The sequence below is a fragment of the Microbacterium sp. genome (assembly GCF_049650565.1).
In the GTDB taxonomy this organism is placed as follows: Bacteria; Actinomycetota; Actinomycetes; order Actinomycetales; family Microbacteriaceae; genus Microbacterium.
In genome coordinates this window covers 1-55,125 of sequence record NZ_JBASAK010000006.1, presented here as the reverse complement: position 1 = coordinate 55,125, position 55,125 = coordinate 1, and the positions used below count along the sequence as shown (strand labels likewise).

Below are 55,125 nucleotides of genomic sequence, written 5' to 3'. Positions count from 1 at the left end.
CACCCATCACGTCGAGCCCGAGCGCATTGACCAGGTACAGCGGCAGCACGAACAGCAGCGCGAACTCGCCGACGGCCACCATCCCGGCGGTGAGGTTGCCCCAGGAGAACGTGGACAGCGAGAACAGCCCGAGGTCCAGCAGTGCCTGACGCTGCACCTTCTCGCGGTGGCGCTCCCAGATCACGAACAGCACCAGCGCCACCGCGGCGACGGCGAAGGCCGCCGGCACGGCCGAGATCGGAGCATCCTTCCCCCACGTCCAGCCGAACGCGACCAGGTCGGCCTTCGGTGTCCACCAGCCCAGATCGGGACCCTCGATGACGGCGAACACCAGTGCGCCGAAGCCGATGGCGCTGAGCATGGCGCCATCCACGTCCGCACCCGGGCGGGTCTTCTCGCCGCGCGTCTCACGCACGGTGAACAGTGCGGCGATCAGCACCAGCGCCCCCAGCGGCAGGTTCACCAGGAAGATCCAGTGCCATGACGCCCACTGCGTCAGCGCCCCGCCGGCCAGCGGGCCGATGGCCGCCGCCCCGGAGATGACCGCACCCCACACGCCGAATGCCGTGGCGCGGTGCCGCCCGCGGAACACGGCGTTGACCGTGGAGAGCGTGGACGGCATGATGAACGCCGCGCCGATGGCCTGCACTGCTCGCGCGCCGATCAGCGCGCCGGCAGTGGCCGACATGGCCGCGAGCAGGCTGCCGCCCATGAACACCACGAGCCCGACGAGGAACAGCCTCTTGCGCCCCCACCGATCAGCCAGGCTCCCGGTGGACAGCAGCAGCGCCGCCAGCAGTACGGCGTACAGGCTGTTGACCCACTGCGCGTCGGTGATGTTCAGCTTCAGGTCGCCGATGATGGCCGGCAGCGCGACACCGACGATGGTGCCGTCCAGCACGATCAGGCCCAGCCCGATCGACAGCACGGCAAGACCCAGCCAGTCCCGTCGTGACGGCGCGGACTCCGCGTCCGGCTCCCTCAGCTTCGTCATGCGAGTGGTCCTTCCGGACGTCAGATGAGCCCGGCCTCGCGCGCGACGTGAATCGCGCGGGACCGGCTGTCGACGTCGAGTTTCGTGAAGATGTGGGCGAGGTGGCTCTTGACGGTCGCCTCGGTGACGAAGAGCGTGCGGGCGATCTCCTGGTTCGCCGCGCCCGTTGCCAGCAGCCGCAGCACCTCGGACTCGCGATCGGTGAGCCGGGGCAGCGGACTGCGCAGCCCCTCCAGCAGGCGTGCGGCGAGTTCAGGCGCCAGCACCATGCCGCCTGCTGCGGCCCGGCGGATGCCGTCGACGATCAGCTCCGGCGCGACCTCCTTCAGCAGATAGCCGGCGGCGCCCGCCTCGATGGCGTCGCGGATCTCGGCGTCTCTGTCGAAGGTGGTGAGGATGAGCACCACCGGTGCAGGGGTGAGCGCGCGCAGCGCGGCGGTGGTGCGGATGCCGTCGATCCCCTCGCCCAGGCGCAGATCGCACAGCACGACATCAGGATGCAGCAGCTGCGCCAGCTCGATGGCCTCCTCGCCGGTGGCGGCTTCGCCCACCACCCGCACGTCGTCGGTGTCGAGCACAGCCCGCAGCCCGCTGCGCACCACGGGATGGTCGTCGACCAGCAGCACGGAGATGGTCATCGTGTCTCCCTCTCGGATGCCGGGCCCGCGACCGGGCCGGATGCCGGCGCCCCCGGGTGCGGGCGGATCGGCAGCTGCACGGAGACCGCCGTCCCCTCGCCGGGTGCGCTCTCGATGTCCAGGCCGCCGCCGAGCTCGCGCAGTCGCGCCCGCATGAACCGGAGCCCATAGCTCGATGCGCTGCCGGCATCCGCCTCCCAGGCTGTGACGTCGAAACCCGCACCGTCGTCCATGATGTCCAGCCGCACGCTCCGCTCGTCGTCGATCAGACTCATCACGACCCGATGTGCGGCGGCGTGCAGGCGCACGTTGGCCAGCGCCGACTGCGCGGTGCGCAGCAGCGCGACCTCCACCTCGGTGGGCAGCACGGGCAGGGACTCGTCGACATGCAGCTCGACGTGGAGTCCCGCCTCGTCATGCGCGCGATCCAGCATGCTCCGCAGCGCCGTGGCCAGCGGGCCGTCCTCCAGCTCGGCGGGCGCCAGATCCGCCACGATCCTGCGCACATCGGCGAGACTGCCGCCGGCGAGCGCTTCCACCTGCTGCAGGGCCCGCGCCGCACCGGCGTCGGTGCTGCGGTCCGCGCCCGCATGCGCGAGCAGACGGATGGAGGACAGCGACTGCGCGACGGTGTCGTGGATGTCGCGGGAGATGCGGGTGCGCTCGGCGACGGCACCCGACTCTCGCTGGGCGAGCGCGAGCTCGTCCTGCAGATCGGCCATCTCGTGCTGCGCCTGCGTGAGCGAGGCGACCAGCCGCTCGCGCTCGGCGGCATCCCGCAGCAGCTGCAGATAGCCGCGCGAGATCCCGAAGGCGAAGACGCCGCCGATCAGCGGACCGAACACCGTGGCGTAGCTGGTCGAGCCGTGGTGCAGGATCGGCGCGACGATCACGACGGCCAGGACCAGCGCCGAGAACAGCAGCCCCCACGGCACGGGCAGCAGGTGGCCGGCCAGCAGCCAGAGCAGGAACGCGATCCAGATGAACTCCGGCGAGACGGCCACGGCGGCGATCCAGATCACCGCGAGGGCGACCAGCCAACAGATGGCCAACCGCCGGGAGCCGCGTGACGGGAGGATCGTACCGGCGGTGTGCACGGCCAGGATCGCCAGTCCGGCCAGCACCGCGGCGGCGATCGGGGTGCCATCGCCCGCCGCCCGGATCACGCCGACCCCCGTCAGCACGGCTGCCATGGCGTGCTGACCGATCTCCATGGCCCGCACCACCGGCGAGGCGTGCCCCGGCACGTTGCGATCAGCATGCGGCAGCGGCGCACTCACGACGTCCATGTGTCGATTCTCCTGCCCGAGCCGCTATTGCACCGGCATCCGGCCCGGACCGGCCGACACCCGGTCTCCGGATGCGGTTGCAGAGGCGGCGGACGCCGGGGCAGAGCCGGCGATGGTCTGCTTCGGGCCGGCGGAGGCCGGCTCGCCTTCTTCCGCTGCCTTCTTCCGCGGCCGCCCCGGCCACCAGATGCGGTCGCCGACGAGGGCGAAGATCGCCGGGACGATCACCGTGCGCACCACCAGGGTGTCCACCACCACGCCGACCCCGACGATCAGGCCCAGCTGACCGAGCGTCACCAGCGGCAGCACGCCGAGCGCGGCGAACACGGCCGCCAGCACGATGCCGGCACTGGTGATCACACCGCCGGTGTGGGTGATGGCCTCCACCATCCCCCTCCTGGTGCCGTGGAGCGCCGACTCGGTGCGAGCGCGATGCACGAGGAAGATCGTGTAGTCGATGCCGAGTGCCACCAGGAACAGGAACGACAGCAGCGGCACCTGCAGGTCCAGCGCATGCTGGCCGAACAGCACCCTGCTCAGCCACGCCCCGGCGCCGATGGCGGCGAGCGCGCTGGCCAGGTTCACCACCAGCAGCAGCACGGGGGCGACCAGGGAGCGCAGCAGCACGATCAGCACGATCAGGCTGACCGCCAGCACCAGCGGCGCGACCAGCAGCAGATCCCGCTGGTTGCCGGCCCTGGCGTCCAGGTCGGTGGCGACGGCGCCGCCCACCACGGCATCCGCGTCCGGCACCGCGTGCACCGCATCGCGCAGCTCGGTGATCTGGTCCAGGCTCCTCGTGGTGCTCGGCGCATATTCGCTGGTGACCATGATCTTGGTCAGCGCCCCGTCATCGGTCTGGCCGACCGCGTTGGCCCTGACCACGCCGTCGACGTCCTTCACGGCGGCGACCACGGCGCCGGATGCCGCACTGTCGGTCACGATGAGGATCGGCTGGGCCTCACCCGGCGGGAAGTGCGCGGAGAGCACCTCGAGCCCCGCCGCCGACTCGGACGGCACCCGGAACTTCTCCAGCTGGTCCAGCCCGACGGACGTGCCGATCAGGCCTGCGGCCATGATGGCCAGCAGCACGACACCGGCCAGCAGGCTGCGCAGCGGACGCTGCACGACACCCGACGCCACGCGCCGCCAGCCGCGGCCCTGTCGCGGCGCCTCGCCGGGGCGGGGGACGAACGGCCAGAACACCCTTCGCCCGCAGACCGCCAGCAGCGGCGGCAGGAGGAGCAGCACGAAGGCCAGGGCGATCAGCAGGCCGATGGCCGAGGAGACGCCGAGACCGTGGGTGCCGGGGATGACGGCCAGCACCAGCGTGAGCAGCGCCAGCACGACGGTCACGTTCGAGGCGAGGATGGCGGGCGCCGTGCCGCGCCAGGCCGCGCTGAGCGCCTTCCGGTGATCCTCTTCGATCTGCAGCTCTTCCCGGTAGCGGGAGATGAGCAGCAGCGCGTAGTTCGTGCCGGCGCCGAAGACCAGCACGCTGATGATGCCCGCATCGAACTGCAGGCCCCACAGCGAGCCGGCCGCCGCAGTCATGCGCCCCGCCAGGCCGTCGGCGAGCGCGACGACCACCAGCGGGATCAGCCACAGCACGGGCGAGCGGTAGGTGACGATCAACAGGACAGCGACGATGAGGATCGTCACCATCAGCAGCGTGAAGTCGGCTCCCTCGAACGAAGAGGCCACGTCGGCGCCGAACGCCGGGCCGCCGGTGACCTGCAGCGTGACGCCGGCCGGCGCGTGGCCGTCGATGTCGGCCCGCAGCTGCTTGATGATCGCGGCCGTGTCGGAGTTGGTGGCGCCCACAGTGATCGGCGTGATCAGCACGGCGGCCTTCCCGTCGTCGCTCACCAGCGGGCCCGTGGAATCGCCCGCGGACTGCTCATCGAGCACCGGCAGCAGCGCCTTCAGCCCGTCCTGCTGCGCGGCGGAGAGCCGGCCGCCGTCGTCGCGGGAGGCGACGACCAGCACGGACTGCTGATCGGAATCCGGGAACGTCGCCAGCAGGTCGCTCACCCGGGCGGATTCGGATGCCGCCGGCGCCTGCGCGTTGCCGGCCGGGGCCTTCGCGGACCCGAACGCGCCGAACAGCAGGAGCATCACCAGCAGCACGAGGCCCAGCGATATCCACGCGCCGCGGCGCGAGGTGAGACGGTCGGAGAGCGGATGCCGCACACGGAGGTCTGCCATGACATCGAGTCCACCAGCGATGCCGTTTTCCGGCATCGGGGGCGGGGGTGAACTCGGTGTCAATCGAAAGGATGAGGAGGGCCCGTTCGTGACATCCGTCACAGCGGATCCCGGGCCGTGAGATTAGGCTGGCGGGATCATGGATCCGACGTTCTGGAACGGCTTCTGGGGCAACGTCGGCCACCTCTGGTGGCTGATCTTCCCCATCATGGGCGTGGCCGGCGGCGCCGCGCGCCGGTGGCAGGTCATGTCCCGCGAGCGCCACCAGCGCAAGCTGGAGACCCTGCGTCTGAAGAGCGAGCTGCGCGCCGCCGAGCTGCAGGCCCGCTCGCTCGCCGGGACGCCGCGTTTCGGCTCCGTGAAGCGGAGCGCAGCACCGGCATCCGCCTCACACGACGACATGCTGGAGCGCCTGTTCAAGGAGCACGACGAGATCACCGCACGCTGGCTGGACTACGAGCTCGACGTCGCCAAGCTCATCGCCTTCCCCGCCATGAGCGACGGCCGCCAGCCGCTGACCGCCGCGTTCCTGCGCGCCAAGAAGACCGCAGACAACCTGCGCCCGGCAGCCGCCGACGCGAAGGTGAGCGAGCAGCGCGTGTCGGAGTACCTGGATGCCGTCGGCAACTACGCCGTGGCGTTCGAGGTCGCCGAGCACGACGCCCGCCGACTGCGCGACTCCACGTTCAGCGAGGACGAGCGCAAACGCCTGGACCGGGCGCAGCACCTGCTGAAGATCGCTCTCGACGAATCGGCCACGCAGGCCGAGCGGCAGGTCGCGTACAAGCGCGTGCGCGACGAGCTGGAGGGGCTCATCCTGTTGTCCGACGAAGCCGTGCAGGTGCTGGAGACCAAGGTCGCCGGCGAACTGCCGCGCGGCGCAGCCTGAGCCGCCGTCCCGTCGAATCCCTTCACGCGCGCCGAAACCCCTCGTGAGCGACGTCATTGCGGACGGAACAGGAGGGAAGAGGAGGGCCCGCTCGACGGTCCCGGGCCGTAGGCTCGGGCTCATGGACGACACACCGCGGGTCGGGATCGTCGGCGCAGGCGGCATCGCCCCGCCGCACATCGAGGGCTGGCTGGCGTTGGGAGCCGAGGTCGGCATCCTGCGTCGCACCGGATCGGATGCCCTGGCCGCGCGCTACGGGCTGCGCATCCACGCCACGCTCGCGGACCTGATCCAGGACTCCGGGATCGTGGACATCGTCAGCCCCACGCGCACGCACGTCGGCATCGCCCGCGCCGCGTTCTCGGCCGGGCGGCATGTCGTGTGCGAGAAGCCGCTGGCCGCGACCGCCGACGACGCACAGGCGCTTGCCGACGAGGCCACGGCGGCCGGGGTGCGGCTGTTCCCCGCGCACGTGGTGCGGTACTTCTCCGGCTACCGGAGCGTGCACGAGCGCATCGGCGCCGTCGGCACGATCACCGAGCTCACTGCACGCCGCACGGTCGCCGCGCCGGCACCCGCCTGGTTCTACTCGCAGGATGCCGGCGGCGGGATCATCCGCGATCTGATGATCCACGACCTCGACCAGGCGCTGTGGCTGGCGGGACCCGTGGTGGAGGTCTCGGCCACGCAGGATCCGCCGGCCGAGGACGGCTTCGTGCAGCCGCCGGTGTCCGCGCACGTCACGCTCACGCACGCAGGCGGCGCCATCAGCCACGTGCGGGCGGACTGGGCGGAGCCCGGCACGCCGTTCCGCTCCACGCTCGAGGTCACAGGAGACCGGGGTGAGCTCAGCGTCGACACCTCCGCGTCCGACGCGGAGGACGAGTCGCCGGCATCCGCTCCCGACCCGTACCGCGAGCAGCTGGCGGACTTCCTCGACGCGATCCGCACCGGACGCGAAGCCCGGGTCACGCCCGCCGACGGCGTCGCGGCCGTGGTGCTGGTGGATGCCGCCTACGCGTCGCTCGCGTCCGGGCATCCGGTCGTGATCTGAGCGCCTCGCCCGGTCCTTCTGGCCCTCCCGAGCCGACACACATCGGGGGCCGACACGCCAGATTGGGGGACGTTCTCGAGGGAGACGTCCGTCGATCTGGCGTGTCGGCCCCCAGAGTGAAACCGAGCGCGGGCGTCAGCCCTGCGGCAGTGCGGCCACCACGTCGATCTCGACGAGGATGTTCGCCAGCTGCGAGCCGACGGTGGTGCGCACCGGGTACGGCGCGGAGAAGAACTCACCGTACGCCTGGTTGAACTCGGCGAAGTCGGCCAGGTCGGCCAGGTGCACGGTCGTCTTGACCACGTCGGCCATGGTCAGATCGTGCACGGCCAGCACCTTCTCGATGTTGCGAAGCACCTGGCGGGTCTGATCGCCCACGTTCTCGGCGACGGCGTGGTCGTTCGCGGCGTCCTGCGGCCCGAACCCGGCGGTGTACAGGAAGCCGTTCGCGACCACCCCGTGGCTGTACGGGCCTGCGGGGGTGGGAGCGCCTTCGGCGTGGAAACCGGTCTTGGGCATGGTGTGCTCTTCCTTCTCTTTGTCGGTTCTGTTCATCCCAGCTGGTGGGAGATCTCGGCGGCCGTCTCGCGCAGCATCGGCACGCGCTGCTCGAGCTGCCGGCGGCTCTGGGCGGCGCGCAGCGCGGTGAGCGACAGCGCGCCCACCACACCTGCGGCCGTGACGATGGGCACGGCCACGCAGCCCACGAAGTCCTCGAACTCGGCATCGTCGAACGCCCAGCCGCGGCGAGCGGTGAGGGCGAGCTCGGCGTCGAGGGCCGCGCGGCTGGTGAGCGTGTTCGCCGTGTACGGGTGCCAGTCGCAGCCCGCCAGCAGGGTGTCGCGCTTCTCGACGGGCAGCTCAGCGAGCACCGCCTTGCCGATGCCGCTGCAGTGCGGCTGCACGGCCGCCCCGACCCGCGAGTACATCCGCACGCCCGATGCGTCCTCCACCTTGTCGACGTAGACGATCTCGTCGCCCATCAGCGCACCCAGATGAAGAGTGTTGCCGACGATCCGGTGCAGTCTCCGCAGATGCGCATACGCGGCGCCGCGCAGGTCGAGCTGCTCCAGCGCCGCGCCGCCGAGCACGGCGAGCCGGATGCCGACGACGTAGGTGCCGTCGATCTGCCGACGCACGAATCCGACCTGCTCCAGGCTCTGCAGCTCGCGGAACATGGTCGAGCGGTGGATGCCGAACCGCTCCGCGAGTTCGATCACGGTCGCCGGCTCCGCAGCGAGGGCGTTCAGGATACCGGCTGCTCTCTCGACACTCTGCGACATCGGTCAGCCCCCGGTTCCCGGAGTGCCGACGTCTGCGATTCTGCCGTCCTCGTCGCCGAGACCCCTGCCTACCGTCGACACCCCTACCTGCGGACGTCCATAGATGGGGGTGTCGGCGGAAACTGGGGGTGTCAGCGGAGGGAGGCCGGCTGCCTCCCGTCGCAGACCGCGCCCGGGCAGCGCTCCGGTCGGCTCGCCACCGGCGAGCACCCGCACGCCCGCCACGAACACGTCGTCGATGCCGACGGCGGGCTCCTTCGGGTTGTCGTAGGTGGCGCCGTCCGCCACGCCCTCAGGGTCCACGAGCAGCAGGTCGGCGACCGCCCCCGCCTCGACCGCACCACGACGCCCGAGGCCGAACCGGCGGGCGGGCTGCGCGGAGAGGTGGTGCACGGCATCCGCCCATGACCATGTGCCCAGCTCGCGCACGAACAGGCGCAGGTATCGCGCGAACGATCCCGCCGCGCGCGGATGCGGGTGCGCGCCGATGAAGATGCCGTCGGATCCCCCGGTGTGCGCGGGGTGCGCGACGATGCGCGCCAGCTCGGTGTCGGGGCGCGGGTTGTGCACGGCCATGACGGCGCTGACCTCCATGCGGGAGGCGGCGAGCAGGTCGAAGGCGAGGTCCATCGGATCGGCGTCGGCGCGCGCCGCCGCCTCGCGCAGGGTGAGCCCGTGCGTCCAGGCGAAGTCGGATGCCGCGATGTGCGCGAGCGTGATCATGTCCGGCCACGCGGGCCCCAGGCTCGGGCTGTGCGATGCCCGCTGCGCGCACGTCTCGCGCAGCCGGCCCCTGCCCGTCGGGTCGGTCAGGAGCGCCACGATCTCGTCGGTCGGCAGCGCCGAGATCTCCGGCGGCAGCAGCGGCATGCCCAGCAGGGTGCAGCCGCGGATGTAGGGGTAGGCGTCGAAGGTGGCGTCGATGCCGGCCGCGGCGAGCGCGTCGAGCTGGGCGAGCACGATCCCGGCGTCGGCGTGCAGGTGCGACACGTGCACGGGCAGCGGCATCCCTGCCTCACGCGAGGCGAGCTGCGAGATCTCGCGCATCTCGTCGATGCCGGCGGCGGCGTTGTTCTCGTACCCGCCGCGCATGTGGCTGACGTACACGCCCCCGGCGCGCGCGACCGGTACGCACAGCGATGCGATCTCCGCCGCGTCCTGGAAGATCCCCGGCACGTAGTCCAGGCCGGTCGACAGGCCCAGGGCGCCCTCCGCCATCCCCTGAGCGACGAGGTCCGTCATGCGCGCGCGCTCGGCGTCGGAGGCGGCGCCCTCCCGCCGGCCGCACACCTCGAAGCGCACCGTGCCGGCGGGCACGAGGTACCCGGCGTTGATCGGCGAGGCGTCGTCGACGGCATCCAGCAGCGCGGCGACGCCGCCTCCGCGGTACGCGGGATGCGGGCCGTTGATGGCGGCGAAGTAGTCGGTCGCGTAGCGGCCGTCGCCCGGCGCGTACGAGACGCCGTCCTGCCCGCCGATCACCGTCGTCACACCCTGGCGCAGCAGCGCCGCGGTCACGGCGGGATCGCGCAGCAGGCCGTCGGCGTGCGAGTGAGCGTCGATGAATCCCGGCAGGATCAGGCGCCCGGCGGCATCGACCGCCTCGTCGCCGTCACGCGCCGGTATCTCGCCGACGGCGGTGATCACGGCGCCCTCGAACGCGACATCGGCGCGCTGGGGACCGGCCGGAGTGGCGATCGATCCGCCGCGGAGGACGGTACGAGTGCTCATCGGGCTGCCACTCCTCAGAACCACGTGCGGATCAGGTCGATGACGACGCCGGACTCGACGCTGTCCACCACCGGCAGCACCCGCCACTTGTCGAATGCCGTGCACGGGTGCGACAGCCCGAAGCGCACGATCGAGCCCACCGCCAGCGGCTCGGCAGGACGCACGTAGGAGTGCTGATCGTTCATCGCCGAGACGGCGGCGTCGACCGGATGCCAGGAGCCGGCGAGCTCATCGGCGGCGGCGCGCGGGATGGGCAGCCCCTCGTCGTACGGGAAGTCGCGCTTGCCGGCATCCACCAGCGCCAGCCCGGGCTCGGGACTGGAGACCACCCGCGCGATCCCGTGCATGGCGTTGACGAAGTGCGGGCCCTGGCCCGTGCCGCCCTCGTCGAACGGCGAGATGCCGCGGTAGAAGCCGTCGTCGTGCACGATGTACGCGCCGGAACGCAGCGTGAAGCGGGTGCGGCCGTCGCGCTCGGCGCCTGCCCACACGTCGGCGACGATCTCGAAGTACGCGCTGCCGCCTGCGGTGACGTACAGCTCGCCGTCGTCGTACAGCGGTCCCAGCGCGCGGTGCAGCTCGAGCTGTGCCTGCAGGTAGGCGCGCACGGCGGCGAGAGCCTCCGGGGAGCGGTCATGCGCCAGGCTGCCCTCGTAGCCGGCCACGCCCGCCAGGCGCAGCGCATCGGATGCCGCCAGTCGCTGTGCCACGGAGAGTGCCTCCTCGATCGACCGGGCGCCGGTGCGGCCGCCGGCGGCACCCAGCTCGACGCAGACGTCGATCGGCCGGGGCAGGTCGAGGCCGTGCAGGGCCCGTTCCATGGCGTCGACGGTGGCGACCGAATCGGCCCAGCACACGAAGCGGAAGTCCGGGTCGGCGAGCTCTCCCGCCAGCCAGGCCAGCGAGCGGGGATCGACGGCGGAGTTGGCCAGCATGATCGAGTCCAGGCCCAGGTTGCGGCCGGTGCGCACCTGCCCCATGGTGGCGAGCGTGATGCCGAGCGCCCCGGCATCGGTCTGCCGCTTCCACAGCGCGGGAGCCATCGTGGTCTTGCCGTGCGGCATGATCTCCAGGCCGCGCTGGGTGCACCAGGCGGCCATGGTCGCCACGTTCGCGCGCATCGCGGTGTCGTCGAGCACGACCAGCGGCGTCCAGAACTCGTCCAGCCGCGGCGCGGTCGCGAGGAAGGCGGATGCCGTCATGCCGACGGCGCGCGCCGGGATGCCCTTGTCCCGAGCGGTCAGCAGCTCATCAGTCGCGTTGGTCATTTCGATCGCTCTCCTTGGTGTGCACATACTGCAACGCTTGTTGCGTTGACTGCACAGCTCATCTCATCATGGTACTCATGCCCGATGCCTCCGCACCACGCCTCATCACGATCGGCGAGACGATGGCCCTCGTCACTCCGGCCCACGCCGAGCCCCTCGCGACCGCACAGGACGTGCGGCTGCTGATCGGCGGCGCGGAGTCGAACGTGGCGGTGCACGCCGTGCGGCTGGGCATCCCGACAGCCTGGGTCAGTGCAGTCGGCGACGACGCACTCGGCGTGCGGGTGCTCGACGAAGTCGCCGGGCACGGCGTCGACGTGCGCGGGGTCACGCGCAATCCAGATGCTCCGACCGGGGTTTACTTCAAGGACCCCGGCCGCGGCGTGCTGTACTACCGCCGTGGATCCGCCGCATCGCTGCTGGGGCCGGACGACATCGCGGGCGTGCCGCTGGAGGATGCCGAGATCGTGCACGTCTCCGGCATCACCCCAGCTCTGTCGCCCCGCTGCGCGGCGCTGATCGAGAGCGTGTTCGCGCGGGTGGCCGCCGCAGGCGGCATCCTCAGCTTCGATGTGAACCATCGTGCGGCGCTCTGGGAGCCCGGCGCCGCGGCATCCGCTCTGCTGGCGCTCGCACGCCGCGCGGACATCGTCTTCGTCGGGCTCGACGAGGCCGAAGGGCTCTGGGGCACCGCCGATGCCGATGCCGTGCGCGCCCTGATGCCGCAGCCGGCGGTCGTCGTCGTCAAGGACGGCGACGTGGGCGCCACGGAGTTCGACCGTCGCAGCGGCGAGAACCTGCGCACCTTCGTGCCCGCGATCCGCACCGAGGTCGTGGAGCCGGTCGGCGCGGGCGACGCGTTCGCCGCCGGGTACCTGGCCGCCCGCCTGCAGGGCGCCGACGCCGTCGCCCGCCTCACCGGCGGACACCGCCGCGCGCACCTCGTACTGCAGTCCACCGATGATCTTCCGCCGCTCGACAAGTGAAAGGCACCCGCCCATGACCGACAACTCCGCTTTCGACAAGCTGTTCGGCGCCGCGCCGCTGATGGCCATCCTGCGCGGCATGGGGGTCGAGCGCACGCTCGCCACCGCCACGCGTGCCTGGGACCTGGGCATCACGGTCGTCGAGGTGCCCGTGCAGACGCCCGCCGACATCGAGGCGCTGCGCGTGCTGGCCGAGGCGGCGCGCGAGCGCGGCCTGGTGGTCGGCGCGGGCACCGTGATCTCGCCCGAGCACGTGCGGCAGGCGGCGGATGCCGGGGCCGCGTTCACCGTGAGCCCGGGCCTGGACCTCGAGATCGTGCGCGCCTCGCATGAGGCGGGGATGCCGGCGCTGCCCGGCGTCTCGACGGCGACCGAGGTGCAGCACGCACTGCGCGAGGGGCTCACCTGGATGAAGGCGTTCCCCGCATCGCTGCTGGGCGCCGGCTGGTTCCCCGCGATGCGCGGCCCGTTCCCGCAGGCCAGGTTCGTCGCCACCGGCGGCATGGGCTCCGCCAACGCCCGGGAGTTCCTGGCCGCCGGCGTGCGGGTGGTCGCGGTGGGCTCCGCCCTGGAGGACGACGCCCAGCTGCCCGCGCTGGCGAAGCTCCTGGCCTGACGGCATCCGCTCGTCCGGACGCATCCGCTCCCGTCAAGCGTCCAGCATCCGTCCTCGCCCCTGCTCATCGTCCGTGCCCCTGCTGAGCTGCGCAGCTCAGCAGGGGCAAGGACGACAGGCAGGGGCGGAAACGCGCGCATGGGTGCTCAGCGCGCCCTCGTGGCGGCCAGTTCGTGCAGGCGGCCGGCGCCCTCCACATCGGGGCGGATGGATGCCACCAGGGTGGCGACCACGCCGATGATGGCGATCACCGCGGAGTAGACCACGACGGGCCAGAAGGCACCGCCGGCCGCGGCCACCAGGGCTGCGCAGATCAGCGGGGCGAACCCGCCGCCCAGCGTGTTCGAGAACTGGTACCCGATGTTCACGCCGGTCGTGCGGGCCTCCGCGTCGAACATCTCCACCAGCATCGTCGACAGGGTCGCCTGCATCGCGACGCCGAACACCACGAAGCCGAGGATCTGGCCGAGCCAGATCAGCCACATGTTGCCGGTGGTGAAGAGCGCGAACGCCGGATAGACCATGGCGGCGAAGCCGAGGCATCCGATGATGTACACCGTGCGACGGCCGATCCGGTCGGAGATGTGCCCCCACAGCGGAGCGACGAAGATCTGCAGCAGCCCGACCATCATCGTGCCCGCGAAGCCCATCCACGCGGGCAGGTGCTTGTTCGTCACCATGAAGCCCAGGCCGTAGGTGAGGATGACGTAGCCGGCGATCGACTGCGGGAGGCCGATCAGGATGCCCATGATCGCGTTCTTGGGGTGGCGGAACACCTCGATCAGCGGGTTGGCCTTCTTGCCCGCCGCGGCGAGCTGCAGCGTCTGCGTCTGCACGAACTCGTCGGATTCCTCGAGCTTGCGCCGCAGGAGGATGGCGATGACCGCCAGCACGATCGAGAAGACGAACGGGATGCGCCAGCCCCACTCGATGAACCAGGAGCCGGGGGTCAGGCCGAGCGCGGCCATCAGACCGCCCGAGACCATGTTGGCGATGCCCGCGCCCGAGATCAGGAACGCGCCGTACAGGCCGTGCTTGCCGGTGGGGGCGTTCTCGACGACCATCGTCGCCGCGCCGCCCATCTCACCGCCGACGAAGAAGCCCTGGAACATCCGGCACAGGATCAGGAGGATCGGCGCGATCACGCCGATCTGCTGGTCCGGCGGGATGAGCCCGATGCCGGTGGTGGCCAGGCCCATGCCGACCACGGTGATCATGAGCACGGGCTTGCGACCCATGCGATCGCCGACGATGCCCCAGATGATCCCGCCGAGCGGGCGCAGCAGGAAGCCGACGGCGAAGGTCGCGAACGACGACAGCTGGGCCATGACCGGGTTATCGGTCGAGAAGAAGACCGCGGGGAAGACGGCCGCCGAGGCGAGACCGTACAGGTAGTAGTCGTAATACTCCATCAGGGTGCCGATGGAGCCGCCGGCGATCATCCGGCGCTGGCGCGCGGTCAGCCCTCTCGGGGCCACGGCCTGGGACATGGGAGCCTCCTTGCTCTGCGAGGGATCGGTCGGGATCACCCTCGACGTGACGTAGGGTCGCCGCTAAGATATCCCGTGGACAGACATTCTGTCTACCTTGAATAATTTTTGTAAAGCTCAGGTGCACGATGACGACACGAACAGCGACCGACGACACGGCATCCGCGCTCGCCGACGCCGCCGCACGACAGACCTACGAGACCGCCGACGAGGTGCTGCGGCTGTACCAGCCCGTCATGCGCGCGCTCGCCACGGCCGCCGGCCCTTCGGTCGAAGTCGTGCTGCACAACCTCGACGGAAGCGACGTCGACCTGGACCACACGATCATGGCGATCGAGAACGGCCACGTCACCGGCCGCGCGGTCGGCGGCCCCTCCACCTCACTCGGCCTGGACGTGCTCAAGGACAGGCAGCGCAACCACGACGCGTTCGGCTACCGCGCCGTCACCAGCGACGGCCGCGAACTGCGCAGCTCATCGATCTACTTCCACAATGCCGCAGGCGACATCATCGCCTCGCTGTGCATCAACGTCGACCTGAGCCCGCTCCAGCAGGCGCGCAACATGATCGAAGCTCTGCTGCCGGTCCCGCCGGTGGGCGCCGAGGAGGCCCCGCAGGAGCACTTCGGCTCCGACCTGCTCTCGGTGATGGATCAGATGATCTCCGAGGCCATCGCCGAGATCGGCCGGCCCGTCGAGCAGATGTCCCGAGACGACAAGATCGCCGTGCTGGAGAAGCTCGAGAAGCGCGGAGTGACGCAGATGCGCAAATCGATCGAGACCATCGCGAAGCGCCTGCACGTGTCGCGGGTGACCGCGTACGCCTACCTCGACGAGGCGAGGAGCTGATGGCCGACATCGCCGCCCGGCTCGCATTCGTCGACGCGCGACTGGCCTACGAGATCGACGTGGTGGCCGCCTCGCGCGCGGTCGCCGCGGGTTCCGCCGTGCTCGTCGACACGCGCCGGCAGGAGTCGTGGGACCACGGGCACATCGCCGGAGCGCTGCATCTTCCGGCATCCGCTCTCGCCACCGGACTCGACGACCTGCCCCGCGACCGCACGCTGATCGTGTACGGGTGGGGACCCGGATGCAATGGCGCGACCGCCACCGCCCGCATCCTGCTGGCAGCGGGGCTGGACACCCGGGAACTGCTCGGCGGCTACGAGTACTGGGTGCGCAACGGCTTCGCGACTGAATCGGGAGGCGTCATCGCGCATCGCACGCCGGATCCGCTGGTCACCGCTGAGCCCTGAGGCGCCGAGCCCCCTCAGGGCCGGCGCGGCCCCTGTCCATCGACGCGGCCCCTGCTGAGCTGCACAACTCAGCAGGGGCCGCGTCGCCCTGAAGGGGCGAGAACGCCCCCCCACGGGCGGATGCTACTTCTGCAGCCAGTCGAGCTGGTCGGCGTACTCGGAGATCCACGTGTCCACGGCATCCGCGGACTTGTCCTTGTACTCGTCGGAGGTGACCAGCCCCTCCAGTGCGCCGTACTGCTCGTCGGTCAGCTTGATCTTCTTGATGAACGCGGCGACGTCGGCATCCTTCTCGCTGAAGCCCTTCGTGCCGAGGAAGTGCAGGCCCTCGGGCTGGCCCATGGCGCCCTTCGGATCCTTCAGGTCCTTCACGGGGAAGGCGCTGTTGGCCCAGAACGGACGCCACAGCGTGACGACGATGTCCTTCTTGGCGTCGGTCGCCTTCTTCAGCTCGGCCAGCATCGCGGCGGTCGACGAGGTGACCAGGTCGTACTCGTCGGTCAGGCCGTACTCCGGGAGCATCTTCGTCTGCGTCTGCTTGGTCAGCCCCGCGCCGGGCTCGATGCCGATGATCTTGCCGTCGAACATGTCGGCGTTGCCCTTGAGGTCCTCGATCGAGTCGATCTCGGTGTACTCCGGCACGGCGATCGTGAGCTTGGCGTTGTCGTAGTACTTGCCCAGGTCCTCGATCTTGTCGCCGAACTTGTCCATGTAGGACTTGTGCGTGACCTCGGGCCACGCCGACGGGTAGATGTCCACGTCGCCCTTGGCGAGGCCGGTGTACAGCGGGCCCGCGTCGGTGAGGGTGTTCATCTTGACCGTGTAGCCCATCTTCTCCAGCTGGTCCTGCAGCAGGTAGGCGGTGCTCAGTCCGTCGGTCCAGCCGGGCAGGAACCCCAGCGTGATGGTGCCCTTGTCGTTGCCGGCGGGCTTGTCGCCGGCGGCGTCGCTCGTGCCGCTCGCGCAGCCGACCAGGGTGAGGGCCGCCACGGTGGTCAGGGCCAGGACGCCGGTGAGGTGTCGCTTCTTCATGAGTTTCCTTCCGTCATGCATGATGTCGTGCGTTCCGTATGTGATTGCGATGGTGAAGAGGTGGATCAGGGAGTGGCGCGGCGGGGTCCCGCCGCGACGAGCTCGGATGCCTCGGATGCCGCGCCCTCGGCATCCGCCCTGCGCTTCTCCTGGCGGGCGCGCTCCAGCAGGCCCAGCAGGGAGGTCGGGGACGGCTGGGCGAGGGCCGCCGTGCAGCGGTCGAGGAACACGGCGATGAGCACGATGCCCAGGCCCGACTCGACGCCCATCGGCACGTCCATCGACGAGATGCCCTGCACGACCATCTTGCCCAGGCCGTCGGCACCCGCCATTCCGGCGATGACCGCCATCGACAGCGCCAGCATGATCAGCTGGTTGATGCCGGCCATGATGGTCGGCAGCGCCAGCGGCAGCTGCACGCCGCGCAGGATCTGCGAGGGCGTGGCGCCGAAGGCCTGCGCGGCCTCGACGGTCTCGCCGTCCACACCGCGGATGCCGAGCTCGGTCAGCCGCACGCCCGGAGGAAGCGCGAAGATCACGGTGGCGAAGATGCCGGGCACCACGCCGATGCCGAAGAACATGATCGCGGGGATCAGGTAGACGAACGCCGGCATGGTCTGCATGAAGTCGAGCACCGGCTTCAGCGCCGCGCGCACCGCGTCGTTGCGTGCCGACCAGATGCCCAGGGGCACGGCGATCAGCACCGCGATGATGGCGGCGACCAGCACCAGCGCCAGGGTCTGCATGGCCGGGGTCCACAGGTCCAGCCCCACGATGAGGATGAACGACAGGGCCGTCCCGAGTGCCAGCTTCCACGACCGCAGCAGCCACGCGATCAACGCGAACACGGCGATCAGCACCGGGATCGGAGTCTGGATGAGCGCCGTCGACAGTCCGTCGACCAGCGCGCCGATCACCGTGGAGAGGAACGTGAAGAACCACTCCAGATTGTTCAGCAGCCAGTTCAGTCCTTCGTCCACCCACTCACCGAGCGGAATCCGGAATCCTTCCATCAACGCACCTCCTCTGCCAGGATCTGATCGATCTCCGTGGTGGGCATCGGCTGCACCGGAATGGTCAGCTCGCCCGTGGCCCCCGCTCCGGGGCCGAGCGCGGCCAGCAGCGTGACGCGCGGGATCACGCCGACCAGGCGCCCCTCCGCATCCGTCACAGCCAGCGGCAGCGGCGACTCGACAGACGGGATGAACAGATTCATCAGCACCTCGTTCTCGTCGACCGTCTGCGGTACGGGTTTGAGGATGCCGGAGAGCGACGATCCGCCCGTGCGGACCAGCTTCACCGCATCCCGGTCGGTGACGATTCCGACCAGCCTGCGGTCGCGACCGACCACGTATGCGGCCGACATGTAGGCGTCGCGCATCTGGCGCAGCGCGGTGCGCGGGCCGGCGGTGTCGGGGACGACCGGGCGGGCCGGCTCCATGACGTTGGCGGCCGTGAGCACGCGGGCGCGGTCGACGTCCTGCACGAACTGCTCGACGTAGTCGTTGGCGGGGTCGGTGAGGATGTCTTCGGGTGTGCCGATCTGCACGATGCGACCGTCGCGCATCACGGCGATGCGGTCGCCGAGGAACATGGCCTCGTTGAGGTCGTGCGTGATGAACACGATGGTCTTCTGCAGCTTGGACTGCAGCTCGACCAGCTGCTCCTGCATCTCGCGGCGGATCAGCGGGTCCAGGGCGCTGAACGCCTCGTCCATGAGCAGGATCTCGGTGTCGGCGGCCAGGGCGCGGGCGATGCCGACACGCTGCTGCATGCCGCCGGAGAGCTCACTGGGCAGCTTTTCGCCCCAGCCGCTCAGGCCCACCAGCGAGAGGATCTCCTCGGCGCGGGCCAGGCGCTCGGTCTTGCCGACGCCCTGCAGCTCGAGCGGGTAGGCGACGTTGGCGGCCACCGTGCGGTGCGGCAGCAGCGCGAAGTGCTGGAACACCATCGAGATCCGCTCACGGCGGATCTGCCGGAGTGCGGCCGGGTGCGCCTTGGCGATGTCGTCGCCGCCGACGATGACCTCGCCGTCGGTGATCTCGTGCAGGCCGTTGAGCATGCGGATGATGGTGGACTTGCCGGAGCCGGACAGCCCCATGATCACGAAGATCTCACCGCGGTTCACGGCGAAGCTCGCGTCGATCACGGCAGCGGTGCCGGCATCCAGCACATCGGTTCGGGTCTCGCCGGCCTTCAGACGCTTGACCGCATGCTGCGGACTGCGACCGAAGACCTTGTAAAGATGGTGCGCTTCAAGAGCGATCTCGGACACGTTTCCCCCGGCGGACTCGCCCGCTTCCAGGGTTGTGGCGAGTCTGCTTCGGTAACGCCCGGGTGATGGTCACAGGGCCGTTTCGACAATCGCTGTACTGGCGGCGCGGACGGGGATTTCGGACCCCCGCAAAGAGCATCGACCGTACGCCCGCGCCTCTTCGTGTACAGCTCAGGTCGAAAGAAGGACGCGGCCGCGGACTGGTGTTGTGACCCCCAGGTCACCCGTCTACGCTAACGAATGGCTGATCCGGTGGCAAATCGCTGTTCAGGAATCTTCCTCTCACCGGGGATTAAGGGCGTGTCGGAATCGGACAGCGCCCTCCTCAGCCGCGCCGGATGCTGCGCGTGACGGTGAACTTCGGAGTGCGGACGGACTGCTCGGTGACGCCGACGTCGCGGGTCAGCGCGCGGCGGTGATCGAGGTGCGAGTTGAACACCGTCCACACCTCGCCGCCGGGTCGGGTGAGACGTGCGGCAGCCTGGATCAGCCGCCGCCCGGCTCCCTCGTGCACGCTCGCGCCGAGGTGGAACGGCGGGTTCAGCAGGATGAGGTCGAACCCGCCTTCCGGGAGTTCGGATCCCGCATCGTCGAGGGTGACATCGACGCGACCTTCGAGGCCGTTCGCCCGCATGGTGGCGCGAGCGGAGCGGACGGCGGATGCGGAGCGGTCCGTGGCAGTGACAATCGCGTGCGGATGGGTCAGGGCGAACGCCGCCGCGAGTGCCCCGGTGCCGCAGCCGAGATCGACGACGCGAGGCTCGAGCACGGGGAGGGAGAGCCGCCGCACGGCATCCAGCAGCACCCGCGTGCCGATGTCCAGCCGCGCGCCCGCGAACGCCCCGCCGAACGCGCACAGCGTGAGCCCGTCGTGGGTCCGGCTGGCGGGGAACGGCGGTTCTTCCGGCACAGCAAGGGGCTCGGATGCCCGGATCAGGCGAGACTTCCGCTCCGCGCGCTGCGGCTGCACCGAGCCGAACGACCGTGCCAGCACCTCGTTCTGCGCGAGGGTCATGTGCTTGACGCGCCCGCCGGCGATGAGGGTCACGTCGGGCATGGCCCAGCGGGCCACGGCATCCGCGATCTCCTCCAGCTCGGCGAGCGCCTTCGGCAGCTGCAGCAGCACCAGCCGGGCGCCCTGCAGCAGGGTCGGGTCGAGTTCGTGAGCGGTGAACGCGGTGTCGGATCCCGGATGCGCTTCGGCATGCGCGGCGTGTCCTGGCTCGACACGCCGCACCGGCTCACCGGCATCCGTGATCCGATACGCGAGACCGAGCGCGACGGTGTTGTTCGCCAGAGCCCGCCGGCCGGTCACCAGGTCCTGATGCACCCGGATGCCGGTCAGCCCGGCATCCGCCAGCGCCAGCGTGATGGCGCCGTACTCGTCGCCGATGACCGCGATCTGCTCACCCGGGATGCCGCTCTCGAGCGCCCACCGCACGAGCAGCTCGTCGGTGGCATCCCACGCCTGCAGGTTCGGCGCCTCGACGTCGGGGAACCGACGCAGGGCGCTGAAGTCGAAGGGCACCCGCTCACTGTACCCAGCACCGGATAGCGTGAGCGCATGACCTCGACGCTGACGCTCGACACGCGCACGCTCCCCACGGCGCAGGTCGGTGCGCCCAACACCCTGCCGGCCGTCGCGAGCATGCCACAGGCTCCGTACGAGGCATCCACCGAGGGGCTGCCGGTCGACATCGCCGCGAACATCGCGTACGGGCAGGTCGCCAGCATCCATCCCTACCTGCTGCAGGACCAGTACGGCCGCGAGCGCAGCCCGGAGAAGATGAAGCTCGCCGTGCTGGAGAACGAGCACCTGCGGGCGGAGTTCGCACTCGGCCTGGGAGGGCGGCTCGTGCGGCTGTTCGACAAGAGCGCGAACCGCGAGCTCGTCTATCGCAATGACATCTTCCAGCCGGCGAACCTCGCGCTGCGGGGCGCCTGGTTCTCGGGCGGCGCGGAGTGGAACATCGGCATGCGCGGGCACTGGCCGCTCACCTGCGCGCCGCTGTATGCGGCAGCGGTCACCGCTCCCGACGGCGAGCCCGTGCTGCGCATGTGGGAGTACGAGCGGATCCGCGGGCTGATCGTACAGCTCGATGCCACCCTTGAAGCCGACGCCCTGCACGTGCAGGTGCGGGTGCGCAACCCGCATCCGCACGAGACCGGCATGTATTGGTGGACCAACATCGCCGTCGCGCAGACCCCGGGCTCCCGGGTGTTCACAGCCGCATCGCATGCCTACCGCACCGGGTACGACGGGCGGCTGACGCTGACTGATCTGGATGCCGGCGACGTGTCGTATCCGGCATCCGCACCGACCGCGGCGGACTGGTTCCACGATCTTCCTTCGGATCGGATGCCGTGGATCGCCGCGCTCGATGCCCACGGCGACGGGCTCGCACACGTGTCGACCCGCGAGTTGAAGGGTCGCAAGCTGTTCGTCTGGGGTTCGGGAGCCGGCGCGCGGCACTGGGCGGACTGGCTGGGCGGGTCGTACTTCGAGATTCAGGCGGGGCTGACGACCACGCAGTACGAGCACCTGCCGATGCCAGGCGGCGCGACGTGGGAGTGGCAGGAGGCGTTCCTGCCCGTGCACGTGGAGGACCCCTCTGGTGCTTATGCCGACGCCCGGGAGCGGGTCGGCGAGGTGGTGTCGAAGGCATCGCCGGAGTGCGAGCGGCTGACCGCCGTCGCCGACGTCGCGCCGTCGCGGATGCTGCAGACCGGGTCACCGTGGGGGGCGCTGGAACAGGTGCTGGCAGCGCGGTACGGTTCGGCCTTCGAGGGACTGCCGGGCGTGCGATTCGATGCGGATGCCGGTGAGGACGCCGCGTACTGGCGTGAGCTGCTGGGCCTCGGGGCCGCCGTTCCGGATGCGCTGCCGCGTTCGTACGTGGCCGGAGAGCTGTGGGATCGGCTGCTGGCTGAGGCGCCGGAGAGCCCGCTCACGCACTATCACCGTGGCGTGATCTCGCATGCGCGGGGCGACCTTCGTGCGGCGATGACAGGATACGAGTCGTCGCTGCGGATGGACGAGTCGGCATGGGCACGGCGCGCGCTCGGGCTGGCGAAGATCGCATCGGGGGAGACGGATGCCGGCATCGCCGACCTCGCGGCTGCGTTCGCCCTGACGCCCGAGACGGGCTCGACCACGTCGGTGTTCGCACCGCTGGCGCTGGAGCTCGGCGAAGCCCTGCTGGCCGCCGGACATCCGGACGAGGTCCGCGCACTGGTCGCCACCCTGCCCGACGGTGTCAGAGCGCGAGGACGCTTCCGTGTGCTCGAGGTGCGGGCGGCGCTGGCATCCGGAGACCGCGCCGAGGCCGGACGCCTGCTGGAGCAGGGAGTGGAGGTCCCCGACATCCGCGAGGGCGAGCTGAGCATGTCGGAGCTGTGGCGCCAGGCGTTCCCCGACCGCCCCGTGCCCGCGCAGTACGACTTCACGATGAGCTGAAGCGCGGGCGCCGACGACTGGATGCTCGCGGCCCTGAAAGCCTGGGTCGAGCACGGCATCAACCTGCGCGAGGGCTCCTACGAGGTCCGAGCACCCACGGCGGCGTCAGATCGTGTCGTCGGCGGCGATGATGTCGATGTTCCAGACGCGGGTGCGGACGTCGTCGGGGTTGTCCCTGTCGTGCGCGTCCGCCGCCTCCTTCGAGACGGCGGCCATCCGCTTCATCATCGCCAGGAACTCCGCCTCCGTCAGGCGGATGGTGCCCTGCGAGAACTCCGCGTGCACCTCCGCGGTCCTCCCCGCCATGTAGTCGGGCGTCCACGCCAGCATCCTGCGCACAACGTCGTAATGCTCGTCGATGAGCACCTTCAGCACCGCGTCGCCGAGCGCGGGATCTTCGATGGGGTTCTCGGGTCCGCCGATGTTCACGGCCTCGCGGCTCCCCCGCCACACGCGATCGCGGCGGTCTCGCGCGTGCTCGGGCGCCTCGACGATCAGGCCGGCGTCGGCGAGCGCTCGCAGATGGAAGCTCACCTTGTTCGCCGGCACGTCCAGCAGCTGCGCGATGTCGGCCGCACGCAGGAACCGGTGCTTGGGGAAGAGCCGCAGGATCTGACGTCGCAACGGATGCGTGAACGCCTTGAGCACCGTCGTCGTCGCGGCTGCCGTGGCCCCGGGGTCCGGCTGCGACGCCGCCTCCGCGCGCGATTCCTCCGCCATGCCGTCAGTCTACTCAGGATTAGTTGCGCAATTCCTATTGCGCAACTAATCCTGCGCGAATAGGGTGATCGGCATGACCTCCACGCCTCGACTCTGGCGCCAGGTCCCGTACCTGCTGTGGCTCACGTCCGACACCGGGAAGGGCCTGGCCTCGACGCTGTTCAGCTTCGCGGTTCCGCTGCTCGCGCTTGTGGTCACGGGCGATCCTGCCCAGGCCGGCATCATCGCGGCCGTCGGCACCGTGGTCCGGCTGCTCATGACCCTGGCGGGCGGCGTGCTGGCCGACCGGCACCGTCGCATCGTGATGATGGCCTTCGGCGGCGCGCTCGGCGCCGGCGCGGCGGGCGCCTTCACTGCCGTCGCCCTGTCCGGCCGTATCGACTTCGCGATGCTGCTGACCTTCGAAGTGCTGCTCGCCGCCGTGGGCGGCCTGTTCAACCCGGCGGGCGAGGCCGCGCTGAAAGACATCGTGCCCGAGAGCATGATGGGTCGCGCGCAGGCGGCGAACCAGGGGCGGGATGCGGCCCTGCAGCTCGCCGGCGGTCCGATCGGCGGAATGCTGCTGGCCATCGGCGGATGGCTGATCGGCGCCGCGATGCTCATCGGTTCCGTGATCGCGGCCGTTGCGGGCTGGGCCCTGGGCAGGCGCGTGGGCTGGGGGCGCCCGGAGGTCCCGCGCCGGGAGGCGACGGAGGCGACGGAGGCCACCGATGCCCCAGCTGCTGAGCCCGCGGCATCCGCTCCTCCCGCCGCCCCCGCCAACGCACTCCGCGAACTGCGGGAGGGCGTGGGGTGGCTGTTCCGCCGGCCCGATCTGAGCACCGGAACCGTTGTGGCGACCGTGATCAACCTCGGCCTGAATGCGGGGATCACCACGATGATCTACGCCGTGCTGCAGGCCGGGCACTCCGAGGCGACGATCGGCTGGATGATGGCCGCCTCCGGTGCGTCGATGCTCGTCGGCGCCCTGCTGGCACCGACTCTCGTGCCGCGCATCGGAGCCGGGATGCTGATGGTCCTGGGCCTCGTCACCTGCACGACCGCCATAGCCGGGGGCGTGTTCGTCCAGACGCCCTGGGGCATCGCACTCCTGGTCAGCGGAGCGGTCTTCCTGCTCCCGGCACTGAATGCGGCCTTCAGCGGATACACGATGGTGGCCACCCCGACGGCGCTGATCGGGCGGGTGAACAGCGTCGGCAACGTGCTGAGCATGGGCGCCATGCCCCTCTCGCCGCTCGTGGCCGGCTTCGGGCTTGCGTGGGCCGGGCGCTCATCGACCCTTCTGCTCTGCCTGGTGCTCTGCACGGTGGCGCTGGTGATGGCGCTGCTCAGTCGGCCGCTGCGATCCATTCCCGCGGAGTCCCGATGGGCCGAGCACGCCCGCCAGTACGACGAGCGCGTGGCGGTCACTGCGGCCTGACCGGCGCCCATCTCGGAGGAGTCGGGCTGGATGGAAAACGCCGGCCTGGATGCCCGGGAAGCGGCGTTTTCCATCCAGGCCGACGCTTCGACGGGCTCGGCGACCCGGAGATGAGGCCCAGATCGTCCTGCGGACTCAGCGCAGCGGGTCGAAGGGCTTGATGGCGGGGTCGACCCGACCTGTGGTGATCTGCTCGGCGAGCAGCTTGCCGGTGGCGGGGCCGAGCACGATGCCCCACATGCCGTGGCCGCCGGCCACGTACACGTTCGGTGCTCGGGTCACCCCGACCAGCGGCAGGCCGTCAGGCGTCACGGGGCGCGAGCCCATCCACTCGTCCTCGCGCTGCTCGAAGTCGATGCCCTGGAACACCTGGCGCGCCTGGGCGATGATCGCCTGGATGCGGCGCGGCTGGAACGGCTCGTCGGGTCCGCGGAACTCCATGGTTCCGGCGATGCGGAAGCGGCCCTGGTACGGGGTGCACGCGATGCGCTCGGTCGGGAAGTACACCGGGTGCTCCTGCGGCTGGGGCGTGGCGACCGTGAACGAGTAGCCGCGTCCGGCCTGCACGCGGGTGCGCACGCCGAGTTTGCGGGCGAGCTTCGGCAGCCAGGCGCCGGTGGCGATGACGACCGAGTCGGCCACCAGGTGCTCGCCGTTGGACAGGGTCACGACGGGGCGTCGGGTGGAGGACACGTCGGTGACCTCGAGACCGGTCAGCAGCTGGGCGCCGCGCTCGACGACGGCCTCGCCGAGCGCCTCGACGAACGGTGCGGGCTCGAAGAAGCGCTGGTTCTTCAGCTGGTACACGTGCTCGACGGAGTCCGCGAGCACCGGCGCGAGCTCGCGCGGGTTCTCCAGGCGCTCGAACGGCACCTCCTGCCCGTGCCGGGCGACGCCCTCGACCTCGTGCAGGAAGCCCTTGATGTGCTCCTCCTTCTGGAAGCCGATCACGAACGGGCCCTCGCGGGTCCACGACTTCACGCCGCCGTCGATCAGCTCGTCGTAGGAGTCCAGCGCCATCTTGTCGATGGGGGTGAGCGCGGCCATGGTGCGGTCCCACGCCCTGTTGGTGCCGTGCGAGGCGAACTGCGCCAGGAACGTCCACAGGCCCGGGTCCACACGGAAGGGCACGTGCAGCGCGGCATCCGGGTCGATCAGCGCGCTCGGCCCGTACGTCCACAGGCTGGTGTCGGCCAGCGGGATCGCCTGGCCGGGGGTGAGCCATCCGGCGTTGCCCCACGACGAGCCGGCGGCCACGCCGACCTTGTCGATGACCGTCACCTCGACCCCGCGCTCCTGCAGGTGCCATGCCGTTGCGAGACCGACCATTCCGGCCCCGACGACGATCGTGCGCGTCATTGCGTCCTCCTGAAAGACACCGGGGCATGACAAAGCCCCGCTCACTCCCGATTATGCGGATCTCGAGCGCATCATGGACTCAACTCGAAAGATCCTGCGTAGGATGGGCATCCGTACCGCAGATTCTTTCGTTCGAACAGGAAAGCGAGCATGTCAGCATCCGATTCTTCGACCTCGCGCCGTGCGGCGATGGCGGATGCCGGACTGGATGCCACAGATCGCATCATCATCTCCGAGCTGAGCCGCAACGGCAGGCTCTCCAACACCGAGCTCGCGGCGCGCGCCGGCATCGCCGAGTCGACGTGCCTGAAGCGGGTCCGGGCGCTGCAGGCGAACGGGGTGATCGTGGGCTTCCACGCCGAGATCTCCCCCGCCGCGATCGGGCTGCACCTGGAGGCGCTGATCACCATCCGGCTGCATGCGCACGCCCGCGGTGATCTGCGCAGGTTCCAGGCCTACGTCGAGGATCTGCCCGCCACGCAGCGGGTGTACTTCCTCGCCGGCGACCGCGACTTCCTGGTGCACGTGGCGGTGCCGGATGCCGCAGCTCTGCGCGAGCTGGTGTCGGACACGCTCAGCCTGCGCCCCGAGGTGGCATCCACCTCGACGAGCCTGATCTTCGCCCAGGCCGCCGGGTCTCGCGGGCTCTGACCCCACCTGTGCCGGCTCACTCACGACGGCGTCGCTCACGACGGCGGCGAAAGCAGGTCACGGGGCGAAGGGAGTCACCCCGCGATGCGGAGCTCGAACCCGGCATCCGTCAGCGCTGCGCGTGCAGGGAGCGGGGCGGCGGCATCCGTGATCACCGTGGGGAAGAGCTCCGCGCCGCCGACGTGGGCGAAGGCCGCCTGACCGAGCTTGGACGCGTCGGCCACGATCACGGCGCGCGTCGCGCGCTGGGCCATCAGGCGGTTCACCTCCGCCTCAGCCTCATCGTGCGTGGTGGCCCCGTCGTCCGCGGAGAGGCCGTTGACGCCGATGAAGGCGATGTCCAACCGGATGCCTGCCAGCAGCTGCTGCACGAATGGGCCGATCAGCTCGAAGCTGCGCGAGTGGATCACGCCCCCGGTGACGACGACCTTGAACTCCGGGCGCATCGCCAGCTGCGCGGCGATGTTCACGGCGTTGGTCACGACGGTGATCCCCACGGCGGCCAGGTCGTCACGGGCGGCGAGCGCCGCGGCGATGGCGGTCGTGGTGGTGCCGCCGGACAGTCCGACGATGTCGCCCGGGGCGACGAGGGATGCCGCCGCCGCGGCGATCTGCTCCTTCGCGCCGGCGCCGAGGCGACTCCGGTACTTGATCGGCAGCTCGTAGGCCACGGACTGCGCGACCGCACCCCCGTGCGTGCGGGTCAGCAACCGGCGCTCGGCAAGGCTGTCCAGATCACGACGTGTGGTCGCTGCGGATGCTCCGAAGCGCTCCACGAGCTGCTCCACCGACACCTCGCCCTGCTCGGCCAGCAGGTCGAGGATGGCGGTCATCCGCGCCGCGCGGTTCATCGCGCCTCGCCCGAGGCCAGGGCGAACAGGCGCAGCATCCGAGCGGCCTCCTCCGCCACCGCCTCGCGCGCCGGGGCGACGTACTTGCGCGAGTCGACGAGCGCCTCGTCCGAGGCGAGCGTCTCGCGGATCGCACGGGTGAAGAAGCCGTTCAGGTGCGTGGAGACGTTGATCTTGGTCATGCCGGCGCGCACGGCCTGCACGATCACGTCATCGGCGACGCCGGAGGATCCGTGCAGCACCAGCGGCACGTCTCCGCCGCTGCGCCCGATGCCGCGCAGCGCAGCCCTCAGCCGTGCGATCAGGTCGATGTCGAGGGATGCCGAGCGGTCCAGCATCGCGTGCGAGGATCCCACCGCAACGGCCAGCGCATCCACGCCGGTGGCCTCGACGAAGGCACGCGCCTCGTCGGGGTCGGTGCGGACCCCGGGCGCGTGCGCGCCGTCCTTGCCGCCGACCTCTCCGAGCTCGGCCTCGACGAAGACCCCGGCTGCACGGGCTCGGGCGGCGACCCCGGCGGTGAGCTCGACGTTCTGCTCGTAGTCGAGCCTGCCGCCGTCGAACATCACCGACCCGAAGCCCAGCTCGATGGCCTCGTCGACCAGCTCGGGCCGCTCGGCGTGGTCCAGGTGCACGGCGACGGGTGTGGCCGCGCGGCGCGCGATGGCCAGACTCGCCCGGCCGATCGGCTCCAGGCCGCCGTGGTAGTCGGCGCAGTTCTGCGAGATCTGCAGGATCACCGGCAGCTGCGCCCGCTCGGATGCCCGGACCAGCGCCTCGGCGGTCTCGAGGTGGATCACGTTGAACGCGCCGATCCCGGTGCCGGCGGATGCGGCGGCGCGGACGAGATCGCGTGCGGAGACGAGGGTCATCGGGACTCCTTCGGGTCGACGGAGGTGCTCGGGCAAGGGGTGACGCGGGTCACGGTGAGAGCGGATTCGAGAGCGGGCCAGGTGGGGTGGATGTCGCCTGCGAGCGGCATGAGCACGGCCGCGGCCGACCACGCCGTCGCGCGGCGCAGGATGCGCTCGGGGTCGCGGATGCCCGCACCCATCAGCACGGCGCAGGCGGCCACCCCGGCGTCGCCGGCCCCGGTCGGGTTGCCCGCCAGCGGGGTGTCCAGGCGCGCCTGGAGGACGTCCACGGCGGGACGGCTTCCGGCATAGGTCCCGTTCCCGGCATCCGTCCCGTTCCCGGCATCCGAACGGCCCCCGACACTCGGACGCGGCCCGGCATCCGTCCCGCCCCCGGCATCCGATTCATCCGGGCGATCCACTCTTGGGGCCGACACGCCAGATTTAGGCCGTTCCCCGCGAATCGGGCCGACATCTGGCGTGTCGGCCCCCGATCTGTCAGCAGCCGAGACGGCCAGCATCCCGTCCTTGCCCAGCGACAGCAGCACGAGGTCGGCGCCGCGGCGCAACAGCTCGCGGGCGCCGTCGATGGGATCGTCCAGTCCGGTGGCGTCGCGCAACTCGTGCTCGTTGGGCTTGAGCACAGATGCTCCGGCATCCGCCGCCACGAGCAGAGCCGGCCCCGAGGTGTCGGCGATCACCGTGGCGCCGGCATCGCGGCCGATGCGGATGAGTGCCGGCAGCAGGTCGTCCGGGGTTCCCGGCGGGAAGCTGCCCGAGATCACCAGCACGTCGGCGGCGCCCGTGGGCGCCTCGGCGACGGCATCCGTTCGTTGCACTTCGGAGGCCGACACGCCAGAATCAGGACGTTTCCCGCGAATCGGGCCGACACCTGGCGTGTCGGCCCCCAATCCGTGACCAGCGGCGAGCGCCTCGGCGACGGCATCCTTCAACGCCGCCCACTCCTCGACCGTCGGCGCGACACCGCGCTCGTTGACGATGGTGGTGTCGCCCTCGGCCTCGTCGACCAGTGCGATGCTTCGGCGGGTGGCCGCGGCCACCGGCACCAGCACGTGCGGAACGCCAGATGCCTGCAACTCCGCCGCGAACTCCGCGCCGGTCGCCCCGCCTGTCGTGGTCACGGCGACGACCGCGGCGCCCTGCGCGTGCGCGATCCGCGCCACGTTCAGGCCCTTGCCCCCGGCGCGCGCCCTACCCGCATCCGCTCGATGCACGCCGCCGAGCGTCAGCGATGCGACGTGCCAGGTCAGGTCCACGGCGGGGTTCGCGGTGACGGTGACGATCATGCCGCGGCCTCCCGTGCGCGCAGCGCCGACCCGAGGATGCCGGCGTTTCCGGACAGCTCGGCGGGGACCAGCGCGGGGATGCGATGGAAGCTCAGCCGGTCGGCCAGGCGGTGGCGCAGCTCGTCGAACAGGGCGCCGCCCGCCCGCGACAGCCCGCCCCCGATGACCACCGCATCCGGGGCCATCACGGCGGTCAGCTGCGCGATGGACATGGTCAGCGCATCCAGCGCCTCGTTCCAGATGCGAGCCGCGATCTCGTCACCAGTGGAGGCCAGGGCGATGACCTCGCGCGCGCCATCCACGTCCGTGCCGGTGGCCTCGGCGTATCGGCGCGAGATCGCACCGGCCGACGCCCGCGCCTCCAGGCATCCGCGGGCCCCGCACGGGCACGGCCACTCCCCGATCGGCGAGTGGCCGATCTCGCCCGCATAGCCGCCGGCGGTGTACGGATGCCCGCCCACCAGCAGCGCGCCGGCGATGCCGGTGCCGATCACCAGCACGACGGCGTTGGCGTAGTCGCGGGCTCCGCCCAGCACGCGCTCCGCCCAGCTGGCTGACCGCACGTCGTGGTCGAACGCGACGGGCAGGCCGAACTCCGCGCGCATCAGGTCCCGGATGGGCGCGTTGCGCCAGCCGAGATTGCTGCTGAACACGCCGATGCCGTTCTCCGAGTCCACGATGCCGGGCACGACGAGTCCGACGCCTTCCGGCACGATCTCCGGATGCTGCTCCTGCAGCTCCGCGGCCAGCTCCGCCAGCCGCGAGATCAGCGAGCCCGCCGGGTCGTCCCCGCCCACCGGGGTGGGCGTGCGCCGCAACCCGACCGCAGTACCCGAGGCGTCGAACAGCGCCGACTTGATGTCGGTGCCGCCCACGTCGAACGCCAGCACCGGCACGCCGCGGCCGATGCTCACCACCGGCGCCAGCCGTTCGCCTGCGGCGTCGGTGACGACGTCGGGGATCCTGTCGGGATGTGTCATGGCATCCGCCTTCCGATGTCGGAATCCTCAGTCGTCGAGGATGACCGAGCGGGTGAGGTTGCGCGGCAGGTCGGGGTCGAGCCCGCGCGCGACGGCCCGGTCGAGGGCGACGCGGTGGACGCGCACCAGCTCTGCCAGCGGGTCGATCGGATGCTGCACGAAACGCGCCCCGGTGGCCTCGACCTGCGCCCGCAGGCCCTCGGGTGCCGCGCCGAACTGCCAGGTGATGCGGCCGGGCGCGGCGATGGCGATCGGGCCGTGGCGGTACTCCATGGAGCTGTACGACTCGGTCCACGACTGCGAGGACTCGCGCATCTTCAGCCCTGCCTCGTTGGCGAGGCCGAAGGTCCATCCCATGCCCAGGAAGCTGTACTGCTCGGCCTCGGTCAGTGCGACGTCGTCGGACGCCTGGCCGTCGAGCACGTTCTGCGCATCGGCGATGGCCGCCGTGACATCCTCATCGAGCGAGACGCGGAACAGGGTGAGCGCCGTGGTGGCGAAGCGAGTCTGCACCACGGACTGCTCATCGGCGAACGGCAGAGCGATGACGGTGTCGGCCAGGTCCACCAGCGGGGAGGCGTCGTCGCCGAGAACCGCGATGACGGGTGTCCTGCGCTTCAGGCGCTCGGTCAGCTCGAGCACCTCGGTGGTGGTGCCGGATCGGGTCAGCGCGACGACCGCATCGTAGTCGCGGCCGAACGGGAACTCGGATGCCGTGAACGCGTCGGTCTCGCCGTGGCCGGCGCCCTCGCGCAGCGCGGCGTAGGACTGCGCCATGAACCATGAGGTGCCGCATCCGACGACGGCGATGCGGGCGCCGGATGCCGGCAGCTGCGCCTGCTCGGCGCGCATGTCGGCTGCGCGCGCCCAGGTCTCCGGCTGCGAGGTGAGCTCCGCGCGCATGTGCGCGCCGGCGGCGTTGGTCATGTCCGACTCCTGAGGATGCAAGTTTGTGAGCGTTTACTGCACGTAACACTCACATTATGGCATTCGTCGGTGAGATCTGTCGAGCGTCGATCTGAGCATCTCCGCAGAGATGCACAACTTCGCAGGCGGAACGCGATCCGGATGCGAAGTTGTGCAGAACTGCGAAGTCACGGATGCCGCGACACGCACCCGAGCCCGCGCGGCGGGCTCAGCGCCCCTCGGCAGCCTCGGTGTGGTGGCGGATGACTTCGGCGACGACGAAGTTGAACCACTTCTCGGCGAACTCGGGGTCCAGGTGCGCATCCTCGGCCAGTGCGCGCAGGCGCGCGATCTGCTGCTCCTCGCGCTGCGGGTCGGAGGCCGGCATCGCGTGCGCGGCCTTCAGATGGCCGACCTGCTGCGTGGCGCGGAACCGCTCGGCGAGGATGTAGACCAGCGAGGCGTCGAAGTTGTCGATGCTGGCTCGCAGGCGCAGCAGCTCGGCGCGGGCTTCCTCGTCGTTCATCGGTCCTCCTCGTGCATCCCGGACAGTTCGACGATAGTCGGCATCCGTCGTCGGCATCACGCGGATTGCGGGGCCACCCGGTCGGTGCTCATCGCGCAAAGCGCGGTGAGCCGTCGCGCAGACCCGAATCGCGCTCCTCACGCGGTCCGGCCGCGTGGAGCGCACCTGAAGCACGCAGCGCACATAGAGTGTTCGGCATGAGCGCCGACGAATCCTCGACACCAGCCATCGACGCCGCAGACGCGGGCACGGATGCCTACGCGCCGGAGGCGCCGCAGGCGCCGGCAACCGCGCCGACCAGGGTCGCGGAGAAGACAGCCCGCAAGGTCGTGGAGCCGCCGGCTCCGAGCCGCTCGTTCTGGACGCGCATCGACAAGCCGTTCGTGTTCGGGTTCCTGGTGACGCTGGGCGGCCTGGCGGCGATCCTGCTGGCCATCACGCTCAGCAACCTGTCGACGGTGCTGATCTACGTGGCCTTCGCCATGTTCGCGGCCCTCGGCCTGGATCCGGCCGTGCGATTCCTCGAGCGCCGCGGGCTCTCGCGCGGTGTGAGCGTGCTGAGCGTCATCCTCGGCTTGGTCGTGGTGCTGGCGCTCATCCTGTGGATGATCATCCCCGTGGTGGTCGAGCAGGTCACGCTGTTCGTGAAGTCCGTGCCGAACCTCATCACCGACTTCACGCACAGCGACGTGTACGGGTTCCTGGAGAAGCAGTTCGGCGATCAGTTCCAGCAGTTGGTCGAGGACGCGCAGAAGTTCCTCACCGACGGCAAGACCTGGCAGGCGGTGGGCGGCGGCGCCCTGCAGGTGGGCAGCTCGATCGCCACCGGCATCTCCGGCTTCATCGTGGTGCTGGTGCTGACGCTGTACTTCGTCGCAGGGCTGCCGACGATCAAGACCGCGCTGCTGCGCTTCGCACCGGCTCGCGACCGCAAGAGCGCCCGCGACATCACCGACCAGATCACCGACTCGGTGGGCGGCTACGTGCAGGGGATGGTGGTGCTGGCGTTCGCGAACGCGGTGGTGGCGCTGATCCTCTACCTGGTGCTGCAGCTGCCGTTCCCGCCGCTGATGGCCGCCGTGGCGTTCCTGATCACGCTGATCCCGCTGGTGGGCTCGGTGCTGTTCTGGGCGATCGGCTCGGTGATCGCGCTGTTCGCCGATCCCTGGCACGCACTGTTCTTCGCGATCATCTACCTGGTGTACATGCAGGTGGAGGCGTACTTCCTCACCCCGCGCGTGATGAACAAGGCGGTCTCGGTACCCGGCGCCCTCGTCGTGATCGGCGCCCTGGCCGGCGGCACCCTGCTGGGCCTGCTGGGCGCGCTCGTGGCGGTGCCGGTCACGGCATCCATCCTGATCATCATCAATCAGGTGCTGCTGCCCCGCCAGGACGCCCGCGTCTGAGCGTCCCGGCGGAGCCGCGAAGGGCTACTTGATGCCCTTCTCCTTCAGCCACTTCTCGGCGATGTCGGGGGCGGATGCCTGATCGACCGTGGACTGCACGTTCAGTGCCACGAGGTCCTCGGCGGTGAGCGCCGCGCTGACCTTGTTGATCACGCCGCTGATCTTGTCGGCGATGCCTGTGGAGGCGATGGGCACCACATTCGAGGCCAGGATCATGTTCTTCGGGTCCTTCAGCGCCACGATGTCCTTGGTCTGGAACGCCGGGTCGGCCGTGTAGATGTCGGCCACCTGGATCTGGCCGGCCAGCAGCGACTCCAGAGTGCTGTCGGCCGTGGCCGAGAAGCCCAGGTCGACGTTGTAGAACTTCTTCGCGCCGGTGGGCCCGTAGGGCCGCTGCTCAAGCTCGGGCGCACCGCCGAGAACCGGCTTGGTCTTCAGCTTGGACAGATCGGCGATCGACTCCAATCCGTTGTCGGCCGCGAACTGCTTCGTGACCGTGTAGGTGTCCTGGTCGGAGGCCTTCGCGTAATCCAGCGCGGTCAGGCCCTTGGGCAGCGCCTTCTGCAGTGCGGCGTACACGTCGTCGGGGCTGGTGGCGGTGGCGTCCTTGTCGAGGTACTCCAGCAGGTTGCCGGTGTACTCCGGGAACAGGTTGATCTTGCCGGATTCCACATCGGGCATGTACGCGTCGCGCTGGCCGATGTTGAACTTCTTCTCGACGGTGAAGCCCGCATTCTGCAGCGCCTGCGCGTAGATCTCGGCGATGATCTCGTTGGAGTAGTACGCCTGCGACCCGATGACGATGGTGTCGCCGCCGCTCGAGCCGGAGCTCTCCGCGGGCTTGTCCAGTGGGTTGCTGCTGCCGCATCCGGCGAGCGCGAGGGTCGCGGCCAGCGCGACGCCCGCGGCGAGGACGAGTCGGGAGGTGGGTGCGGTGATCATGGTGTGCCTCTCTGTGGAACGGTTCAGGCGACGGCTGCGCGGTTCGCGCTGCGTCGTGAGGTGCGATCGGATGCCGGATGCTGCGGCTGCACGCCCGCGGGGATGACGGCCCGCTGCAGGCCTGCCAGCAGCAGGTCGACGATGAGCGCCAGAGCGGCCACCAGCAGCGCGCCGGCCAGCACCTGGTCGAACTTGTGCAGGGGGATGCCCTGGATGATGGGCCAGCCCAGCCCGCCGAGATTGACGTACGCGCCGATGGTGACGGTGGCGATGACCTGCAGCAGGGCGGAGCGGATGCCGCCGACCAGCAGCGGCATGCCCAGCGGCAGCTCCACCTTCGTGAAGATCTGCCATTCGGTCATGCCGACTGCGCGGGCCGCGTCGATGGTGCGCCGGTCGATCGCCTCGAAGCCCGTGTAGGCACCCGCCAGCAGCGACGGGATCGCCAGCAGCACGAAGGTGATGACCGCCGCCAATGGCGTCTGCAGCACACCGAGGACGAGCACGAGCAGGATCAGCAGTCCGAACGACGGCACGGCGCGCGCGGCGCCGGAGATCGCGACGGCGATCTCTCGCCCCCTGCCGGTGTGCCCGATCAGCCAGCCGGCGGGCAGCGCGATGGCGGCCGCGACGGCCACCGAGATCCCGGTGTAGAGCAGGTGCTGGCCCAGCAGCACGGGCAGCGCGTACTGCCCCTGCCACTGCGCGGGGTCCGTCAGCCAGGCGATGGCGTCGGTGAAGAGGTTCATGCGGCCGACCTCAGCGGGGTGCGCGGCGTCGACGCGGTCGCAGACATCCACGGCATCAGCATCCGCCCCAGCAGCACCAGCAGTCCGTCGATGACCAGCGCGATGACCACCACCGCGACGACGCCGGCCAGCACCTCGGCGATGATGCGCCGCTGCAGACCGTTGGTGAACAGGTAGCCGAGGTTGGTGACGCCGATCAGGATGCCGACGGTCGCCAGCGAGATGGTGCTCACAGCCGCGACTCTCAGGCCCGCGAGGATGACGGGGCCGGCCAGCGGCAGCTCGACGGTGGCGAAGCGGCGCGGAGCGCCATAGCCCACGGCGGTGGCGGCCTGACGCACGTCCTCGTCCACGGAGTCCAGCCCGTCGGCGACCGCGCGCACCAGGATGGCGATGGCGTAGATGGTCAGCGCGATGATCAGGTTCGGCTCGGAGGTGGCCTGATAGCCGAACACCGCCGGCATGAGGATCAGCAGCGCCAGCGACGGGATCGTGTACAGGAGCCCGGTGAGCACGATGACCGGGCCGCGCACCAGCTTGAACCGCCAGGCGACCCATCCCAGCGGGATCGACAGGATCAACCCCAGCACGATCGGGATGACGCTCTGCTTCAGGTGCGTGAGCGTGAGGGTGAGGATCAGATCCAGGTTGTCGCCGACCCAGTTCACGTCAGCGTCCGTCCTCGAGGCGCCGACGCTTCGACGGGCTCAGCGACCCATCCCGGCTCAGCGACCCGCCCGGGCTCAGAGACTCGTCCCGGCTCAGAGGCTCGTCCTGGTTAGGGGACTCGTCTCGAGCATCCTGGAGAATGCCCTGGGTGCGCCCTTCGGAGTCGACCACGACGGCGCCGCGCGGGGTCTGCTTGACGGTCAGGGCACGGCGTCCGCGCTCGGCGCCGATGAACGCCTCGACGAAGGCATCCGCGGGGTCCTCCATGATCTGGCTGGGGCTGCCCACCTGCACGACGCGAGCCCCCTTGTCGAGGATGACCACCTGGTCGCCCAGCAGGAACGCCTCGTCGATATCGTGCGTGACGAAGACGACCGTCTTGTCGAGCTCGACCTGCAGGCGGATGAGCTCCTGCTGCAGGTCGGCGCGCACGATGGGGTCGACGGCGCCGAACGGCTCGTCCATGAGCAGGATGTTGGGGTCGGCGGCCAGCCCGCGGGCGACGCCCACACGCTGCTGCTGTCCGCCGGAGAGCTGGCTCGGATAGCGGAGCGCGATCTCGCGATCCAGCCCGACGGTGTCCATCAGCTCCAGCGCACGGCCTTCGGCCTCCACCCGGCGGATGCCGTTCAGTCGCAGCACGGTGCTGATGTTGTCGATCACGGAGAAGTGCGGCATCAGGCCGGAGTTCTGCATGACGTAGCCGATGCCGCGGCGCAGCAGCACGGGATCGCGGCCCAGCACGCTCTCCCCGTCGATGGCGACGTCTCCGGAGGTGGGCTCGACCATGCGATTGACCATGCGCAGCAGCGTGGTCTTACCGCTGCCGGACAGCCCGACGAAGACCGTGGTCTTGCGCGAGGGGAGCACGAGGCTGAAGTCCTCGACGGCCAGGGTGCCGTCAGGGAAGCGCTTGGTGACGTGAGTGAACTCGATCATCCGGGGTTACGGACCGACCTGCACGTTCGGGTCGAACGCGAGGTATCCGGAGAAGTCGCGCCCCACCTTGTCGATGGCCGTGGCGTAGGGCTTCGGGTACGCCCAGACGAGGTCGGTGTGGGTCTGCCCGTCCAGCACCAGCGAGTAGTACTGGCACACGCCCTTCCACGGGCACGTGTACGGCGTGGGGCTCTCGACGAGCTCGCCCCGGCGCAGCGCGGTGGCGGGGAAGTAGTGGTTTCCTTCGATGAGGATCGTGTCGCCGTCATCCGCCTCGGCGATCACGGTTCCCTCGAGTACTGCCTTCATGTGCGTACCTCCTGGCCTCTCTTCGAGCGTAGGCGACACCTCTGACAACCGACACGGGTCACGGGAGATTCCCGGGTCAGGCGGATTGCCGCCCGTACTGCTCCAGCAGGCGCAGCCACACCTCGCTCATGGTGGGGTAGGCGGGCACCGCGTGCCACAGTCGGCTGATGGGCACTTCGCCGATCACGGCGATGGTGGCGGCCTGCAGCATCTCGGCCACGTCGGGGCCGGCGAACGTGACTCCCCGCAGCACCTCGCGCTCGGTGTCGACGACCATGCGGGCCTGGCCCTGGTATCCGTCGGCGTGCAGGCTGGAGCCCGCGACCCAGCCCAGGTCGTAGTCGACGACCTGGATCTCGTGGCCGGCCGCGCGAGCGGCATCCGCCGTCAGCCCGACCGATGCCACCTCGGGCTCCGAGAAGACCACCTGCGGGACCGCGGCGTGATCGGCGGTGGCGACGTGCCGGCCCCAGGGCTGGTCGGCGACGACCTCGCCGCGCGAGCGTGCCGCGATGACGTCTCCGGCGGCGCGGCCCTGGTACTTGCCCTGGTGGGTCAGCAGCGCGCGGCCGTTGACGTCGCCGACGGCGTAGAGCCAGTCGCTTCCGGGCACGCGCAGGGTGTCGTCGACCTCGATCGAGCTCCCGGGTTGCAGACCCACGGCATCCAGCCCGATGTCGCGCGTGCGCGGGACGCGTCCGGTCGCGACCAGAACCTCGGATGCCGTGATCTGCTCCCCCTCGCCGATCGTGACGACGACCTGGTCGCCGTCACGACGCACAGCCGTGGTGGCGGTGTTCAGGCGCACGTCGACACCCAGGCCCTGCAGCCCCGCCGCCACTCGCTCGCCGGCGAACGGCTCCATGCGCTCCAGCAGCCCGTGCCGGGCGATGACGGTGACTCTCGATCCGAGCTGGGCGTAGGCGGTGGCCATCTCCACGGCGACCACGCCGCCGCCGATGATCGCGAGCGAGTCCGGCACGTGGTCCGAGCTGGTCGCCTCGCGGCTGGTCCACGGCTTCGCGTCCGCCAGGCCCGGGATGCCGGGGATCGCGGCATCCGAGCCCGTGCAGACCGCGACGGCGTGACGGGCTGTGATGACCCTGCCGTCGACGGTGACCTCCCGCTCGGCAGTGATGCGGCCGTGGCCCCGGACGAGGTCGATGCCGGCGGACTCGAGCCATTGCACCTGGCTGTCATCCGTCCAGTGCGAGGTGAACGAGTCGCGGCGAGCCAGGACCTCGGCGGGCTTCAGAGTTCCGCCCTCCACACCGCGGACGTGCTGCGCGGCGCGCAGGGCCTGACCGGGCCGCAGCAGCGCCTTCGACGGCATGCAGGCCCAGTACGAGCACTCCCCGCCGACCAGCTCGCTCTCCACGATCACGGCGGTCAGCCCGCCCTGCACGGCACGGTCGGCCACGTTCTCGCCGACAGGGCCGCCACCCAGCACGATCAGGTCGTATTCGTCGCTCATGGGTTCCAGTCTCGCGCGGCCATGGGGTGCTGTCACGGGGTTGACAGACCCGCGGCGCTCATGAACCCGGAGATCCGGCGGGATCAGGCGCGGAAGCATGCGAGACGCGGCCGATGCGCACCGGTGCTCCGGTGCTGCGGTGCTGCGGTGCTGCGGTGCTCCGGCGCCGCGGCGTCGAGTCGCCGCTCGCCCCGCGATCCGCGCCCCTGCTCAGCGACTCCGCCCCCGCTCAGCGACGCGGCTCAACAGGGGCGGGGACGGCCAGCAGGGGCGGGGACGATCAAGACGCCGGCCAGCAGGGGCGGGACGATCTGACGACGGCCAGCAGGGGCGAGGACGGTCGAGCAGCCGACGGGCGCGGGCTCAGCGCACGGGCAGGATCACCGTCGGCACGGGGGCCGAGGTGGTGTGGCGCACCTCGCGCGGAGCACCGGTGCGCTCGTCCAGATCGAGGGCGCTGATGGTGCCGGAGCGCTGTCCGGCGACCAGCAGCACGCCCTCGTGCACGAGGTGGTGGCGCGGCCAGTCCACGCCCGAGTCGGCGAGCGCCAGCGGTTCGACGACCTCACCGGCGCCGCGCACGCGCAGCGCCGAGATCGTATTGCTGCCGCGCAGCGCGGTGTACAGCGTGTTCCCGTCGCGCGAGACGGCCAGCTCGGCGGGGAAGTCGAAGCCCACCTGCGCGATGGGTGCGACGGTGGTCGCGGATGCCAGACCCCAGCTGCCGTCCGGAGCGGATGCCAGGGTGAAGACCTCGCAGGAGTATTCGGTCACCACGTGCAGGTGCCCACTGGGGTGCATGACCATGTGCCGCGGGCCGGTGCCGCGGGGCAGCACGACCTCGTGGTCGATCGTGAGGCCGCCGTTCTGGGTCCCTGAGCCGGCCGAAGGACGCCAGATCCGCACCAGGTCGAAGCCCAGGTCGGTGGTGGCGATACGCCCATCGGGCAGGAACACCGCCGAGTGCGCGTGCGAGACCCGCGGCTCGTCGCCGGCGGGCGTCGGGTACGGGTCTCGGGCCGAGGACAGTTCGGGGGCCGACACGCCAGATGAAGGCCGGCCCGCGCCAATCGGGCCGACATCTGGCGTGTCGGCCCCCAGAGTGTGAGGCGAGCCACCGGCATCCGGCTCCCCGAACAGCGCCGCGCGCAGCGCCGCGGCCTTGTCGGGAACCGGGGCAGTCAGCGAGCCGTCGGCGGCGATGCCGTACCGGATGACCTGGCCGTCGCCGTAGCAGCTGGCGATCAGCATCCGCCCGCTCGGGGAGACCCCGACATGGCAGACGGCCTCGCCCGCGGCCAGCGCGGGCCCGAGCGGCCGCAGCGTCGCCTCGCCGGAGCGGGCGAATGCCTGCACCTGGGCCGCGCCCTCCAGCGCCGCGTAGACCACGTCGAGGGTCGGATGCTGCGCCAGCCACGACGGCGAGGCGACTCGCGCCGCCACGCCCCGGTAGGCGAGCGTCGAGGCCCCGCGCCCGTCATCCACGGCGAGGAAGCCGATGCCCTCGGCATCCCCCTCCATGTCGGAGCCGTAGCCCCCGACCCAGAACCGCGTCATGTTCGCCCTTCCTCGCCCGTCGCTGTGGCGGGGGTCAGTCCAGCAGGTCGTGGCGCACGATGACCTGCTCGCGCTCGGGGCCGACGCCGATCACGGAGATGCGCGTGTTGCTCATCTGCTCCAGGGCCAGCACGTAGTCCTGCGCGTTCTGCGGCAGGTCCTCGAAGCTGCGGGCCGCCGAGATGTCCTCGGTCCAGCCGGGGAATTCCTGGTAGATGGGCTTGGCGTGGTGGAAGTCGGTCTGGTTCACCGGCACGTCGTCGAAGCGCACGCCGTCGACGTCGTAGGCCACGCACACCGGGATCCTCTCCAGTCCGGTCAGCACGTCGAGCTTTGTGAGCACCAGGTCGGTGATGCCGTTCACGCGCGTGGCGTAGCGGGTGATGGGGGCGTCGTACCAGCCGGTGCGGCGCAGGCGGCCGGTGGTGGTGCCGTACTCGAACCCGGTCTTGCGCAGCCACTCGCCCATCTCGTCGTTGAGCTCGGTGGGGAACGGCCCCGAGCCCACCCGGGTGGTGTACGCCTTCACGATGCCGACGATGTGGTTCAGCGAGCCGGGGCCGACACCCGAACCGGTGGAGGCGCCGCCGGCGGTGGCCGACGACGAGGTCACGAACGGGTAGGTGCCGTGGTCGACGTCGAGCATGGTGGCCTGGCCGCCCTCGAACACGACGACCTCCCCGCGCTTCAGAGCCTCGGCCACCAGATGGCCGGTATCGGCGACCATCGGCCGCAGCCGCTCCGCATAGGAGAGAAGCTCGTCGACGATCTCGTCGCAGGTGATCGCGCGGCGGTTGAAGACCTTCACCAGCAGATGGTTCTTCTGGTCGAGCGCGCCCTCTACCTTCTGCCGCAGGATGTTCTCGTCGAACAGGTCCTGTACGCGCAGGCCCACGCGGTTGATCTTGTCGGCGTAGGCCGGGCCGATGCCGCGGCCGGTCGTGCCGATGTTGCGCTTGCCGAGGAAGCGCTCGGTGACCTTGTCGAGAGTCCGGTGGTACTGCGTGATCAGGTGCGCGTTGGCGCTGACCTTCAGCCGCGAGACATCGACGCCGCGCGCGGACAGCGCCTCGAGCTCGCTGAAGAGCACCTCCAGGTCGACGACGACGCCATTGCCGATCACCGGCGTGACGCCCGGGGTCAGGATGCCGGAGGGCAGCAGGTGCAGGGCGTACTTCTCGTCACCGACGACCACCGTGTGGCCGGCGTTGTTGCCGCCGTTGAACTTCACCACCCAGTCGGTCCGCTCGCCGAGCAGGTCTGTCGCCTTGCCCTTGCCCTCGTCGCCCCACTGGACGCCGACGATCACGATTCCTGGCATGGGTGTACCCCCTGGTACTGCACGCTGTTCGCCGGGTTTGCACCGGCAGATGAGCTGGCCCGAACGGGCGTGTCCATCCTACCGGAGCGGGTTTCCGGGGCATCCGATCGCTACAGTGAGCGGATGACGACCTGGTGGCCCTACGCCCGCCTCACCGCATCCCTGCTGGGGTTCGCGGCGATCATCGCGCAGCTGGTGCGCACGCTCACGGGCGCCGCCGAGGCCACCACCGCGCACGGCTCGCATCTGCTGACCGTGGGGACGAACTTCTTCAGCTTCTTCACGATCCTCTCCAACCTGAGCGCGGCGGTGATGCTGGCGATCGCGGCGGTCTGGGCATGGACGGCGGGGAGGGATGCCGCGCGCGAGCCGCGCCGGCTCGCCGTGCTGCTGGCCTGCGTGGCGACGTACATGATCGTGACCGGCATCGTCTACAACCTGCTGCTGCGCGGCATCCAGCTGCCGCAGGGCGCGACGGTCCCGTGGTCGAACGAGGTGCTGCACGTCGCCATCCCGCTGTTCCTGCTGATCGACGTGCTGTTCGCGCCGAAGCGCCGCTCGCTGTCGTGGGGCACGCTGGGCGCCATCGCCGCGTTCCCGATCCTGTGGGCGGTCTACACGCTGGTGCGCGCGAACCTCATCACCTCCCCCGGCACCGGCGACCCTTACTGGTATCCGTACCCGTTCCTGAACCCGCACATCACGCCCGGGGGCTACCTGGGCGTGGCCGGCTACATCCTCGGCATCGCCCTGGCGATCATCGCGGTCGGGGCCGGCGTGGTCTGGGTCGCGCGCAGGCGCGCAGCATCCGTCGCCGCCTGACTCGCCGGCGGCTGCGGACGGCCTCTGCCGGTTCCCCGGGATTCAGGATCCCGGGTGGCATGGGCAGTACTCCCCATCGCGGGCGGTGGGATGGGGCGTTTAGGGTCGTGGCGGAGGTGTGCGATGGGGATGATGCTGCCGAATGAGCTTGTCTGGGTGATGGAGAAGCTGGGGTTCGAGTGGCCTGACATCGATGAGGATGAGGTTCGCAAGGGTGCCACGCTGGTGCGTGATCTCGGGAACGACCTGGAGGGGGTGATCCAGTCCGTCGACCGGAAGATGAATGGTGACATCAGTGCGGCGATGCGGGGGCAGGCGGGGCCGGCGACGTTGTCGGCGTGGCGGTGGACATCGTGGTCGAGCAGCTGCTGAACGGAGGCGACTGATGAGCGCCGTCAAACCCCTCTTCCGCGAACTGAGGCAGGCAGGAGTCAAAGCAGCCGGTGATCTGCATCTCAAGCTGCACCAGCTTCTGGACAACCTCGACGGGCACTTCGACGACGTCATGCGGCAGGTCAAGGACAGGGACGAGTACGACGACAAAGTCGACGTCAGCCTCAAGAAGTTCACGAAGAACAAGAACCACGACTCCACCGAATTCAACCGCCAGTACACCGAGCAGATGGACACGCTGCAGAAGACGCCACTGTCCGACTGGCTCAAGAACCGCGTCGAGTATCTCGACAACGGGCGCACGCCGGATTCGCTGCGTGCGCAGCAGGCCGCACGCGATATCGCCTTCCGAGACATGTACGACGATCTGAGAGATCAGGGACTCAGCAAGGATGCCGCGGACAAGGCGGCGAAGGATTGGCTCAGAACCCAAGCCGCCACCCATCGGTTGGATGGGATCGCAGGAGGCGACGTCACGGACATCTCGGGAGTCGGCGACATGCGCATCAACTCGTCCTTGGGCTCGCAGTGGAGGAGCCGCGTGAGCGACATCGACAGGGCCGTGATCACGTTCATCGAGGACAACCCTGGTGCTGATCTCAGCAACACGTTCATCAACGTCGTCTTCAGATAGGTTGGACCCCATGGTGGAGATCTCTGACTTCGTCCCGCATGCGCCGGTTCCGGCGGAGATCATCGAGGAGTACCGGGGGCGTGTCCCGGACGAGCTGGTCGAGGTCTGGGAGAACTACGGATACGGCACGTTCGGACAGGGGTTCCTGCGGATCGTCGACCCCAAGCTCTACGAGGCCGAGGTCGGGGACTGCATCGGCAAGACCCAGGGCGACGGCATCGCCATCCCGATCATGGTCACCGGCCTGGGAGACCTCATCACCTGGGAACCCAGCATCGGCGTCGTCGGCATCATGTACCGACTCGGAGACACCGTCGGACTCGGAAGCCGTCTGCGCAGCCTGCTCCGGCGCGTGGAGGATGATTTCATCCTTGATGACTTCAGAGCGAGAATCTTCCCGAAGGCAGTGGCCGCGCACGGCGAGCTGCCTTACGACCAGTCGTTCATCTTCGTGCCGCTGCTGTCCATGGGAGGGGCCGCGAAGGTCGAGAACCTGCACAAGCGCGAGACCATCCCCGCCATCCAGGTGGCCGTCGACCTGCAGGGCGTCATCGGACACTGACCCGACGGACTCGCTCCGATGGCGATCGAGCCTCTGGCCGAGCCGATGGTCGGGGCCACGCTCAGCCGGACCCGGACAATGCCTGAGATCACTGATTTCGTCCCGCACGCGCCGGTTACCCTGTATCGGGGGGATGCCTGGTCGTCGACCGTCCCCGAAATGCTCGAGGAGATGAGACATGACCGAGTTCCCGGCCGCTGGATCCGTCCCGTCCGCGCCTGCGCCGCCGCCCGCTCCGGCGGCTCCGATCGGTTCGGTGCCGTTGGCCGACGCCGACCCTTCACTCCGACTCGCTACCGCTCGCTCAGTACAAGCGACAGGCACAGGGATCCAGGCAGCCACCTCAGCGCCTCAGAACGCGCAGCCGACGGCATCCGCTCGCAACGCCTCCCCCGATGACCTCGCCCGCGCGCAGCGCATCCTGACCGTCATCTCCGACTCGTACTCCACCAAGATGGTGGGCCAGGCCAGTCTGCGCTCGAGCCTGCTGATCGCGCTCATCGCCGGCGGCCACATCCTGCTGGAGTCCGTGCCGGGCCTGGCGAAGACCACCGCGGCGAGCACTCTGGCCGACACCGTGAAAGCCACCTTCAAGCGCATCCAGTGCACACCTGATCTGCTGCCCAGTGACATCACCGGCAGCCAGATCTACGACGCCGCCACGGGCAGCTTCCGCACCGTGCTCGGCCCCGTGCACGCCAACTTCGTGCTGCTGGACGAGATCAACCGCTCCAGCGCGAAGACCCAGTCGGCCATGCTCGAAGCCATGCAGGAGCGCCAGACCACGATCGGCGGCGAGGTGCACCCGCTGCCCAAGCCGTTCCTGGTGATCGCCACGCAGAACCCCATCGAGCAAGAGGGCACCTACGAGCTGCCCGAGGCGCAGATGGACCGCTTCCTGCTCAAGGAGATCGTGGAGTACCCGAGCCCCGCCGAGGAGTTCGAGATCCTCGGGCGCATCGACTCGGGTGTGCTGAACCCTGACCGCCATGTGCCAGGGGTCATCTCGCTGGAGGACGTGCAGGACCTGCAGGACATCGCCTCGCGGGTGTACATCGACCCGGCCATCCGCAACTACATCGTGCAGCTCGCGTACGTCACGCGGAACCCCGCGCCGTACATCGGCGAGGAGCGGGCCCGGTACGTCAAGTACGGCGCCAGCCCTCGGGCGAGCATCGCGTTCCTGCAGGCATCACGCGCGCTGGCACTGCTGAACGGCCGCACGCACGTGCTTCCCGAGGACATCCGCGCGCTGCGCCACCTGGTGCTGCGCCACCGCGTGCTGCTGACCTTCGAGGCGGATGCCGAGGGTGTGCGCAGCGAGGAGATCATCGACCAGATCTTCGCGTCGGTGCCGACCCCGTAACGACCCTTCGACAGGCTCAGGGACCCAGGACTGGGACTCGGAGACCCGTCCACGACCCAGGACGCCATGGCAAGTCTGATCACCCAGGTGAGAGCCAAGCTCTTCATCCGCTCATCGCAGAAGTCGATGCACGCGCTCGATGGCGCGTACGCGTCGCTGCTGCGCGGGCGCAGCCTGGACTTCGAGGATCTGCGGCCGTACGAGTTCGGCGATCAGGTGCGCGACATCGACTGGCGCGCCACGGCCCGCCACGGCGAACCGCTCATCAAGCGCACCAGGGCCACCCGCAGGCACACCGTGCTGTTCCTGGTGGACACCGGTCGCGGCATGCAGGCCCTCGCCGAGGATGAGCGTCCCAAGCGCGACCTGGCCGTGCTGCTGACCGGCGCCCTGGGCTTGCTCACCGTGCGGCACGGCGATGACTTCGCGGTGATCCACGGCGACGCCGTCCGCGTGAAGCGCCTGCCGCCCGGCGGCACCGAGGGCGCCCTGGAGCACGCGCTGCGCACCGTGCGCGACGCGATCGACGCCAGCACGGCAGCCAGCGACCGGGATGGGCTGCTGCAGTACACCGCCCGCAACATCGCGCGCCGCTCCATCGTCGTGATCGTCACCGACGAGGCCCCGCTCACCGACGACACCGACCGGCTGCTGCGACGGCTGAAGGTGCAGCACGACGTGCTGTGGCTGACGCTGCGGGATGCCGAACTCGTCACCGGCGGCGGCAGGCGGGTGGGCGTGTTCGACCGGCTCGTCGACCCTGTGAATCCCGAGGCCGGAGGGCTGCAGCACCGCCGCGACGTGGACACCGGCTGGGGCATCCCCGATTTCGTGCACGGCGACACCGAGGTGATGGCGGAGCTGGCGGCGCTCGAGGCCGCGGCCACCGCGCACCGCGACGAGGTGCTGCGCCGGCACGAGATCACGCATGCCGATTTCTCGGGGCAGGATGCCGCGGTGCCGACGCTGCTGTCGATGCTGAACCGGAGGTCGCATGCCCGCCTCTGACGACCTGTACCCTCCCGTGCAGTACGGCTGGATCTGGATGCTGCTGGCCATCGGCATCCTGCTGCTGATCGGGCTCGCGTTCTGGATGCTGTTCCTGCTCACCCGCCCGAAGCGCAGCATCACGCTGCACGGCGCCCCCGTCTACACGCCGCCGACGGCAGACGTGCTCACGCAGCTGCGCGGGGAGTACCTGACCGGCATCCAGCGCATCGAGGATGCATACCGCTCGCGGCAGATGAACCCGAAGCAGGCGAACTTCGAACTCTCAAGGCTGGTGCGCGAGTTCGTGAACGAGTACTCCGGACTCGAGGCACCCGTGCTGGCCCTCGACGACCTGGTCGCCCGGGGCGTGGATCCCGCCCTCATCGACGCGATCCGCCGGCACTATTACCCGAGCATCTTCCAGCGCGGGCCCGCCATCGATCCGGTCTACGGCGCCGAGGCCGCCCGCAACGTCGTCAGAGGCTGGCACTGATGGGTGCAGACGTGGCGCTGAACACCTGGTGGCTGGTCCTCGTCGCGCTCGGCGTGCTGATCGTGGCGGTCGTGGCCGGCATCCTGCTGGGACTGCGCGGCAGGGAGCGGGCCGACACCGCACCCGGCGTGCTGGTCTCGCGCGCCGAGCGGCTGCGCGCGCTGCCGTCGTTCCGCTCCGCCATCCGCCGCCGGATGAGCCTGCTGTCCGGCATCCTCATCGTCGGGGCCGTCGCGGTGCTGCTGGGCGGTGTGGTGGCCGCGCGCCCGATGTCTCCGAAGACCGTGCAGCCGATCAACACGAGCCGCGACATCATGCTGTGCCTGGACGTCTCCGGCTCGATGTCCGATGTCGACGTCGAAGTGCTGCGGGTGTTCGAGGAGCTGCTGAAGGGCTTCAAGGGCGAGCGCATCGGCCTGACGATCTTCAACAGCTCCCCCGTGCAGGTGTTCCCCCTCACCGACGACTACCCGTTCGTGAAGAAGCAGCTGCAGCAGCTGCGCTCCAGCTTCGACTACCACGACGAGACGCCCGAGCACTGGGTGGGAACGCTCAACGGCCCGGGCGCCTCGCTGATCGGCGACGGGCTGGCCGCCTGCACCATGCGCTTCGACCACGCTGAGGACGACCGCAGTCGCTCCGTCATCCTCGCCACGGACAACGAGCTTGCCGGCGCCTCGATCCTGACCATCGAGGAGGCCGCGCAGTACGCCAGCTCCCAGAAGGTGCGCGTGTTCGCCCTGAATCCCGTGCAGGGCAAGGATGAGAAGGTCAGCAAACAGCTGGAGGACGCCGCCGCCCTCACTGGCGGCCAGTCGTACGCACTGCGCGAGACCACCACGGTCGGCGACATCATCACCGAGATCCAGAAGCAGGAGGCGACGGCGCTGAAGGGACAGGCCCAGGTCATCCGCGTGGACAGTCCGGACCTCGCCATCGCCCTCATGCTGGTAGCGATCCTCGGGTTCCTCACCCTGCTGTGGAGGATGCGCCTGTGATCCTCCAGCCCGTCATCCATCCCGTGCTCCTCGCGCTGCTGTGCGCGGTGCCGGCGGTCTTCGTCGTGCGCGCCCTGATCAAGGGGCCGCGACCCCGGTCGCTGTGGGCGCTGCGCCTGGGGATGCTGGTGGTGGTGTTCGTCATGCTGCTGCGTCCGGGCATCCCGGGCGGCACCTCGCAGACCCTCGCCACCGACACCGACGTGGTGATCGTCGTCGACACGACCGCCAGCATCATCGCCGAGGACTGGAACGGCGACCAGCCGCGCCTGAAGGGCGTGCGGGCCGACGTGCAGTCCATCGTCGACGAGTATCCCGGCGCGCGCTTCTCGCTGATCAGCTTCGATGCGACGGCGCAGCTGCGCCTGCCGCTGACGACGGATGCCACGGCGCTGATGTCCTCGATCGACGTGATGCTGCCCGAGATCACCGATCAGTCCCGCGGTTCCTCGATCAGCGTGGCGAATCGGATGCTGGCCGACACACTCTCCGCCGCAGCGACCTCGTCGCCGGATCGCAGCCGGATGGTGTTCTACCTGGGCGACGGCGAGCAGACGTCCGACACCCGGCCGGAGTCGTTCGCCAGCAGCGCGAAGTACGTCGACGGCGGCGCGGTGCTGGGCTACGGCACCGCCGAGGGCGGGCCGATGAAGAAGACCACCGGCAGGGCGGGCCCGCAGGCAGGCTCGGGGACGCATGAGGGCGGCGAGTACATCCAGTACCAGGGCCAGGACGCGAAGTCCGTGACCGACGAGGGCAACCTGCGGCAGATCGCCGAGCAGCTGGGCGTGACCTACCAGCACCGCACGGCATCCGCCGAGATCACGCTGCCCGAGGCGCCCTCGACCACGACCGACTACACGGCATCCGGCGAGGTCGGCAACGTGATCGAGCTCTACTGGATCGCCGCCCTCGTGCTGATCGTGCTGGTGGCCGTCGAGGTCCTGAGGGCCGCGATGCAGATCATGCGCCTGCGCGGGCTGGCCGAGAAGAACGTGCAGAAGAGATCCTGGGGCCCTGAGCCTGTCGCTCGTACCGAGCGAGCGTCGGCGAGTCGAAGTGAAGGGTCGAAGCGATGACCGACACGATGACGGCCCCTGCACCGGCTTCCGCCTCGAACCCGACCTCCGCCGACGCCGCTGCGGCCCTGCTCGCGGCGAACCGCCGCAGGCGCAGCATCCGGCGATGGATCACGATGGGACTGCTGCCGCTGACGCTGGCGGCGCTGCTGTTCGCAGGCAAGCTGCTGAGCATGTACGCGTTCGCGCATCAGTCGATCAGCTCGTACGTGGCCGGCGGGTACGCCGAGTCGGAGGCCGCCGCCCGCAACCTGGACGTCCTGAACTGGTTCGAGCAGTTCACGGCGCCGTACGACATCGGCACGGCGCTGGCGGGGCAGGAGAAGCTGCCCGAGGCGCGGAAGGAGCTCGAGCGCGCGCTGCCCCTGGCATCCGGTCTGGACGTCTGCTACGTGCGCATCAACCTGTCGCTGGTGATCGAACGGCAGGGAGATGCCGCGCAGGCCGCCGGCGACGCCGCGAAGGCCGCGCAGTTCTACAGCGAGGCGCTGCAGGTGACGGTGGAGACGCCGAAGGAGTGCAGCAGCGACGACGCGCAGAACCAGTCTCCCGATCAGAGCCGTGACATGGGCGACACCGTGGATCAGAACAGGCAGCGGCAGCAGGAGAAGCAGCAGCAGAGCCAGCAGGACCCGGATCAGAGCCGGCAGCCGGATCAGAGCGACCAGCAGCAGGACCAGCCCAAGCAGAGCGACCTCGACGACATCCAGAAGAAGCTGGACCAGGGCGCCCAGGACCGCGAGGATCAGGGCAGGGGCGACCAGAACGGCTCCGGCGGCGGAACGGACAAGCCGTGGTAGAGCATCAGCGCAGCACGTACGTCGGCGGCTCCGAGGGAGCGCCTCCCCTGCCGCCGCCCGGCGGCTATCGCGGCGCCAGGCGCACCCAGGAGGGCCTGGACGCCGCGGCGGGCCTGGCGCAGGCATCCGGCGATGTCACCTACACCGCCGCGCCCGCCGCGGAGACGAAGCACGTCACCGTGCTGGGGCTCGTCGCGCTGATCGGCACCGTGCTGTTCGTGCTGGTGATGCTGCTGATGATGGGCGCCGGCGGCACGGACGCCCTGTACGGCGCGTCGATGATCGTCGTGCAGTTCGTCGTGCTCGGCGCGATCATCGCCGCGCTCCTGACGAGGCGAGGGCGGATGCTGGGCGCCGTGGCCCTCGCGGTGACGCTGGTGTTCAACGTCGCGACCGTCGGGGCGATGGGCGCGCTGCGCTCGGCCGCCACGCACGCGTACAGCGGCACGAAGACCGCCGAGCAGACGCACGAGGCCGGGTATCCCGGCATCAAGGGCGTCTCGAACGACGACGTGCTCAGCCAGCCGTCGCTGGAGGACGTGCAGTCCCAGGGGGACGAGCTGATGGCAGCCATCCGGGAGCGACTCAGCAGCGTGTACGGCCTCACCTGGGTGCAGACCGGCGCTGTCGACGTGAGCCCCGAGCGCAACGGCTACGGCGGCGAGTCGATGCTGAAGAGGTACACCTCCACGGTGTGGTCGAGCGTGCAGCCCGTGCAGGACAACCGGCGCAAGAGCGAGATCATGAGCACGATCGACCAGGTGCTCGCCGAGAAGGGCATGCCCGCCCTGTTCGCGCTGAACGAGAAGGGCACCGGCATCTCGAACGACATGCTGGCCAAGCTGTACGGTTCCGCCGACCCAGAGCGCCAGCACACCTGGGAGTACTACACCGACACGTACCCCGATCCGCTGCGGTTCTACGCGTATGCCAATGACCTGTCCAAGGATCCCACCGGCGAGTTCCGCACCGAGCGCGAGGCCCTGCAGAAGCAGACCGGGGAGCCGCTGGAGGGCATCCAGCTGATGGTGTTCGCCCGCCAGGTGCTGCCCGCGAAGGACAGGGCCGCCTATCAGGACGAGCTCAAGGGGTATCCGGGGTACTGAGCGGAGGCGCCTCGATCAGCCCCGGCGGATGCGCCGCTGCACGACGGCCTGCAGGGCGATGCCCAGCAGGAAGACGCTGGTGCCGGTGGCGCCGACCGCCAACCACGCGAGGTGGGCGACGGGGATGAGCGAGACCGCTGCGCATGCCCCGGTGGCGGCGGCGAGGGTGGCGAGGTTGCCGCAGGCGACGAGATACGGATGCGTGATCGCGCGCCGGTGCACGGCGGGGCGGGCGTCATGGATCCGATGCCCGATCCGGCCGACGCCGATGTAGGCCGCGCACGCCCCGACGAGCAGGCAGAAGATCGAGAGGAGATCCGGCAGTCCGCGGTGCGCGACGGTGACCATGGTCGTCGCCCAGATCAGCAGGGTGTACGTGTGCGGCATCGCGACCGTCTCGGCGACCTCGTGCACGAGTCCTCGATAGCGCGGCCGGAACGCTCCGACCTCCTCCTGTGGTGCCTGGGTCATCCTGCGTCCTTCTCCTCGATGGTGCTTCCATTCTCGCCTCCGCACAACGCCCTACCCGTGCCCTACGCTGGCACGGGGCCGATCACCGGCCTCGAGAAGGGATGGACGTGTCCGAGGCACAGCACCGCACGCTGCTCGCGATCGACGCCGGGCAGACCGGCATCAAGACGCGACTGGTCCGCCCGGACGGCGTGCGCGATGCCGTGTTCTCCGGCGTGCTCACCGACCGACCGCTGCTCGGTCAGCTCACCCACGTCGTCGAAGCCGTCTCCCGGGATTCCGGCACGACCCCGCACACCGTCACGTTCGGCGTCTCAGGACTGACGGATGCCGATGAAGAGGCGCGCGCGCTGCTGCAGCATCCGACGCTGGCCGGCGTGCAGCGCGTCGTCGTCACGCACGACTCGGTCACCTCGTTCCTCGGTGCGCTGGGCGATCAGTACGGCGCCGTGGTCGCGGCCGGCACCGGAGTGGTCACCCTCGGCGTGGGTCCCGAGCACTCCACGCGCGTGGACGGCTGGGGCTACATCATGGGCGACGCCGGCAGCGGCTACTGGATCGGACGCGCGGCGCTGGATGCCGTGATGCGCGCGCACGACGGCCGTGGTCCCGCCACCTCGCTCACCGCCGTGGCGCAGGAGCGCTGGGCGGACCTGTCCTCAGCGTACATCGCGCTACAGGCATCCGAGGATCGCGTCCGCATCGTGGCATCCTTCGCCGCCCCGACGGCTCTGCTCGCCGCCACCGGCGACGAGGTGGCCGAGCGCATCTGCCGTGAGGCTGCCGGAGAGCTGGCCCTGGCGGCCCTGACCGCCCTGCGCGTGACCGAGGCCCCGGCCGACGCCGCCGTCGCCGCCATCGGCGGGGTGTTCGGGTCGGACCTGATCCGCACCGCCTTCGCCGACGCCGTGCGCTCGGAGGCGCCGGATGCCCGATTCGTGAGCCCGCAGGGCTCCGGCCTGGACGGCGCGGTCGCCCTGGCGGGCCTCGGGCCCCGGCATCCGCTCCGCGAGCGCTTCGCGGACGTCAGCCGAGGCTGACGCCCTTCGCCTGCGCGGAGTCCCCGACGCCGGCCTCCGCCTCGTGCAGGATGCTGCGCGCCATGCCGTTGAAGATGATGCCGTGGAACGGCAGCAGCACCAGCCAGTAGAGCCGGCCGCTGAGCCCTCTGGGGAAGTAGACGGCCCGCTGGCGGTAGACGCTGCCGTCGGCATCCGGTTCGACGCTCATCTCCAGCCAGCCGCGGCCGGGCATCCGCATCTCGGCGCGCAGGCGCAGCATCCGCCCTCGTTCCACGGACTCGACCCGCCACACATCGATCACGTCGCCGCTGTTCACCCGTGAGGGATGCCGGCGGCCACGGCGCATCCCCACTCCGCCGACGAGCCTGTCGATCCAGCCGCGGGCCGCCCACGCCAGCGGGAACGAATGCCAGCCCTGCTCGCCTCCGATCGCCTCGATCACGCGCCAGATCGCCTCGGGCGCCGTGGCACTCCTGCGCTCGCGGACATCGGTGAAGACCGTGTGACCGGCCCAATCCGGATCGCTCGGCAGCGGATCACTCGGCGCACCGGGAACAGTGGCGCTCTGCCAGCTGGTCTCCACCTCCCCGTCGGCCTCGCGCCGGAGTGCGAGGCGCACGGCGGTGCGATACGGCAGCAGTCCCTCGGGCGGAGGTGGGATGACGCCGTCGATGTCGTGCTCGTTCATGACGCAATCGTTCTGCAGCGAGGCGATGATCGGCACCGCGATCTGACGCGGGATGGGACTGACCAGGCTGACCCACTGCGACGCCAGCCACGGCGTCAGCACGGGGAGTGCGGCGATGTGCCGCTGGGGCAGGCCCGCTTCCACGGCGTAGCCGTTCATCATCTGGCCGTACCGCAGAATGTCGGGTCCGCCGATGTCGAAGGTGCGGTTCAGCTCGCCGGGGGCGTCCACGGACAGCACCAGGTAGCGCAGCACGTCGCGCACCGCGATCGGCTGCACGCGGTTGCGCACCCAGCGCGGGGCGGGCATGTACGGCAGCACCTCGGTCAGGTGCCGGATCATCTCGAACGACGCCGAGCCCGAGCCGATCACGATGCCGGCCTGGAAGACGATGGCGGGGACGGGTGCGTCCAGCAGCACCCGACCCACCTCCGCCCGCGAGGCGAGGTGTTCGGACAGGCGGTCACCGCGGGGATGCAGACCGCCCAGGTACACCACGCGCCGCACGCCGGATGCCGCGGCGGCATCCGCGAACGTCCTCGCGCCCTCCCTCTCCAGCGCGCGGAACCCGCGACCAGAGCTCATGGAGTGCACCAGGTGGAAGGCGACCTCGATGCCGGTCATGGCCCGCCGGGCGGCGATCGGGTCGGCCAGGTCGCCGGAGAACACCTTCACGCGGCTGCGCCAGGGCACGTCCCGCAGCTTCCATGCCGAGCGGACGAAGACGCTCACGTCGTGTCCCGCGTCCAGTAGTTGCGGCACGAGCCGCCCGCCGATGTAGCCGGTGGCCCCGGTGACGAGAACACGGGTCATGCGAAAAGCCCTTCCGTCCTGCACAGGATCAGCAGCATCGTCACACCGAACCCCACTGCATAGTTGATCGCGAGGAACCGGCGCCAGGCCCGGTTGGCCGACGCGGAGTGCGCGTCGTGCACCCGGGCGAAGGGGGCGACGATCGCGATGTACGGCACGGCGGCAAGTGACGCCAGCGACGCCGGCCACGGCGCGAACAGCATGAGCACCCCGGCGAGCGCCCACAGTGCGATCGCGAAGCACACCGTGCGTGCCGCGCCGAGCGCCGTCGCGATGGATCCGATGTCCGCCTCGCGGTCGGGAACGATGTCCTGCACGGCGCCGAAGGCGTGGCTGGCCATGCCCCAGCAGAAGAACGCGCCCATCGTGAGGATCAGCGGCGGCGTGATGGTGGTGCCGGCGAGCGCGAAGGCGTACAGCGCCGGGGTGACGAAGTGCGTGCTCGAGGTGATCGAGTCCAGCACCGGGATCTCCTTGAAGCGCAGCCGCGGCACCGAGTACGCGAGCACGGCGAACACGCTGATCGCGAGCACCAGCCACGACAGCGGGCGCTGCGCACCGAGGATCACCAGCGCCACGACGAAGATCGCCGTGAGCACCGCCGAGATCCACAGGGTGGTGCGATGCAGGGCGAGAGGCAGCTTGGCCCCCTCGGCCCCTCCCTTGCGCGGGTTGGCGAGGTCGGACTCGTAGTCGAACACGTCGTTCACGCCGTACATGGTGAGGTTGTAGGGCACCAGGAAGAACACCGTGCCGATCAGGAGCGCGGCATCGATCCGCCCCGTGCTGAGGAAGTAGCCGGCCGCGAACGGGAACGCGGTGTTGATCCAGCTCAGCGGCCGGGAGGCGACGAGCAGCGTGCGCACTGCGGAACGGCGGTCAGGCATCGGAGCGTCCTCCCGGTTCGCGTGCAGCATCCAGCAGCTGCCAGACGCCGCTGAGAAGCAGCGCTCCCGCGATCGGATACAGCAGGTCCTCGACGGGCATCAGCGCGATGCGGATGCCCGAGATGCCGTCTTCGCGATAGTCGAAGAAGCCCGCGCCGATCATGACGTTGTCGAACACGACGGTGAGAATCAGCAGGACGGCCGTGCTCACTCCCCACGCCGACAGGTACCGGCGCAGGTCGTCCCGGCGCCGGGCGTGCGCCGCACCGATCCCGAACAGGATGAGCCCGGCGGCGACGAAGGGCAGCGAGAGCAGCAGATAGGTCATCGTCGCTCCCTGCGCTCGCGCCAGCGCCGCCATCCGCTCAGCAGGATCAGCGTCAGGTAGCTGAGGAACATCAGGAACATCAGTTCCTCGACCGGGAACTCCGGGGCCAGCAGGATGCCGCTCGCCCAGTGCGAATCGACATGCCGGAACACCCCGAGCGCGATGCCCGCCGCGTCCCAGGCGATGAAGAACGCCAGCCCGACGACCAGCGCGACGACCGCCGCGACGGGCCGGCGACGCAGCACCAGGGAGAAGCGCACGTCGAGCA

Annotated in this window: 56 protein-coding genes (1 of these 56 only partly in view); 22 read left to right on the top strand and 34 right to left on the bottom strand. The window is 70.1% G+C overall.

Going from position 1 to position 55,125, the window contains the following annotated elements; genetic code table 11:
* The 4 genes in view from WA967_RS01165 to WA967_RS01150 are tightly spaced (at most 24 nt apart) and all read right to left on the bottom strand, a layout consistent with a single transcriptional unit that may run on beyond the window.
* On the bottom strand, positions 1-994 hold the 5' portion of the coding sequence (locus tag WA967_RS01165) for an MFS transporter (RefSeq protein WP_424419076.1). It extends 638 nt beyond the left edge of the window; 994 of the gene's 1,632 nt are visible here — the first part of the coding sequence; its start codon is at positions 992-994; its stop codon lies beyond the left edge, outside the window.
* Positions 995-1,014: 20 nt separating this feature from the next.
* Positions 1,015-1,632, bottom strand: coding sequence for a response regulator (locus tag WA967_RS01160; RefSeq protein WP_424419075.1), 618 nt, complete (start codon positions 1,630-1,632; stop codon positions 1,015-1,017).
* The gene (locus tag WA967_RS01155) at positions 1,629-2,921 is read right to left on the bottom strand and encodes a sensor histidine kinase (protein ID WP_424419074.1); all 1,293 of its coding nucleotides are present in this window, start codon (positions 2,919-2,921) and stop codon (positions 1,629-1,631) included. The genes WA967_RS01160 and WA967_RS01155 overlap by 4 nt, the downstream gene beginning before the upstream one ends.
* 24 nt (positions 2,922-2,945) lie before the next feature.
* Positions 2,946-5,129 (bottom strand): MMPL family transporter, encoded by a 2,184-nt coding sequence (locus tag WA967_RS01150; protein WP_424419073.1) that lies wholly within the window; start codon positions 5,127-5,129, stop codon positions 2,946-2,948.
* 139 nt (positions 5,130-5,268) lie between these two features.
* On the opposite strand from WA967_RS01150, the gene WA967_RS01145 reads away from it, so the two are divergent.
* Entirely contained in the window at positions 5,269-6,018 is a 750-nt protein-coding gene (locus WA967_RS01145; protein WP_424419072.1) for a hypothetical protein, read from the top strand.
* Positions 6,019-6,139: 121 nt separating this feature from the next.
* Positions 6,140-7,072 (top strand): Gfo/Idh/MocA family protein, encoded by a 933-nt coding sequence (locus WA967_RS01140; RefSeq protein WP_424419071.1) that lies wholly within the window; start codon positions 6,140-6,142, stop codon positions 7,070-7,072.
* A 135-nt stretch (positions 7,073-7,207) separates the two neighbouring features.
* Here WA967_RS01140 and WA967_RS01135 read toward each other — a convergent pair whose 3' ends face one another.
* The 4 genes from WA967_RS01135 to WA967_RS01120 are packed head-to-tail and all read right to left on the bottom strand — an operon-like array spanning position 7,208 to position 11,354.
* Entirely contained in the window at positions 7,208-7,591 is a 384-nt protein-coding gene (locus WA967_RS01135) for a RidA family protein (RefSeq protein ID WP_424419070.1), read from the bottom strand.
* Between the two features lie 32 nt (positions 7,592-7,623).
* The gene (locus WA967_RS01130; protein ID WP_424419069.1) at positions 7,624-8,355 is read right to left on the bottom strand and encodes an IclR family transcriptional regulator; all 732 of its coding nucleotides are present in this window, start codon (positions 8,353-8,355) and stop codon (positions 7,624-7,626) included.
* A gap of 3 nt (positions 8,356-8,358) precedes the next feature.
* Positions 8,359-10,086 carry an N-acyl-D-amino-acid deacylase family protein gene (locus tag WA967_RS01125; protein WP_424419068.1) on the bottom strand — a complete coding sequence of 576 codons (1,728 nt, stop codon included), beginning with the start codon at positions 10,084-10,086 and terminating at the stop codon, positions 8,359-8,361.
* Between the two features lie 14 nt (positions 10,087-10,100).
* Complete coding sequence (locus WA967_RS01120; RefSeq protein WP_424419067.1) at positions 10,101-11,354, bottom strand: alanine racemase; 1,254 nt, start codon at positions 11,352-11,354, stop codon at positions 10,101-10,103.
* Positions 11,355-11,431: 77 nt separating this feature from the next.
* Between WA967_RS01120 and WA967_RS01115 the strand changes: the two genes are divergently transcribed.
* Both WA967_RS01115 and WA967_RS01110 read left to right on the top strand, forming a co-directional pair.
* Positions 11,432-12,340, top strand: coding sequence for a sugar kinase (locus WA967_RS01115; RefSeq protein ID WP_424419066.1), 909 nt, complete (start codon positions 11,432-11,434; stop codon positions 12,338-12,340).
* 13 nt (positions 12,341-12,353) lie between these two features.
* On the top strand, positions 12,354-12,956 hold the full coding sequence (locus WA967_RS01110) for a bifunctional 4-hydroxy-2-oxoglutarate aldolase/2-dehydro-3-deoxy-phosphogluconate aldolase (protein ID WP_424419065.1): 603 nt from the start codon (positions 12,354-12,356) through the stop codon (positions 12,954-12,956).
* Positions 12,957-13,102: 146 nt separating this feature from the next.
* Here WA967_RS01110 and WA967_RS01105 read toward each other — a convergent pair whose 3' ends face one another.
* The gene (locus tag WA967_RS01105; RefSeq protein ID WP_424419064.1) at positions 13,103-14,446 is read right to left on the bottom strand and encodes an MFS transporter; all 1,344 of its coding nucleotides are present in this window, start codon (positions 14,444-14,446) and stop codon (positions 13,103-13,105) included.
* 128 nt (positions 14,447-14,574) lie between these two features.
* Between WA967_RS01105 and WA967_RS01100 the strand changes: the two genes are divergently transcribed.
* Both WA967_RS01100 and WA967_RS01095 read left to right on the top strand, forming a co-directional pair.
* The gene (locus WA967_RS01100; protein ID WP_424419063.1) at positions 14,575-15,294 is read left to right on the top strand and encodes a helix-turn-helix transcriptional regulator; all 720 of its coding nucleotides are present in this window, start codon (positions 14,575-14,577) and stop codon (positions 15,292-15,294) included.
* Complete coding sequence (locus WA967_RS01095; RefSeq protein WP_424419062.1) at positions 15,294-15,701, top strand: rhodanese-like domain-containing protein; 408 nt, start codon at positions 15,294-15,296, stop codon at positions 15,699-15,701. Before WA967_RS01100 ends, WA967_RS01095 begins: the two co-directional genes overlap by 1 nt.
* 123 nt (positions 15,702-15,824) lie before the next feature.
* On the opposite strand, the gene WA967_RS01090 is transcribed toward WA967_RS01095, so the two are convergent.
* The 4 genes from WA967_RS01090 to WA967_RS01075 all read right to left on the bottom strand — a co-directional run bounded on the left by WA967_RS01090 (position 15,825) and on the right by WA967_RS01075 (position 20,536).
* Positions 15,825-16,733 (bottom strand): glycine betaine ABC transporter substrate-binding protein, encoded by a 909-nt coding sequence (locus WA967_RS01090; RefSeq protein WP_424419061.1) that lies wholly within the window; start codon positions 16,731-16,733, stop codon positions 15,825-15,827.
* Between the two features lie 65 nt (positions 16,734-16,798).
* Entirely contained in the window at positions 16,799-17,746 is a 948-nt protein-coding gene (locus tag WA967_RS01085; RefSeq protein WP_424419098.1) for an ABC transporter permease, read from the bottom strand.
* Positions 17,746-19,008, bottom strand: a complete 1,263-nt coding sequence (locus WA967_RS01080) for a quaternary amine ABC transporter ATP-binding protein (protein ID WP_424419060.1) — start codon at positions 19,006-19,008, stop codon at positions 17,746-17,748. The genes WA967_RS01085 and WA967_RS01080 overlap by 1 nt, the downstream gene beginning before the upstream one ends.
* A 325-nt stretch (positions 19,009-19,333) precedes the next feature.
* Positions 19,334-20,536: a class I SAM-dependent methyltransferase gene (locus tag WA967_RS01075; RefSeq protein ID WP_424419059.1), complete on the bottom strand. Its 1,203-nt coding sequence runs from the start codon at positions 20,534-20,536 to the stop codon at positions 19,334-19,336.
* Between the two features lie 36 nt (positions 20,537-20,572).
* On the opposite strand from WA967_RS01075, the gene WA967_RS01070 reads away from it, so the two are divergent.
* On the top strand, positions 20,573-22,465 hold the full coding sequence (locus WA967_RS01070; protein ID WP_424419058.1) for a DUF5107 domain-containing protein: 1,893 nt from the start codon (positions 20,573-20,575) through the stop codon (positions 22,463-22,465).
* 105 nt (positions 22,466-22,570) lie between these two features.
* On the opposite strand, the gene WA967_RS01065 is transcribed toward WA967_RS01070, so the two are convergent.
* On the bottom strand, positions 22,571-23,185 hold the full coding sequence (locus WA967_RS01065; RefSeq protein WP_424419057.1) for a winged helix-turn-helix domain-containing protein: 615 nt from the start codon (positions 23,183-23,185) through the stop codon (positions 22,571-22,573).
* 73 nt (positions 23,186-23,258) lie between these two features.
* Between WA967_RS01065 and WA967_RS01060 the strand changes: the two genes are divergently transcribed.
* The gene (locus WA967_RS01060; RefSeq protein ID WP_424419056.1) at positions 23,259-24,605 is read left to right on the top strand and encodes an MFS transporter; all 1,347 of its coding nucleotides are present in this window, start codon (positions 23,259-23,261) and stop codon (positions 24,603-24,605) included.
* Between the two features lie 135 nt (positions 24,606-24,740).
* On the opposite strand, the gene WA967_RS01055 is transcribed toward WA967_RS01060, so the two are convergent.
* Positions 24,741-25,964, bottom strand: coding sequence for an NAD(P)/FAD-dependent oxidoreductase (locus WA967_RS01055; RefSeq protein WP_424419055.1), 1,224 nt, complete (start codon positions 25,962-25,964; stop codon positions 24,741-24,743).
* Between the two features lie 150 nt (positions 25,965-26,114).
* Here WA967_RS01055 and WA967_RS01050 point away from each other — a divergent pair, with 150 nt between their 5' ends.
* Positions 26,115-26,615, top strand: coding sequence for an Lrp/AsnC family transcriptional regulator (locus WA967_RS01050; protein WP_424419054.1), 501 nt, complete (start codon positions 26,115-26,117; stop codon positions 26,613-26,615).
* A 74-nt stretch (positions 26,616-26,689) separates the two neighbouring features.
* Here WA967_RS01050 and WA967_RS01045 read toward each other — a convergent pair whose 3' ends face one another.
* The 6 genes from WA967_RS01045 to WA967_RS01020 all read right to left on the bottom strand — a co-directional run bounded on the left by WA967_RS01045 (position 26,690) and on the right by WA967_RS01020 (position 32,039).
* Positions 26,690-27,466 carry a DeoR/GlpR family DNA-binding transcription regulator gene (locus tag WA967_RS01045; RefSeq protein WP_424419053.1) on the bottom strand — a complete coding sequence of 259 codons (777 nt, stop codon included), beginning with the start codon at positions 27,464-27,466 and terminating at the stop codon, positions 26,690-26,692.
* Positions 27,463-28,338 (bottom strand): class II fructose-bisphosphate aldolase, encoded by an 876-nt coding sequence (locus tag WA967_RS01040; protein WP_424419052.1) that lies wholly within the window; start codon positions 28,336-28,338, stop codon positions 27,463-27,465. Before WA967_RS01040 ends, WA967_RS01045 begins: the two co-directional genes overlap by 4 nt.
* The gene (locus tag WA967_RS01035; protein WP_424419051.1) at positions 28,335-29,627 is read right to left on the bottom strand and encodes a 1-phosphofructokinase family hexose kinase; all 1,293 of its coding nucleotides are present in this window, start codon (positions 29,625-29,627) and stop codon (positions 28,335-28,337) included. The genes WA967_RS01040 and WA967_RS01035 overlap by 4 nt, the downstream gene beginning before the upstream one ends.
* Positions 29,624-30,607 carry an ROK family protein gene (locus WA967_RS01030; RefSeq protein WP_424419050.1) on the bottom strand — a complete coding sequence of 328 codons (984 nt, stop codon included), beginning with the start codon at positions 30,605-30,607 and terminating at the stop codon, positions 29,624-29,626. The genes WA967_RS01035 and WA967_RS01030 overlap by 4 nt, the downstream gene beginning before the upstream one ends.
* A 27-nt stretch (positions 30,608-30,634) precedes the next feature.
* A complete protein-coding gene (locus WA967_RS01025; protein WP_424419049.1) occupies positions 30,635-31,534 on the bottom strand; it encodes an SIS domain-containing protein in 900 nt (299 codons plus the stop codon).
* Positions 31,535-31,742: 208 nt separating this feature from the next.
* Positions 31,743-32,039, bottom strand: a complete 297-nt coding sequence (locus WA967_RS01020) for a chorismate mutase (protein ID WP_417555755.1) — start codon at positions 32,037-32,039, stop codon at positions 31,743-31,745.
* A 197-nt stretch (positions 32,040-32,236) separates the two neighbouring features.
* Here WA967_RS01020 and WA967_RS01015 point away from each other — a divergent pair, with 197 nt between their 5' ends.
* Entirely contained in the window at positions 32,237-33,445 is a 1,209-nt protein-coding gene (locus WA967_RS01015) for an AI-2E family transporter (protein WP_424419048.1), read from the top strand.
* A gap of 24 nt (positions 33,446-33,469) precedes the next feature.
* Here the strand turns inward: WA967_RS01015 and WA967_RS01010 are convergent, their stop codons facing one another.
* The 8 genes from WA967_RS01010 to WA967_RS00975 form a co-directional block, all read right to left on the bottom strand.
* Positions 33,470-34,387, bottom strand: a complete 918-nt coding sequence (locus tag WA967_RS01010) for an ABC transporter substrate-binding protein (RefSeq protein ID WP_424419047.1) — start codon at positions 34,385-34,387, stop codon at positions 33,470-33,472.
* Between the two features lie 23 nt (positions 34,388-34,410).
* Positions 34,411-35,136, bottom strand: a complete 726-nt coding sequence (locus WA967_RS01005; protein ID WP_424419097.1) for an ABC transporter permease — start codon at positions 35,134-35,136, stop codon at positions 34,411-34,413.
* On the bottom strand, positions 35,133-35,804 hold the full coding sequence (locus WA967_RS01000; protein ID WP_424419046.1) for an ABC transporter permease: 672 nt from the start codon (positions 35,802-35,804) through the stop codon (positions 35,133-35,135). The genes WA967_RS01005 and WA967_RS01000 overlap by 4 nt, the downstream gene beginning before the upstream one ends.
* A gap of 1 nt (position 35,805) precedes the next feature.
* The gene (locus tag WA967_RS00995; protein WP_424419045.1) at positions 35,806-36,744 is read right to left on the bottom strand and encodes an ABC transporter ATP-binding protein; all 939 of its coding nucleotides are present in this window, start codon (positions 36,742-36,744) and stop codon (positions 35,806-35,808) included.
* A gap of 6 nt (positions 36,745-36,750) precedes the next feature.
* The gene (locus WA967_RS00990) at positions 36,751-37,053 is read right to left on the bottom strand and encodes a DUF427 domain-containing protein (protein WP_424419044.1); all 303 of its coding nucleotides are present in this window, start codon (positions 37,051-37,053) and stop codon (positions 36,751-36,753) included.
* A 76-nt stretch (positions 37,054-37,129) separates the two neighbouring features.
* Positions 37,130-38,527: a dihydrolipoyl dehydrogenase family protein gene (locus WA967_RS00985; RefSeq protein ID WP_424419043.1), complete on the bottom strand. Its 1,398-nt coding sequence runs from the start codon at positions 38,525-38,527 to the stop codon at positions 37,130-37,132.
* Between the two features lie 363 nt (positions 38,528-38,890).
* Positions 38,891-40,084: a lactonase family protein gene (locus tag WA967_RS00980; RefSeq protein WP_424419042.1), complete on the bottom strand. Its 1,194-nt coding sequence runs from the start codon at positions 40,082-40,084 to the stop codon at positions 38,891-38,893.
* A gap of 34 nt (positions 40,085-40,118) precedes the next feature.
* A complete protein-coding gene (locus tag WA967_RS00975) occupies positions 40,119-41,405 on the bottom strand; it encodes an adenylosuccinate synthase (RefSeq protein WP_424419041.1) in 1,287 nt (428 codons plus the stop codon).
* 123 nt (positions 41,406-41,528) lie between these two features.
* Here WA967_RS00975 and WA967_RS00970 point away from each other — a divergent pair, with 123 nt between their 5' ends.
* From WA967_RS00970 to WA967_RS00920, 11 genes are all read left to right on the top strand, one after another.
* Entirely contained in the window at positions 41,529-42,227 is a 699-nt protein-coding gene (locus WA967_RS00970) for a Pr6Pr family membrane protein (protein ID WP_424419040.1), read from the top strand.
* A 123-nt stretch (positions 42,228-42,350) separates the two neighbouring features.
* Positions 42,351-42,599: a hypothetical protein gene (locus WA967_RS00965; RefSeq protein WP_424419039.1), complete on the top strand. Its 249-nt coding sequence runs from the start codon at positions 42,351-42,353 to the stop codon at positions 42,597-42,599.
* 13 nt (positions 42,600-42,612) lie between these two features.
* Complete coding sequence (locus WA967_RS00960) at positions 42,613-43,254, top strand: polymorphic toxin type 15 domain-containing protein (RefSeq protein WP_424419038.1); 642 nt, start codon at positions 42,613-42,615, stop codon at positions 43,252-43,254.
* Positions 43,255-43,264: 10 nt separating this feature from the next.
* The gene (locus WA967_RS00955) at positions 43,265-43,816 is read left to right on the top strand and encodes a GAD-like domain-containing protein (protein WP_424419037.1); all 552 of its coding nucleotides are present in this window, start codon (positions 43,265-43,267) and stop codon (positions 43,814-43,816) included.
* A gap of 178 nt (positions 43,817-43,994) precedes the next feature.
* Entirely contained in the window at positions 43,995-45,182 is a 1,188-nt protein-coding gene (locus WA967_RS00950) for an AAA family ATPase (protein ID WP_424419036.1), read from the top strand.
* A gap of 66 nt (positions 45,183-45,248) precedes the next feature.
* Positions 45,249-46,190, top strand: a complete 942-nt coding sequence (locus WA967_RS00945; protein ID WP_424419035.1) for a DUF58 domain-containing protein — start codon at positions 45,249-45,251, stop codon at positions 46,188-46,190.
* Positions 46,177-46,665, top strand: coding sequence for a hypothetical protein (locus WA967_RS00940; RefSeq protein ID WP_424419034.1), 489 nt, complete (start codon positions 46,177-46,179; stop codon positions 46,663-46,665). The genes WA967_RS00945 and WA967_RS00940 overlap by 14 nt, the downstream gene beginning before the upstream one ends.
* On the top strand, positions 46,665-47,663 hold the full coding sequence (locus WA967_RS00935) for a vWA domain-containing protein (RefSeq protein ID WP_424419033.1): 999 nt from the start codon (positions 46,665-46,667) through the stop codon (positions 47,661-47,663). The genes WA967_RS00940 and WA967_RS00935 overlap by 1 nt, the downstream gene beginning before the upstream one ends.
* A complete protein-coding gene (locus tag WA967_RS00930; protein WP_424419032.1) occupies positions 47,660-48,742 on the top strand; it encodes a vWA domain-containing protein in 1,083 nt (360 codons plus the stop codon). Before WA967_RS00935 ends, WA967_RS00930 begins: the two co-directional genes overlap by 4 nt.
* Complete coding sequence (locus WA967_RS00925; RefSeq protein WP_424419031.1) at positions 48,739-49,542, top strand: hypothetical protein; 804 nt, start codon at positions 48,739-48,741, stop codon at positions 49,540-49,542. The genes WA967_RS00930 and WA967_RS00925 overlap by 4 nt, the downstream gene beginning before the upstream one ends.
* Complete coding sequence (locus WA967_RS00920; RefSeq protein ID WP_424419030.1) at positions 49,536-50,648, top strand: hypothetical protein; 1,113 nt, start codon at positions 49,536-49,538, stop codon at positions 50,646-50,648. The genes WA967_RS00925 and WA967_RS00920 overlap by 7 nt, the downstream gene beginning before the upstream one ends.
* Positions 50,649-50,663: 15 nt before the next feature.
* Here the strand turns inward: WA967_RS00920 and WA967_RS00915 are convergent, their stop codons facing one another.
* Positions 50,664-51,119: a hypothetical protein gene (locus tag WA967_RS00915; RefSeq protein WP_298863817.1), complete on the bottom strand. Its 456-nt coding sequence runs from the start codon at positions 51,117-51,119 to the stop codon at positions 50,664-50,666.
* A 107-nt stretch (positions 51,120-51,226) separates the two neighbouring features.
* On the opposite strand from WA967_RS00915, the gene WA967_RS00910 reads away from it, so the two are divergent.
* The gene (locus WA967_RS00910; protein WP_424419029.1) at positions 51,227-52,159 is read left to right on the top strand and encodes an N-acetylglucosamine kinase; all 933 of its coding nucleotides are present in this window, start codon (positions 51,227-51,229) and stop codon (positions 52,157-52,159) included.
* Here WA967_RS00910 and WA967_RS00905 read toward each other — a convergent pair.
* From WA967_RS00905 to WA967_RS00890, 4 genes are all read right to left on the bottom strand, one after another.
* On the bottom strand, positions 52,146-53,642 hold the full coding sequence (locus WA967_RS00905) for an SDR family oxidoreductase (protein ID WP_424419028.1): 1,497 nt from the start codon (positions 53,640-53,642) through the stop codon (positions 52,146-52,148). The genes WA967_RS00910 and WA967_RS00905 overlap by 14 nt on opposite strands.
* On the bottom strand, positions 53,639-54,529 hold the full coding sequence (locus WA967_RS00900) for a prenyltransferase (protein WP_424419027.1): 891 nt from the start codon (positions 54,527-54,529) through the stop codon (positions 53,639-53,641). The genes WA967_RS00905 and WA967_RS00900 overlap by 4 nt, the downstream gene beginning before the upstream one ends.
* Positions 54,522-54,857, bottom strand: a complete 336-nt coding sequence (locus WA967_RS00895) for a lycopene cyclase domain-containing protein (protein WP_424419026.1) — start codon at positions 54,855-54,857, stop codon at positions 54,522-54,524. The genes WA967_RS00900 and WA967_RS00895 overlap by 8 nt, the downstream gene beginning before the upstream one ends.
* The coding region (locus tag WA967_RS00890) for a lycopene cyclase domain-containing protein (protein ID WP_424419025.1) at positions 54,854-55,125 on the bottom strand (272 nt) is incomplete at its 5' end. The genes WA967_RS00890 and WA967_RS00895, both read right to left, overlap by 4 nt.

What these genes read in the sequence shown, in the direction of transcription:
- WA967_RS01090 (WP_424419061.1), bottom strand. Translation starts at nt 16,733, where the DNA reads ATGAAGAAGCGACACCTCACCGGCGTCCTGGCCCTGACCACCGTGGCG.
- WA967_RS00925 (WP_424419031.1), top strand. Translation starts at nt 48,739, where the DNA reads ATGACCGACACGATGACGGCCCCTGCACCGGCTTCCGCCTCGAACCCG.
- WA967_RS01040 (WP_424419052.1), bottom strand. Translation starts at nt 28,338, where the DNA reads ATGACCCTCGTCTCCGCACGCGATCTCGTCCGCGCCGCCGCATCCGCC.
- WA967_RS00960 (WP_424419038.1), top strand. Translation starts at nt 42,613, where the DNA reads ATGAGCGCCGTCAAACCCCTCTTCCGCGAACTGAGGCAGGCAGGAGTC.
- WA967_RS00965 (WP_424419039.1), top strand. Translation starts at nt 42,351, where the DNA reads ATGGGGATGATGCTGCCGAATGAGCTTGTCTGGGTGATGGAGAAGCTG.
- WA967_RS00940 (WP_424419034.1), top strand. Translation starts at nt 46,177, where the DNA reads ATGCCCGCCTCTGACGACCTGTACCCTCCCGTGCAGTACGGCTGGATC.
- WA967_RS01035 (WP_424419051.1), bottom strand. Translation starts at nt 29,627, where the DNA reads ATGATCGTCACCGTCACCGCGAACCCCGCCGTGGACCTGACCTGGCAC.
- WA967_RS01055 (WP_424419055.1), bottom strand. Translation starts at nt 25,964, where the DNA reads ATGACGCGCACGATCGTCGTCGGGGCCGGAATGGTCGGTCTCGCAACG.
- WA967_RS01030 (WP_424419050.1), bottom strand. Translation starts at nt 30,607, where the DNA reads ATGACACATCCCGACAGGATCCCCGACGTCGTCACCGACGCCGCAGGC.
- WA967_RS01005 (WP_424419097.1), bottom strand. Translation starts at nt 35,136, where the DNA reads ATGAACCTCTTCACCGACGCCATCGCCTGGCTGACGGACCCCGCGCAG.
- WA967_RS01020 (WP_417555755.1), bottom strand. Translation starts at nt 32,039, where the DNA reads ATGAACGACGAGGAAGCCCGCGCCGAGCTGCTGCGCCTGCGAGCCAGC.
- WA967_RS01060 (WP_424419056.1), top strand. Translation starts at nt 23,259, where the DNA reads ATGACCTCCACGCCTCGACTCTGGCGCCAGGTCCCGTACCTGCTGTGG.
- WA967_RS01025 (WP_424419049.1), bottom strand. Translation starts at nt 31,534, where the DNA reads ATGACCAACGCCGCCGGCGCGCACATGCGCGCGGAGCTCACCTCGCAG.
- WA967_RS00915 (WP_298863817.1), bottom strand. Translation starts at nt 51,119, where the DNA reads ATGACCCAGGCACCACAGGAGGAGGTCGGAGCGTTCCGGCCGCGCTAT.
- WA967_RS01110 (WP_424419065.1), top strand. Translation starts at nt 12,354, where the DNA reads ATGACCGACAACTCCGCTTTCGACAAGCTGTTCGGCGCCGCGCCGCTG.
- WA967_RS01105 (WP_424419064.1), bottom strand. Translation starts at nt 14,446, where the DNA reads ATGTCCCAGGCCGTGGCCCCGAGAGGGCTGACCGCGCGCCAGCGCCGG.
- WA967_RS01155 (WP_424419074.1), bottom strand. Translation starts at nt 2,921, where the DNA reads ATGGACGTCGTGAGTGCGCCGCTGCCGCATGCTGATCGCAACGTGCCG.
- WA967_RS01160 (WP_424419075.1), bottom strand. Translation starts at nt 1,632, where the DNA reads ATGACCATCTCCGTGCTGCTGGTCGACGACCATCCCGTGGTGCGCAGC.
- WA967_RS01065 (WP_424419057.1), bottom strand. Translation starts at nt 23,185, where the DNA reads ATGGCGGAGGAATCGCGCGCGGAGGCGGCGTCGCAGCCGGACCCCGGG.
- WA967_RS00985 (WP_424419043.1), bottom strand. Translation starts at nt 38,527, where the DNA reads ATGAGCGACGAATACGACCTGATCGTGCTGGGTGGCGGCCCTGTCGGC.
- WA967_RS01125 (WP_424419068.1), bottom strand. Translation starts at nt 10,086, where the DNA reads ATGAGCACTCGTACCGTCCTCCGCGGCGGATCGATCGCCACTCCGGCC.
- WA967_RS01095 (WP_424419062.1), top strand. Translation starts at nt 15,294, where the DNA reads ATGGCCGACATCGCCGCCCGGCTCGCATTCGTCGACGCGCGACTGGCC.
- WA967_RS01050 (WP_424419054.1), top strand. Translation starts at nt 26,115, where the DNA reads ATGTCAGCATCCGATTCTTCGACCTCGCGCCGTGCGGCGATGGCGGAT.
- WA967_RS00975 (WP_424419041.1), bottom strand. Translation starts at nt 41,405, where the DNA reads ATGCCAGGAATCGTGATCGTCGGCGTCCAGTGGGGCGACGAGGGCAAG.
- WA967_RS00980 (WP_424419042.1), bottom strand. Translation starts at nt 40,084, where the DNA reads ATGACGCGGTTCTGGGTCGGGGGCTACGGCTCCGACATGGAGGGGGAT.
- WA967_RS01085 (WP_424419098.1), bottom strand. Translation starts at nt 17,746, where the DNA reads ATGGAAGGATTCCGGATTCCGCTCGGTGAGTGGGTGGACGAAGGACTG.
- WA967_RS01150 (WP_424419073.1), bottom strand. Translation starts at nt 5,129, where the DNA reads ATGGCAGACCTCCGTGTGCGGCATCCGCTCTCCGACCGTCTCACCTCG.
- WA967_RS00970 (WP_424419040.1), top strand. Translation starts at nt 41,529, where the DNA reads ATGACGACCTGGTGGCCCTACGCCCGCCTCACCGCATCCCTGCTGGGG.
- WA967_RS01135 (WP_424419070.1), bottom strand. Translation starts at nt 7,591, where the DNA reads ATGCCCAAGACCGGTTTCCACGCCGAAGGCGCTCCCACCCCCGCAGGC.
- WA967_RS00990 (WP_424419044.1), bottom strand. Translation starts at nt 37,053, where the DNA reads ATGAAGGCAGTACTCGAGGGAACCGTGATCGCCGAGGCGGATGACGGC.
- WA967_RS00955 (WP_424419037.1), top strand. Translation starts at nt 43,265, where the DNA reads ATGGTGGAGATCTCTGACTTCGTCCCGCATGCGCCGGTTCCGGCGGAG.
- WA967_RS01145 (WP_424419072.1), top strand. Translation starts at nt 5,269, where the DNA reads ATGGATCCGACGTTCTGGAACGGCTTCTGGGGCAACGTCGGCCACCTC.
- WA967_RS00935 (WP_424419033.1), top strand. Translation starts at nt 46,665, where the DNA reads ATGGGTGCAGACGTGGCGCTGAACACCTGGTGGCTGGTCCTCGTCGCG.
- WA967_RS00905 (WP_424419028.1), bottom strand. Translation starts at nt 53,642, where the DNA reads ATGACCCGTGTTCTCGTCACCGGGGCCACCGGCTACATCGGCGGGCGG.
- WA967_RS01070 (WP_424419058.1), top strand. Translation starts at nt 20,573, where the DNA reads ATGACCTCGACGCTGACGCTCGACACGCGCACGCTCCCCACGGCGCAG.
- WA967_RS00945 (WP_424419035.1), top strand. Translation starts at nt 45,249, where the DNA reads ATGGCAAGTCTGATCACCCAGGTGAGAGCCAAGCTCTTCATCCGCTCA.
- WA967_RS01045 (WP_424419053.1), bottom strand. Translation starts at nt 27,466, where the DNA reads ATGAACCGCGCGGCGCGGATGACCGCCATCCTCGACCTGCTGGCCGAG.
- WA967_RS00895 (WP_424419026.1), bottom strand. Translation starts at nt 54,857, where the DNA reads ATGACCTATCTGCTGCTCTCGCTGCCCTTCGTCGCCGCCGGGCTCATC.
- WA967_RS01010 (WP_424419047.1), bottom strand. Translation starts at nt 34,387, where the DNA reads ATGATCACCGCACCCACCTCCCGACTCGTCCTCGCCGCGGGCGTCGCG.
- WA967_RS00950 (WP_424419036.1), top strand. Translation starts at nt 43,995, where the DNA reads ATGACCGAGTTCCCGGCCGCTGGATCCGTCCCGTCCGCGCCTGCGCCG.
- WA967_RS00900 (WP_424419027.1), bottom strand. Translation starts at nt 54,529, where the DNA reads ATGCCTGACCGCCGTTCCGCAGTGCGCACGCTGCTCGTCGCCTCCCGG.
- WA967_RS01130 (WP_424419069.1), bottom strand. Translation starts at nt 8,355, where the DNA reads ATGTCGCAGAGTGTCGAGAGAGCAGCCGGTATCCTGAACGCCCTCGCT.
- WA967_RS00995 (WP_424419045.1), bottom strand. Translation starts at nt 36,744, where the DNA reads ATGATCGAGTTCACTCACGTCACCAAGCGCTTCCCTGACGGCACCCTG.
- WA967_RS01115 (WP_424419066.1), top strand. Translation starts at nt 11,432, where the DNA reads ATGCCCGATGCCTCCGCACCACGCCTCATCACGATCGGCGAGACGATG.
- WA967_RS01015 (WP_424419048.1), top strand. Translation starts at nt 32,237, where the DNA reads ATGAGCGCCGACGAATCCTCGACACCAGCCATCGACGCCGCAGACGCG.
- WA967_RS01140 (WP_424419071.1), top strand. Translation starts at nt 6,140, where the DNA reads ATGGACGACACACCGCGGGTCGGGATCGTCGGCGCAGGCGGCATCGCC.
- WA967_RS01100 (WP_424419063.1), top strand. Translation starts at nt 14,575, where the DNA reads ATGACGACACGAACAGCGACCGACGACACGGCATCCGCGCTCGCCGAC.
- WA967_RS01120 (WP_424419067.1), bottom strand. Translation starts at nt 11,354, where the DNA reads ATGACCAACGCGACTGATGAGCTGCTGACCGCTCGGGACAAGGGCATC.